The sequence below is a fragment of the Dictyobacter sp. Z7_2 genome (assembly GCF_057551105.1).
In genome coordinates this window covers 3,286,059-3,343,729 of sequence record NZ_BAAJPE010000001.1, presented here as the reverse complement: position 1 = coordinate 3,343,729, position 57,671 = coordinate 3,286,059, and the positions used below count along the sequence as shown (strand labels likewise).

The window sequence follows — 57,671 nt, the reverse complement described above, 5'->3', positions numbered from 1 at the left end:
AAAGATTCAGCACCTGGGTTTATCCGGTGCTGGGTCAAAAGATCTTGCCCGTGCATTAGCTTTGACTCCAATCACGGCGATCCAGAATCGCTTCAATCTGGTCGACCGAAGTGGTATCGAAGTACTTATCGACTGTGAGCGTCATGGCATCGCCTTTGTCCCGTACTGGCCCCTTGCCTCTGGAAAAGTTCTTGATCATCCAGCACTCACCGCTCCGGCTCGGAGGTTAGATGCCACTCCTGCACAAATCTCATTGGCCTGGTTACTGCGTCGCTCGCCTGTCATGATCCCTATTCCAGGGACTACATCCATAGAGCATCTTGAGGAGAATGTCGCATCCGCTCAACTCGCCAACCAACTCACCTCTGAAGAGGTCGCCACGCTCACAGAGCTGGTTTCCGAACGTGACGCACGTGTAGGAAATCCAGCACAGATCACACATGATATACTCAGTTCCATCATGAGAGAATGATAGAGCGCACGTGCAGCATAGATACATGAGAACCCAGGACAGAGGGGAAGGAATACCACTCCCCCTCTGTCCTGGGTTCTCACACGTAAAAGTCTAGCGGGATACGACAACACCCGGAACGCGTAAACGTACCACCAGCACAGGCGGAATCTCCTTATAGTGAACCCAACTCACCACCGCCCTGCCAACTTTTGAGCCATCATGAGGATAATTAAAGGCTGGCTCTTCCAATCCATCTAGCACCAGACCAGCACGAAAGCAAGCATTGAAGAGAACATGCAAGGGGCGATCGAAGTAATACTGAGAGGCCGGCTGACCGATCATACCAACGCCTTTGGCCGGACCACTATGAAGATAGGTCGTTGTTTTAATCGCATAGGTCGTGACAATGTCGCCGTTGACCGTTGCATCCTCAGCACTATGTATAGAACCTGTATTATTAAAGCAGGGATGACAGAGCGAGAAGACAAAGCAGCCGCCAGGTTTGACCACCTGACGAATCCCACGCATCAAAGGATCAATCTCAGCCATATCCATAATTGCCATGTTACAGACAGCAGCATCGAAGCGTTGCTCACCCAGAGCCACAATCTGCTCCTCACTTGTGGCATCCAATTGACGATATTCTATGCGCTTCCCATAAGTAGAAGAGCGAGCGCGAGCATGATCGAGCATTGATGCACTAAAATCAGTGGCGATGACATCGACGCCCAGGCCAGCCAGATGACGGGCAAAAACACCGTTGCCACACGCAATCTCCAGCACAGTTTCACCTGATTTCACATTGAGCAGGCGTTCGCTGGCAGGAGCCACAAGGAGGCGCTGGAAGTCATTGCCGTCGCCCATTCTCTCGTCCCAGAATGAGGCATTCCGATCCCAGATCTGACGCGTTTCTTCATTCAGATCAAATGGCTGAGATGTATTTTCAGCGGCCATTGTCTATATTTTCCTTTCCAAGTCGACGAACATGTTCAATAGAATGTAGACAAAGAAGAAGAGCAAAAACACTCAGAGAGAATGACATTGAGCTACTGACACTATCGTAGCATGGCACGCAAGCATCCACAGTAGTTGCAAATAAAAACCAGATTGCACTTTTCAGGCATTTCGTTGTATTCTATTTGGAGAAGAATCATTCATTATTTCTCATTGAGTAGCAATAGCAGCAAAGGATAAATAGATGGCAAACGCTCTATCCAGCTATACCGATGACCATACACTCAATCCCTTGGAGTGGCATCGCCGCTCATTGGCATGGTGCCGGGAAATGCGAGCCAATCAGCCAATCAGCTACAGCGAAGAATACGGCTGGCTCATCTTCCCCTATCAAGAAGCCGTACAGGTCTATTCAGATTACGCCAACTACTCATCTGAATACGCAAGATCGACCTCAGATGCGCAGGAAGAGGCCCGCAGTATCATCACGATGGACCCGCCGCGCCATCAGCACTTGCGCTCAATCCTGACGCAAGCCTTCTCAGCCCGCAAAATTGCGCAGATGGAGCCAAACATTCAGCGCATTGCAGATACGCTTCTGGATAAGATAGCGATGCAGGGGCAAGCCGATTTCATGGAGGAGCTGGCTTTTCCGTTGCCTGTGATTGTAATTGCTGAAATGTTAGGACTTCCGGCCGACGATTGGCTGCTCTTCAAGCGTTGGACCGACGCTCAGGTCAATGGAAATCATCAAAACGGTTCCGAGCAAGAACTTGCAGCATACTTCTTCCAATCGGTCGAGCAGAAGCGCCGCCAGCCTGATCAAAGCCTGCTCAGTCTCCTGCTTAGTGCGGAGGTCGATGGACAACATCTCACACCGGCAGAGATATTCAGCTTTTTCCTCACCTTGCTGGTAGCAGGAAACGTCACCACCACCAATCTGCTCGGCAACTCAATGATGACCTTCAGCCTTTTCCCGGCCCAACTCGATCAGTTGCGACAGAATCCGACCCAGATAACGAGTGCCATCGAAGAGTTACTACGCTACATGGGACCGGCCCGTGTCCTGCCGCACAGCCTGATCGGGAGCCGGATCGCACAAACTGACATCGATCTCGCTGGTCATCGCATCCACAAAGGAGACGTTGTGCGACCGATCGTGCTCTCCGCCAACTTTGATGAGCATCACTTCAGCGAGCCGGAAACATTCAAGATCGATCGCAGCCCCAACCGACATTTCTCCTTTGGGCACGGCATACACTTCTGCCTGGGAGCTCCACTGGCACGCTTAGAGGCACGCATCGTACTCACCGCCATGCTCAAACGCTTCTCAGACTGGGAGATCCAGCATCCCGACCAGCTCCAGCAGATCGACACAGATCTCATCTTTGGCGTCCAAAACTTACCCATGACCTTCACCACAAAGTAGCGTCATGCCCGAGGGCATGACGTCCCACTCGACGTACGATCAGGCAGGCCAGCGTGTCCGAGGGCGCAAGGCTTACGCTCCTGCCGCCTCGCGCACCCAGGCAAGTTTTTCTTCTAATGCAGCCTCGCTCATGTCAGCGTTATTTGCGCCAGCCTCTCCCATTCTCGGAATAATGCTGACAATGTCAGCCACACGCCCTGCCAACGAGAGGAGACGTTCTCCGCCACTACCTATCAAAATGGGAGGATGAGGCTGTTGAGCCGGACGAGGAGGAGTGCATGCAGACAGGGCTAAATTCAATCTAATTCCAATCTTTCTTTGTTACAATGAAGTCTGAGAACACGTTTACACAAAACATTTATCTTATTCGATTCTATCTTGTAAGGAGATACCTTTATGAAAAGACGTTCACTCTGGACAATCATCATTGCCGCCGTTGTCGTCGTTCTGATTGTGGCTATTGGCGGTTTTATCTATACACAACGCTTCGCCAACAGCGAAACCACGTCGCAACAGCACAAAGCCACAGGAGCCATTCAAGTCACGCCTACCCCAACGCTCGCCGTCACACCTGGTGCCACCAGCGCCGCCAGCAGCTTGCAGAGCTACAATATAGTCCCGGCAAAAACGACCGCTTCATACAGCGTCTTCGAAGATCTCATTTTCCAGAACAAACCGAATAATGATGCGATTGGGACCACTCAATCGGTCGCAGGCAACTTCCAGATCAGTACAGGCAAAGCGCCAGTAGTCCAGGGCATGACGCTCAAAATCGACCTGCGCACATTGCAATCCGACTCACCGCAGCGTGACGGACACGTGCAGAGCGCCCTCGATACGACCGACTATCCCTACGCGACGTTCGTTTCGGTGAGTACGCAAGGCTTACCCGCCAACTACACCGACGGACAAACCGTCAAATTTTCGCTCCTTGGCAATTTGACGCTGCATGGCAAAACCAATGGAGAAACATTCGCCGTCCAGGGAAAAGTAGTGGGAAACACCATCACAGGCACCGCCTCGACGACGATCTTCATGACAGACTTTGGTATCCAACCACCTACCTTAGCAAATATCGTTATTGTCCAGAATAAGACCGTTATCTCGCTCGATTTTACAGCGCAATCATAAGCACCTGAATACGCGAACGCACACGATCTTACGCCAGCACAGCGTTTGACAAAGCTGAGCAAAGTATGTTATTGTTTTATGAGCGATAACTACTTTTGCTCATCTTTCATTCAAGTAGGACTTGAATTGCTTGGTGCCGTTCTATCGCGCTTTTTCACCTCGACCCACCCTGAAAGCCACCTCCGGCACATAAGCATGCAGATCTTTGGAGGAACGCTACGATGCAAGGACGCTTCTTACGGCTTGCTGCCGTCATCTCCGCCGCATGTCTGGTCATTTTGCTCTTACCCATCGGACAAGTACATGCCGCCTCGGGTCCAGCCACCGATTATAACGCCAACGACGAACAGGCCGCTGCTGCCCTACAGAACTGGTATACCATCGACACTGGCAACTGGAATCCCATGGCGCGTTGGCAATGGTCCAACGCAGTTGACGCCCTGGAAAATACCTATACGCGTACCAATGGCATGGAATACGGCTATGCCATAACCGATACGTACGATCAGAACGTGAGTGGCAATTTCATCAATGATGCTGGCTACGACGATGAGGGATGGTGGGCACTCGCCTGGATTCGTGCCTATGATCTAACTGGAAACAGCCGTTATCTCACGATGGCGAAAACGATTTTCAGCGATATGTCGACCAACGGCTGGGATACTGCTACCTGTGGTGGTGGTATGTGGTGGAATAAGGCCAAAACGTACAAGAACGCTATCACCAACGAGCTGTTTCTTACCATCGCCGCCCGCCTGCATCAGCGCACGGCGGGAGACACGGGAACCGGCAGCTATCTGGACTGGGCCACGAAAGAGTGGAACTGGTTCAGTGCCAGTGGCATGATCAACTCCTCGAATCTTATTAACGATGGTCTCACCAATTGCGCTAATAATGGAGAAACGACCTGGACCTACAACCAGGGCATCATTCTGGGTGGACTCACCGATCTTTACAGCATTACCAACAACAGTAGTTATCTCAGCAAAGCGGAAACGATCGCGAACGCCACGCTCTCCAACCTGATTGATTCGGCAGGGAGGCTGCGTGAAACCTGCGAACCCAGCAGTTGTAATGGGGATCAGGAGCAGTTCAAAGGTCTCTTCATGCGCAATCTTGCCTATCTCTACAACGAAGACCACCGGGCGAGCTATTATCAATTTCTGGCCGCCAACGCAAACTCGATCTGGACCAACGACGAGAACAGCAGTAGCCAGCTTGGACTACTCTGGAGCGGACCCTTCGACTCAGCAACTCCTGGGAAACAAAGCTCTGCCATGATCCCAATGAGTGCGCTGGCCGAGCCATCGACGCAAGGAGCAGCCTTCGTCCGTGGTGCGCAAGATCCATCCTTCAACCACAATCTTGGAACTGCGGCAGGTACTCAGGGATGGGCATGCAGTGCCAGCACCTGCACCACCGCCAATCATATGGTCTATGGACCCTACATCTCCTCATTGCCACTGGGCACGCACACCATCCATTTCCATCTCAGTGTCAACGCCACCAGTACATCGACCGCCAGCCTGGTCACCCTGGATGTGCGCGAATCGGCCAATGGCAGCACTCTGGCGAGCAGTGCCGTTCCCTGGAACTCCTTCACAGCCGCCAACACCGCTCAGAATATCGCCCTGACCTATACCAACACCACTGCCGGTGATCCAGTTGAATTCCGCGTCTACTGGAACAACGTCTCTGGCGCACCGACCCTGACCGTCTCAGACATCGTCGTCGACGGAGGAACCTCCAACTGGGATGCCAGTAACCTCAATCACAGCATCGGACGCCTCGATGGACTCAACTCCTGGGAAGCCGATCCTACACGCGACACCGCCTCCAACTTTCTCACCTGGGGTCCCTATACCAACGTACTGAGCACCGGCAACTATACCGCATCCTTTGAGCTCAAAGTCGACAATTTCAACCTCGACGCAGCAGCCGTGGCCACTATCGACGTACGAGATAACGATACAGGCCAGTCGATCGCCTCGCAAACGATCACCCGCAACAACTTCTCGAACACGCTCTACAAACTCTTCCCGCTTAACTTTAGTGCCGTCAGCGGTCATCATTACGAGTTCCGCGTCTACTGGGACTATAGTGCCAGCGCACCGCGCCTCACTGAAAGGGGAGTCTACATCCAACCGGTCATCCACGACACGCCAGTCACGCTCCCCTACAACCTGCGCGGAATTGGGACCTCGGCCGGCGATGCCAATATTGACAGCGAAGGAGATGCCCTCAAATCTACCATTGGGAACTCAGTTGTTGCCAACTATCACAGCTACCAGCTCGGATCAACCCAGCCTGGTGCCAACAATGTCTTACAAGGAGGCTCTAATATCAGCGTCCCCCTTCCCAACAACGCCTATCAGCAACTCCACATCCTGGCGACAGCAGTCAACGGAAACCAGCTCAGCCAACCATTTACCGTAACCTACACCAACAACACCACAGTCACACAAAACATCTCCCTTTCAGACTGGTATGCCGCAGCTCCGCAGTCGTATGAACAATTCGCCGTACCGCAAGACACCCGTTGGGGAACCTCAGCAACGCAATACGGCAACATACACTTGTTTGACTACACCATTCCGCTAAACAGCGGTCAAGCTGTCAAAAGCCTGACCTTACCCAACAATGCAAATATCATCATCATGGCTGTTACCCTGACCACAAACGGCTAACGCCACAGTACTAACCAGCATTGCTATAGAGATCATATATATTATTTTCTATAGCAATGCATTTCAAGGTAATGTATGCTATGGAGGGAAGTTATTATACGAGATTGACTACCCTTCACAAGCGATAAAGGAGAATTCCCTATGTCAAACTGGTTTGCAGGCAAAGTAGCACTGATTACTGGGGCTGGCTCGGGCATTGGAAGAGCATCGGCTCAAAAATTCGCTCAAGAGGGAGCACAGGTTGTTGTCTCCGACATTAACACCGAAGGTGGACAGGAAACGGTGCGCTTGATTCAAGCAGCCGATGGACAGGCTACATTTATCAAGGCCGATATTTCCCAGGCAGAGCAAGTCGAAGCACTGGTGCGGGCCACGGTCGATACCTATGGACACCTCGACTACGCGCACAACAATGCAGGCATCGCAGGAGACACCACTGCCATCGCCGACTATAGTGAAGAGATCTTTGACCGTGTTCTCGCCATCAACCTCAAGGGCGTCTGGCTCTGTATGAAATACGAAATCCAGCAAATACTCAAACAAGGAGGAAAAGGAGCGATCGTCAATACTTCTTCAGCAGCCGGACTGATTGCTTTACCCGGCCTGACGGCCTACGTAGCCAGCAAACATGGAGTTGTTGGATTAACCAAAGCAGTTGCCCTTGAGTACGCCAAAGTGGGCATTCGCATCAATGCAGTCTGTCCCGGCCTGATTGATACGCCTATCCTGGGACCTGCCCCCGATCCCGATATGATTACTCTCCTGCTCCAGGCACAACCAATCGGCCGCATTGGGACGGCTCAAGAGATAGCTAACGCGGCTGCCTGGCTCTGCTCTGATGAAGCATCCCTGGTCACAGGTATTGCCATGCCCGTTGATGGTGGAGGAGTCGCCCAATAATTCGTCACCACGCAACCTGACCGACTCCATTGACCAATTGACTTGATCGCATGATCAAAGAGTCGGTCCTTACCTCACCCCAAAAGACTTCTTCATACATGTATTCAAAACGGATATGTGATAGAAACGACCGCAAATCGACTACAAACGACATTACAAATAATCCTCCACTACTTTATAATACTTCTACAGTTATTTTATTTGAAGCAGGAGAACTCACATGAGCAAATGGCAACATACCAGAGGACTACACAAACTAGGCAATTCCAGCTATGCCTACTTACAGCCTGACGGATCATGGGGCTGGAGCAACGCGGGGCTGATCGCCGATGGGGAAGCCTCACTTCTCGTCGATACTCTCTACGACCTGAAATTGACTCAAGATATGTTGGAGACGATGCGCCACTCAGTCAATGCCGCATCGCACATCGACATGGTTGTCAATACGCATGCCAATGGTGATCACTGCTATGGCAACCAACTGGTTGGAGACGCACAGATCATTGCCTCGCAGAAGACCGCCGACGAGATGGTCGAAGGCATCCAGGCAGAGCAAATGGCGATGTTGATCAAGCAGGCGCCCCATCTCGGTCAGATCGGAGAGTTCATCCTCCACGCCTTCGGAGCGTTTAACTTCGACAATATTACGCTCACGCCCCCCAACAAGACGTTCGAAGGCGAGACCACAGTCCAGGTTGGAGACAAACAAATCCAGCTTCTTGAAGTCGGCCCGGCACACACACGCGGAGACACAATCGTCTATCTGCCAGACGAACGTGTCGTCTTCACCGGGGATATCCTCTTCGTCGGCTCTCAGCCTATCATGTGGGCTGGCCCCACCAGCAACTGGCTACGTGCCTGCGATCGCATCCTGGCCCTGGATGTTGAAACTATTGTCCCGGGTCACGGCCCGATCACTGACAAACAAGGAGTCGCCGACGTCAAAAATTACCTTCAATACATCTTCGACGAGGCAAGCACACGTTACGCCGCCGGGATGTCCGCCCTGGATGCAGCCAGAGATATCCCCATGGATCGCTATGCAACATGGTCAGATGGAGAGCGCATCGTTGTCAACGTCGCCACAATCTATCGCGAGCTCAGCAACGATCAGACCCCACCTGACATGATCAGCCTATTTGCTCAAATGGCACCACTTGCCAAAATGTAGGCCTTCATAAGCACCATATGAGATAGTTTTATAGGGTGGATATTTTATCCAGCAATCTTGATATCGTCGAGGTAGCCACGATAACCACCAGTATGGGAAGGCTGATCATAGCCAACATCCAGACGCTGAATCGTCTTCCCATTAACATAAGCTCCAAGATTTACCGTTACCACATTCCAGCTATCCAAAGTCAGATGAGTACACTGACCAACAGGATGAATGGAATTGCCATGCTGATCCAGTGCCCCCGAGTCGCGCAAATTGGAACCATCGCGAAAGATCAGATCGACGCTCACGCACGTACTATTGCTGCCAGTGGAATAGGCGGTCTGAGGATAGATCCAGTAGGAGAGCGTCGTCGACGTACCAACCACCAGGTTCAAGCCACTCAGATCGAAACCAACCAGATAAGCAAAATCGGTTCCGTTGTTATTTGTCGCACTCCCTGAATAGAGCAGAGCGGTCGTCCCGCCATGAGCGGTCTCATTACGTGTTCCCAACTCCGGGCCGGTCAAGCTACAGCAGACGCCAGTCACATTCGCCACGCTACCAGCAGGATAGACTCCCGTATCTGACAGATTAGTGGAAGTCGGCTGAGGAGAGCCATTCTCAAAATTCGTCGAGAAGGCACTGCTCTGGCCACTCAGCGACAGGAATGGAAGAAGTGCGGTATGCCAGACATTCGCCATCAGCCCATAGCCAGCGTCATTGGGATGAATATTATCTGGCAGCAGGCTGGGAGAGACCGCATCATACATATCCACAAGATGCACATGCGAGCCCGCCGCTTGTACGATACCCGGAATAGTCGAGTTATAGCTCTGTACCGCCGAGTTTGAGCTTGAATTGATCGGAATGATCTGCGCCACAAACAGAGTTGCAGAGGGTAAGGTCGCCGTAATCTGATTGACGAGTTGGCTCAAACGCGTTGGTGCATTGGACACATCATAATTTTGCAAGATATCATTCGTGCCAATATGCAACAAAATAATCTGTGGCTGATAGGTCGTCAGCCAACCAACAATATTCGTGGAAAGTTGATCAATCCTCCATCCGGGATGCCCTTCATTATCCAGATCAGAATTCGCCGGACCAGCCTGCTGCGAACCCACAAAATCCACAGCAGCGCCCTGCGAAACCAGATCGTTCCAGAGAGGGGTGCGATAGCCGCCCCCATTAGAGGAGTTCGTCCCATACGTGATTGAATCGCCCAGAGGCATAATCTTGACCGGGGTAGAAGCAGCATGGGCTGAGGAAGGCGCAGGGATGCAGTAGAGGAAAACCAGACAGAAAGCCAGACAAAGTACTCCTGCCACGCGCAAAATCGATTGGTTAACTGCTTGCATGACAAAAAAATCCTTTCATATGCCATTACAGTATTCCGCTCTAGAGCCGTCAAAAGATCTTGACGAGCAACGGCCATTTTGCCACACATGGAAGTAGAGACCGATCGAACCCGACGAAGAGCGTTGGTAGCAAGTAGCACCGCACGTGTTGGGGAGCGTGAGACACGAAGAACTCCTCTTCTACCTCGAAGAGCCAAAAAAGCGATTGAGATACGAAAAAACCTCATGTAAAGTCTACTCTCAAACGTCTCATACATCCATGTATACACATACAATATACACTATAGCTGAGTTGAGAACAACTCGTACTTATCCCTTTTTGCACCTTCCATTACCGGATACGAGACATATCGCGCCGAAGGAATAACAGGACAACGACAACAAGACTCTCAGCCAGTGTCGCGCCTCCCCCCCAGACATCGATAGACAGAGGAAGAAACGCAAATCCAACCACAACTCCAATAGTATGGGTAAAAATGTAGAGTACGACGAAGAGTGCATTCATCCATAGACCAAAATATATAAGGCGACGACGAGGCTCAAACAGGAGATTGCCTCCAATAATGCCCTCAACCATGGCAATGCATAAAAAGATGAGGCCATAGATAAAAAAGGCTTCGTACTGCTGAGGTAAGAGACAGAGATGAATTACCTCTGAAATAAAGCACAAACCTGCTCCCACATAGCTTATTATTTTCTTTTGCCCTGCAAGATGATTATGCTTGCCTGTACGTACAGCATGTAAGGAACTTGATGAATACGTGGTGTTTTGTGGCCATGATGTCTGATTATCGCTCATTATATTACCTCGAATTGACTCATCATACGCATATCTTCGTGCTCAGCATTGTGACAGTGGAACATATAGAGTCCTCGCGAGCCCTCAAATCGTGTAATCACACGCACCAACTCTTTGGATTTTAGAAATACAGTATCCTTGTAGCCTGCATCTTCTGGATCAGGAGCTCGTCCATCGCGACTCAGCACCTGAAAATTGACCAGATGCATATGGACAGGGTGAATATTATCGCTCACGAATTCCCAGATCTCGGTTGCGCCAAGGCGAGGAGTCGCGTCAACCCGATTTGGATCAAAGGGCTTCCCATTGATCAACCACATTCCCAGCCCTTGCGTAAATTTAAAGGTGCGCGTGATTGAAGCATTGCTAGCATCAAGCCGCTCAAAAGACGCTAAGGTCGTTGGAATTGAGCTCTCATCTTTGGCCTGGCGAACGACATCAAAGCGCATGATATCCCCCGTACCTCCCGTACCCAACGAGTTTTTAAGGGTGATCTTTGAACCAACAGGATACTGAGCAAAATCAATCACAATATCAAAGCGCTCGGCAGGAGCAATGCGCAGCGTCTGAAGCGCAGCTGGAGCAGGAAGTAGTCCTCCATCGCTACCAATTTGTGTAATAGGCTGTTGAGAACTAAGTTCTAATTGATAAACGCGAGCATTCGAGGCATTGAGCAAGCGAAAACGATATTTCGTATTCGACACTTCCAGAAACGGCTGGACTGCTCCGTTCACCAGGATAGTGTCGCCTAACATGCCGCTGCTGTATTTGCCTACCACGCCGGGAGTTGTCGTCAATGTAGCATCAAGCGAGGGATAAAAAAACGAGCCATCAGCGTTAAAGGTATGATCAGTAATCATAAGAGGGATATCATGGTCGCCTTTAGGCAAAGGGAGAGCATCCTCCACCGTATCTCGGATCAGGTAAAAGCCAGCCAATCCTCGGTAGATCTGCGGTCCGGTAAAATCCATGCGATGATCGTGATACCAATGGATGCTTGCACGCTGGACATTGGGATATACATAATCCTTCGTCTGCTTCATGTGCATATGGAGCGAGCTACCTGTGCCGGATGATGACATAAATTGGCGCATCTCGTCGTTGGTGAGGCTCGCCTGAAAAGGTGAAGCATCTTTGGGTAAAATGAAATCCATCGCATGCCCATCGCTATCTGGTGCCGTAATGCCTCCATGGAGGTGCGTCGAGACCGGAACTGGCAATTCGTTGATCTGGTGTACGATAGCCTTGCGCCCACTTCTTGCCTCAATTGTTGGTCCAGGGAAGATGCCGTTATATCCCCAAATGGGAGTGGAAAGGCCAGGAAGAATATGAGCAATTCCTGGCTTCTGCGTGATCTCATAGTAATCAGCTTCTGCATCGCTGCGCACAGGTTTCAGTACCGGAGGAATAGGCAGCGGAACTTGAAAGGATTTCACTGCTGGACTCGTCGTCGCTTCGATTGTTTTCACCTTAGTGAGAGAACACTGTACAACACTAAGAGGGAGGATCAGACCAGCTGTGCCAATTACTCCCCCTTTGAGAACCTGTCGTCGTGTAATTTTTCTCATCATTCTCTATCTTTCTCTGAAAGCGCTGGCGCTCTCATTTTTACTACTCGTGAGTGAATAAGTCCCCCTGTAGCGCTCTCATGGAGACGTTTTTACTGCTCAGCTAGAAGTATAGAAAGCAAACGGGTGATAAGACATCCTCCACCTGGGTAGTTGTATGAGGTGGTTTTGGGGGTAGCGCTTGAAGAGGGCTTCCTATCTCTGAGAGTTCTGCCTGACGAATCAAGGCAGAACTCTCAGAGAACGTTTGATTGGGAGAAGCACGAAAGGGTTTTTCAGCAGAGATTCAGGCGACGAGCCGTCTCGCTCGCCTCCAAACGATTGCTCACGTGAAGCTTGCGATAAAGGTTCTTGACATGATCTTTGATCGTATTCACCGACACAACCAGTTCACGCGCCATCTGAGGATTAGTCTGCCCCGCAATCAGGAGCCGCAATACCCGCCGCTCCTGAGCTGAGAGCGGCTCAACAGGCAGAGCCGTGGGTAATATCGGGGGGCTGTCCTCCGCTGCCATCTCGTGAAAAGCCTGTATTATATACTGCCCATAGGTACGCAATACCTTTTCCTGCAACGTGGGAAGCAGCGAACGAAGTAAAACAACCAACGGCTTACCCTCATCGAGGAAGAGGCGCCGATAGTTCTCACCCTGTGTTTGCGCCAGCACCTGCCGAAGCATCTGCCGGGCCTCCTGCCCTTGTTTGCAACCAGCATAGGCCAGCGCCATCTGCACTTGAATCTCCAGTGCCTCACGAGTACGTTGCTTGGCACGTACGATAGGCAGCAATGCCTCAAGTTGCAAGAGGGCGGTCTGAGGTTCTCCCTGCGCCAGCAAGAGACGTGCCTGTAATAGCTGCCATCGCTCCTGATAGAGTCCGGAAAAGTACTGCTTGTGGCGACTCAAAGCTAGCAGGCTACGCTGTGCCGCTGCGACATCGCCCGCGGCAATTTGCAATCGGATCTGCCATCTCTGTACCTCAAAAAGCAGCGGCCAAACAGTCGGCGACTGGATTACCTCCATACGTGCCAGTACTGCCGTCAATTGCTGTTGAGCTTCTTTCGGCTCGCCTCGTAGAAGATGCAACAAGGCATGATAAAAATAGTTCATTTCGCGCTGCTCTCCTTTAGGAGACGGCGTATCCATCTCATCTAATTCCCTGGCCCGCTGCTCCATTGTTGTCAGGTCATTCCATTCATACGCAATGTCCATCAATCTATGCAATGCAGAAGTCATATCACCCCAATCCTGCTCTGCTCTAGCCTCAGAGAGTACCTGTAGGATGTATTCAGACGAATGAGAGAGTTCGCCCTGCATCTGGAGAATCGAGGCAAACAGTAAAGTCTCTACACGTGTAATGGCGGGAAAATTGCTACACGCACGAGCCTCATGAAGCACCTGACGAGCCTCATCCAGGCTACCTTCCCCTATAATATCCGCACCAACGATGGCCAGACAGACACTACGCCACTCAAGCTTCTCCAATCGCTCTTGTCTCCAGCTACTCTCCCCTCGCTGTGTGGGCAGCATATCAAGCGCCTGACGCGCATATTCCCCGGCCTTCCGAATTTCTCCCCGCGACCAGACACTCATCGCATGAGAAGCAAAGACCTCGCCAAGCCTGGCACGATTTCCTTTAGCTCGCCACGCCTCCTCGGCCAGTTGAAGTCGCTCGTTTATACGCCCCAATTTAGGCGGAATGGCTTCATTCTCAGCTGCGGTAGAGAGAAGCGCTCTGGCCTCGTGAAAATACAGCTCAGGATGCTGGGTCAGAACCGCTTCTGGAATCTTGCCCATCCAATGCAAGAGAGTATGCATCTCATAAAAACTCGCTGTTTCATAGATGTATTCAATCAGGAAGGCCGCCCGTTCAAACGCCTGGGCACTCAAGGCAGCATCGACCGCCTCTGTCAACATATCATGCTGCTCATACCAGTGGCTCGCCGACAACGCTAACGTACGCAACCGCTCTTCTCCCAAACGTACCAGAGCCTCTCTACGCACCGCTTCTGCAAAAAGAGTATGATAGCGATACCACGGCCCCATCTGTTCTGCTCCTTCCAACGCTTCGAGAAAGAGCCCGGCTCGCTCCACCATACCAAGCATCCTGGCACTATCCTGTTGCCCTGTCACGGTATCGCAAAGCGAACCGGTGAGGCGACCAAGGATACAGGTTTGGAGTAGGAAATGTTGTAATGGCTGCGGTTGAGCATTCAAAACTTCTGTCACAAAATACTCAATCACGACGCGCGGAGGATACATTGCTGGATGACCATTGAGGCGCTCGGAGCTGTTCGTCCGGAGTATCATATGCCTCTCTAAATCGTCTCGTCCCGCCTGTCGGGGCAATGCAAGCAGAAGCAAGCGGAGTCCCGTAATCCAACCTTCCATACCTCTAGCTAATTGCCCAATCGCTTCATACGACAATTTCGCTGGCAGCCATGAAGATACTCCCTGTTGCAGAAAAGTAGCAGTTTCCTCAGGGGAAAAGCGCAAATCAAAGGTATGAATATCGTGCAGTTCACCGCTAGCCCTCCAACGAACCAGCGGCAGTGGCGGCTCGCTGCGTGTCAGAAGTATGACGCGTAGCGATGCAGGCAGATGATCAAGAAAAAAGATCAGCATATCATGGATGCGCGACTCGGTAATGACGTGATAATCATCGAGAATGAGCAATCCATGGCTGACATGCTCTGTGATGTCATTGAGCAGAAAAGTCAGCACCATTTCCTGCACATGTGGCTCAAAAGGTGACTGAGACGAGGAGCAGAGCAATGTCAGGGAATTGTGCCCAAGATCGGCTTGAAAGCACTGGCAGGCCGCAATAATATAGCGCCAGAAACGCACAGGATCGTTATCTCCTTCATCCAGTGTCACCCAGGCACTATGACGAGTTGCTAGAGAAGGAGCTCCAGCAGGCATTTGCGACACAGTCGAGCTATGATATATCTGGCGCTCGGTCAACCAGTGAGTAACCGCAGTCGTTTTGCCAAAGCCTGCCGGAGTTGAGAGCAGGGTAAGTTTGTGAGTCATCCCTGCATCGAGTTGGGCCAGCACATTTGGACGTACCACCAGCGCCGCGGGAAGATGTGGCGGATGCAGCTTCGATATCAGGAGCGGCATCAGATCCATTATCCCATCATTCTGCTGCTCCTCCAGCCGTCTCAATCTATACGTTGTGCGCTTAGGCATGGGCCTCCTCAACCTGATAAATACTTTTATATCGCCTACATCTCTGCATCTTGTATTATATACACATGCATGCATATAGGGTAACGAAAACATGACTTTTAGAGCTTCTTCAGTGCCAAAAGAAGAGATGGCCACCATCCTCATGAGCCCGTGCTACCTGGTCTCCCCCAACCCGCCAAGCGTCTCTTTCTGGGCATTAGCTTATCAAGCAATAGATGACTGACTCGTAAATATTTCCCTGTTTCTCCCAAAAGCCAGCCACAAAAAGAAAAGCGCAGCAGAGTTCTCTAATAAAGGAGATAATCATTATTAGAATGTATCACCAGCAAACCATCCATCAAATATGCAGTACGCCTCATCTGCTTATATCGATTTATTGCTCTTCAGGAGAAAAAAAATGCAACAGGCTGATCCCTATGATGCTATCGTAATTGGTGCACGCTGTGCCGGTTCGCCGACTGCTATGCTGTTGGCACGTCAGGGCTATCGTGTTTTATTGCTGGAGAAAGCCACATTTCCCAGTGAAGTTCCCAAAGGCCATGTTATTCAGACCGCAGGCATCCATCTGCTCAAACAATGGAATCTGCTAGAGCGTGTGATCGCTTCGAACAGCCCTCCCATCTACGACATACTCTTCGATCTCGGTGCACTCAGCCTGCATGGGCAATTTGAAAGCGTTGCCCTCATCGCACCTCGACGTGGCATCCTGGACAAGATTCTCGCCGACGCTGCCGTAGAGTCTGGAGCAGAACTGCGAGAGGGTTTCCTCGTTCAGGAAATTCTTATGGAAGGTGACCAGGTAACAGGCATCCGTGGCCGTAGCTCAGATGGCAGAGAAGTCATAGAACACGCCAAAATCGTCATTGGAGCTGATGGACTCTATTCAATTCTGGCACAAGCGGTTCAGGCGCCCAAATATCAGATCAAGTCGCCGCTCACCTGTGCCTATATTACCTACTTTAGCGATCTCACCGTTGAAAATATCACCATCTACATACGCGGCCCTCGTTTGATTGTCGTCTTCCCAACCAATAATCATCAGACCGCGATTGGATTTCAATTCCCTAAAGAGGAGTTATCAGAATTTCGGACCGATATCGCCCGCAACTTCATGAAAACACTTGATCTGGTACCTGAATTGGCCGCGCGTGTACGCAACGCAACGCGCACAGAACGTTTTCAAGGAATGACAGATATCCCAAACTTCTTTCGCAAGCCTTACGGCCCTGGTTGGGCATTGGTAGGCGATGCCGGTTACCATAAAGATCCCTATCTGGCACAGGGAATTTCGGACGCCTTCTCCAGCGCGCAACTGGTTGCTGAAGCCATTGATGCTGGCTTCAGCGGACGCCAACCTTTAGAGGAGGCATTGGCTGGCTACGAACAAAAACGCAATCAGAACGACATCCCCCGCTACGAACTTAACTGGCAACTAGCAACATTTGAGGCACCAGCGCCGGAAATACAGCAGTTGTTTGCAGCACTCAGCACGAATCAGGCAGAAACAAATCGCTTCTTCGGTGCCCTTGCTGGCACGATTCCCATCCCAGAATTTCTCGCACCAGATAACGTAGGACGTATCATAGCCCAGAGCCATTAAAAAGGCACAGTTAACACCTCAATTTTTTCTGACGCAAGAGGATCAGGAAGCAATGCTGGCTCGTGTCCCCGAGCATTTGCTTCCTGAGGGAAGCTTTCTCTAAGAACCTCTGGCCGCCGCTTCTCCTGCAATGATCTATGTCTGCCAATGACGTACCTGGCTCACCTTCATGCACACTTATCTCGCTAATTATCCAGGTATTTTAAGTACATAACGGCCAAACGCGTGAGGCACTTCACTGATATAATAGAGAGAAAAACGCCAGATTTTTTCTCAAAAGAAAGAGCCACTATGAGTAAACACGCTGTACTAAAGGGACATAAAGATTTTATAGGAGGGAAGAGATGACAGACAATCAGCTATCCTTAAAGGACGTTGCACATTATCCGCGTCCCGGTATGGATGCACCAAACGGTATCGCATTCTCTCCCAACAGCCAGCAGGTCACATATTTGCTGAGTGCAGCGGGCTCGCTTGCTCAGGAATTATGGGCCTATGATGTAAGCAGTGGAGAGCGCCACCAGATAACGAAGCTAGCGAGTGGCACCACAAGTTCTTCCAGCCCGCGCTCTCTTGACGAGGAACTGCGGCGTGAGCGCAGTCGACAACGTGCGCTGGGTGTTACCAGCTACCAATTCGTTCAGGGAACCGAAGACGCGCCACGTATCCTGCTTATCCCCTTTGATGGACGACTTTATATTGCGCGAGGCGAGGAAAACCTGACGCCCCTTCCAAACAGTGAGGGAGCCATCGACGCACGACTCAGCTCGGATGGCTCACATGTAGCTTTTGTGCGCTCTGATGAGCTTTATAGTCTCAAGACCGATGGCACCGGGCAACCGCGAGCACTCACCAGCGGCGCGGAGGATGGTATCACTAACGGCCTGGCGGAATACATCGCCCAGGAGGAGATGGAACGTCTGGAAGGCTATTGGTGGCATCCCGACGGTACACACGTAGCCTTTGTACGCGCAGACAGTCGTCATATTCCCCGCTATCCTATCGTGCACCAGGGAACAGAGCACGTCACGGTAGAAGAGCATCGCTATCCCTTTACAGGCATGCGCAATGTCACGGTACAACTGGGCGTTGTGGCAGTGGACGGACGTCCAGAGGATGTTACCTGGATGGATCTGGGCGCAAACGACGATATCTATCTGGCACGTGTGGCCTGGCGACCCGATGGCAAGTTGGTGGCGCTCATCCAGGAGCGTGATCAGTGCAGTCAGAGGTTAGTCACCTTTGATTCTCTGACCGGCGCTGCCACGACACTCATCCAGGAGCAGGGGCAGCCCTGGCTTAACCTGCACGACGACCTCCGTTTTCTGCGCTCAGGTGAATTTCTCTGGTCGAGTGAGCGTACTGGCTTCCGTCATCTTTCTCTTCACGATCGCGACGGACGCGAGATACGCACCCTGACCGAGGGAGCATGGATGGTAACCAGCCTGCTGGCCATCGACGAGGATCAACGCCTCATCTATTTCCAGAGCACTGGCGAGGGACCCCTGGAGCGGCATCTCTATGCCGCCTCGCTTGATGGTGGTCCACCGCGACGCCTGACACAGGAGTCAGGCTGGCATAACACCGTCATCTCGCCGGATCGACGCTTTTTCGTCGACACCTGGCAGAGTCCTGCCCAGCCGCCTCGCCTGACATTGCGCAGTCTGATTGATGGAAAGGAGCAAACCCTCCTATTCGAGAATGAAAGCATCACCCCTACGACACTTGGACTTGCGATACCTGAAATCACCAGCTTCCACACGAGCGATGGCACATTGCTCTACGCAGCGATCTATGCTTCAGAGCGCACACGATCTGAAGGTCAACCACGACCGCTGGTGGTATCCGTCTATGGAGGCCCGCACGCGCAGACAGTAACCAGCACCTGGTCTCTCACCGTAGATCTGCGAGCCCAATATCTGGCCCAACAGGGCTTTGTCGTACTAAAAGTCGACAACCGCGGCAGCGCAGATCGCGGTCTGGACTTCGAGGCAGCAGTCGCGCACTCCCTGGGAGGCATCGAAGTTGATGATCAGATAGAGGGAGTACGCTTCCTGGCCAAACGCCCTTACGTTGATCGCGAACGCGTAGGTATCTATGGTTGGAGCTACGGTGGATATATGGTCTGCAAGGCCCTCTTGCAAGCGCCAGAAGTATTCAAAGCTGGCATTGCAGGAGCTCCAGTCACTTTCTGGGAAGGATATGATACCCACTATACCGAGCACTACATGGGACAACTAAACACCAATGCCTCTGGCTATATGACCAGCTCAGTGCTTCCCTATGCCGAGAAGCTGGTAAGTAAATTAATGCTCATCCATGGCCTGGTAGACGAAAATGTGCATGCTCGCCATACTATACGGCTGGTCGACGCTCTGGCAGCGGCTGCACGTGACTATGAACTGATACTCTTCCCCGAAGCGCGTCATATGCCACGCAATCCCGCCCATCTTGAGTATCTGGAGCAGCGACTGATAGCGTTCCTGGAACGTCACCTGTAGAGAAACAAAGATCAAAGAGCATATTAGATACATCTGATATGCTCTATTCCCTCCTCACTACAAAAAAGCTCGCTAATAATGTAATATAAAGGCATAATGTTTATTCCACACCTTCGATGAAAGGGAGGTAAACACTACATGGCAGCAGTTACAGGTAACAGCGACCAGACCGTTTTGCGCTCCGAACGTATTGCAGGAGGCATCCTTCCCAAAGTGCTCAATTCATTTGACATGGTTGCCATTTTTGTCGCCATCGTCCTTTTTATCAGCAACGCGGCAGTCATGGCAGGTGGAGCAGGCCCAGCAGCGTATATTTATTGGGGCCTGGGATTTTTAACATTCCTCATTCCTGGTGCAATTGTCACCGGACAACTTGGTCTAATGTTTCCCGGCGAGGGCTCCATTTATATCTGGACAACGAAAGCGTTTGGAGCGTTTGTTGGTTTCTTCGCGGGTTTCTGTGCGTGGTGGCCCGGCATCCTGGTGATGATCGCCACCGGAGATGCCGTTGTTTCATTGCTTCAACAACTAAACGCCAGCTTCCTCACCGAGTCCTGGCAGCAAGGTCTGGTCATCATCCTGGTTATCGCCTTCTCGCTATTTCTCTCCATTCTGCGTTTCCGAGTCACGCAAAACTTTGTAAATATTATTTTCGTTGCCTATGGAGGTGCAATCGCCTTAATTGGTCTGGCTGGTTTACTTTCATTTCTTGGCGGTCACGCCGCACCTGTTGATTACTCTCCCCCACACTGGCTCCCCACAGGCGGCACGATTACTTTCTATGGAACGGTCATTCTGGCGCTGCTGGGTATCGAAGTACCACTCAACATGGGCGTCGAGATCAACGAAGTACGCTCCATTACGCGCTACCTCCTGTGGGGCTCGGTCGTCGTTATGGCTGCTTACCTCCTCGGGACATTCGGAGTTATGGTTGCGGTGCCATTAAAAGATCAAGGGAGCCCGGCCGCCATTGCTGAAGCAGTCACGCTCGGTTTCGGCCCGCTTGGTTCCATTCTTGGCATTCTTGTCAACATCATCTTTATTGGTTTCTTCCTCTTTAACACCGCTGTATACAACTACTCCTTTGGTCGCCTGCTCTTTGTGTCTGGTCTTGATCGCCGCCTCCCTGCATTTATCAGTAAGGTGAACGCGAATAAAGTCCCCTGGGTGGCTGTACTGGTGCAAAGCGTGATTGCTGCTGTCATCACATCCATCGCATTTATCATCGCCCCTCTGGTACTGAATACGGGATTAAAGGCGACCGAGCTGTCCACGGTTATCTATGATATCCTGCAAGCCTCAGTAACAGTCATCTGGTGTATCTCGATGGTGATTCTCTTTGTGGATGTCATTATCATCCGCTACAAATTCCATGAGGCCTTTACGCGTGCCCGACTGGCACCGGATTGGGTCTTCTACCTCTGTTCGGTACTCGGCCTGATCGCCAGCGCGTTTGGAGTCTATGTCATTTTCACTGGTCCCTGGACAACGCTCGTCTCCTATCAGCAGTGGCTCTGGTGGATTGGAGGCATCGGACTACTCTCGCTGGTCGCCGGGATCGGACTCTTCTTCATCGGCCAGGCTACAGGAAAGACAGATGCCAGCGACGACGAGATCATTGCAGAGGTAACCGGTTCTTAAAGAATCTCTGCTTTCCGTGTGCTTCGGGATTTGCTCTAGCGGCTAGAACAAATCCCGACATAGATTTCAGAAATTCCTTTCAGATCCATCGGAGGCCGTTGCCGCCTCAGAAGGCGAGGCCACGCGCTGATAACCCAGACGACCGCGTGTCACCACTATGAGCACCAGCGCGGCTACCCCGAGTCCAATCATCAAAGCCAGATTCTCATGCTGTTGCATCCATTGCTCTGGAAAGAGGTTCGTCGCAGCGGCCGTAGAGGTACAGGCATCAACGGTTGCATGGATCAGGATCGCTATTAGCAAACTTTCTCGCGTGTGATTGAATACCCAGCTTATCACGACAGCGATACTCACAGTTCCAAGGATGAACGCGCAGATGCCAAGCACATCCCCACTACTCCCCCAGGCAGTAAGGAACAAAGGTATATGCCAGCCTCCCCACAATAGGCCGAGAAGGACACTTCCCCACAAGGGACCAAGCTGCTTTTGCAGGCGAGGGAGTGCAAAGCCACGCCATCCTGGCTCCTCTGCCAGCCCGCTCGTGAGTATTTCCAGGATCAAGAGCACAGGAAAGTATAAAGCAAGTTGTGAAAAATCTGGATGAAATGTCGCCAGCGCTCCTGGCTGCACCAGGAATCCCAGTACAAGAATGACTGGAATACCCAGGAGTGCAAACAGGTACCACTGAAAACCTACACGCCACAGTACAAAGCGCCTTAACAGTCTACCTACGCCGGGCTTGCCTTCCGTGGCAGCCGTCATCAGAAAGCCTGACAGCAGTGGTCCCAGATACGCCCCGGGAAGAATGCCGAGTTGGGTAAGATGCACTGGCAACAAGCCCAGACCATCCAGCGAAAGTATATAGGGCACCCAGGCCAACCAACTAAAACCATACGCCATCAAAAAGTAGCAGATCAGGGGATGACGCTGCATAAATTGCCGTATCCCTCCTGACGAAGGTACAACCGTACGACTGGACGACGAGATGTTCATATAAAAGCTCCTTATATTTGAGAGGCTGGAGGGATGTTCACTCGAAAAAGAGCACATACGACCACAGCTTGTATCACTACGTAGACTATACGAAGAACAATGAGAAGACATATCAAACAGAAGGGATGAATATGCGGCAATTGGTAAGCCCGTTAAGGCTTACCATTGTCAGAAGTTGCTATCGTATCAGAGGGGGAGGAAACTCTCTGGTATCCCAGACGGCCGCGTGTTACGACAACCAGGAGCAACGCGACCACACCAAAGCCGACCAGCAGAGCCCGATCAGCATTTGCCAGCATCCATTGTGCTGAAGCGCTAGTCAACACGATAGTGGAACCGAAGGCATCAAGGGCTGCGTGCATCAGGATTGTTATCAGCAGACTTCCTCTCGCGTGATTAAAGACCCACGTGATGACAATTGTCAGCCCTATATTTGAAATGATCGCCAGAACGATCGCCACACCATCTGCTCCATTTCCCCAGCTCGTCAGGTATAGGGGCAGATGCCAGCATTGCCACAACACTCCAAGTATCACGCTTGCCAGCAAAGGACCATAGTTTTGCTGCAAGCGAGGCAACGCAAAACCTCTCCATCCGGGTTCCTCTGCCAGCCCGCTCGTGAGTATTTCTACGATTAAGAGCACGGGGTAGAATAAAACGAGCTGTGAAAAATTGATATGAAGCACTCCGCTCCCTCCGGGAAGCACAATCGATCCCAGTATGATAATAGCCGGAATGCCAAAGATGGCCATCAGATACCACTGAAAACCCACCCTCCACTGTATCATGCGCCGCCACAGGCGACGTACACCAGGTTTTCCTTCCGTAGCAGCTGTCATCAGAAAGCCTGACAGCAGTGGCCCCAGATATGCTCCGGGAAGCGTCCCCAGTTGAGTAAGATGCACTGGCAATAAACCCAGGCCATCTAGAGAAAGCACAAAGGGTATCCAGGCCAACCAGCTAAAACCATACGCCATCAAAAAGTAGCAGATCAGGGGATGACGCTGCATAAATTGCCGTATCCCTCCTGACGAAGGCATGACCGTATGACTGGACGATGAGACGTTCATAAGAAAACTCCTTATTCTTAGTGAGGCAGTGGTGATGACTTTCCTTTTCGGAGTACTCACCACAACCTTATATCTTTATGGACTTTACGACTAATAAGCTTTGTAACTAATAAGCCTTACGACGAAACACGACGAGAGCAATACACAGGGGTACCGCCGCCATCACGAGGCATATGATATATTCCTTCACTGGAAAACTGCCCGCCCGGTAGGCATCCAGATTGTTCCAGTAGTGCCCGAGACTCCAATTCAGACCATTGGGCAGCAATGGCGGTAACAGGATAAACGCCAGCGTTATCAGCAGTGAGAAAATCACCGGACGGAAGCTATCAGATGAGAACAGAGAGAACAAAAGTGCCAGTCCCAACGGGAACAACGAGGCAAGCCAGAGAAGACCCGTTGCCACAAGCAGATCCAGCAAAACTATTGGATATCCCAATATAATGCTCGCAATTGCAAGACCTACACTACCAAGGATACTGGCAGCCAGAAGTAACCCGGCACTCACCCCATACTTGGTCAGAAGAATATTTTCTCGACTAACTGGTTTACTAAGCAGAAAGAAGATGGTTCCTTTACTCACTTCATTAGCAATCAGCCCGCCTCCAAGAATGGCAGCGAAGAGCGCCAGGAGAAATGGTCCATTCGTTGCAAACCAGCTCTCCCAGACGAATAAGTTGAAGTTATTCTCAAGATGCGCTGGCGCCAGATTCTGGATTATGGAGGGAACTCCGCTATCCTCTGCCGACGCGCCTGGATTAAATGGATACAAAGCTGCATTCCCGGCAGACCCGAATAAAACTAGCAAGGCAAAGGTGATTATTTTCCAGCGTGCTTCCAACACCTCTTTCGTTTTCAAACTCCATCTCCTTTGATATACTCAAGTAGCAACTCATCAAGACGAACCACGTTTACCTCCAGATCGAGCAACGCATACGGATGTGACTGAATGGCTCCAGTAAGCGCATCGGCATCTCCTTCAATGCGCAGACGCACGGTACGTCCTTCCTGCTCAAGCTGATGCACGCCCGGAAGGTGTCTTAGAACCGTCATCTCCTCCTGCGGCGGCTGGTCCACGTATGTAAGACGCAACACTTTCTGAAGGGTACGTAAATGATCAAGCTCGTCACTGAGCACGATAGTGCCATGATGAAGAACTGCTACACGGTCCGCAATTGTCTCGATTTCTGAGAGAATGTGCGAAGAGAAAAAGACCGTCTTGCCCGCCGCTGCGACCTCCTGAATCAATACCGAAAGGAAAGTTTGACGCGCTACCGGATCTAGCCCCGTTGTTGGCTCGTCCAGAATTAGTAAATCGGGATCGTTACCCAACGCGAGACAGAGAGCTAATTGCGATTTCATCCCTTTGGAGAAGTGCTTGATACGCTTATTCAATGGCAATTCAAACATCTGAATATAGCGGTCGACGACGCCCTGATTCCAACGCTGGTGCATGTCACGAGAGAGACGGCATAATTGTGGGACATTTAAGAAGTCGTAAAGACTATTTGTCTCGCTGACATAGCCCACTTTCATATGCATCTCTTTCTGTTGGCTAACCACATCATAGCCCAGCACACTTGCCCTGCCACTATCAGGTGCCCGGAACCCAAGCAGGGTTTTGATCGTGGTTGTCTTGCCAGCCCCATTGGCTCCCAAAAAACCACAGATCGAGCCAGCAGGCACCTCCAGGTTCAGCGCGTCAAGAACCGGTTCTGCCCCGTAAGTGACGGTCAGATTCTCGACCTCAATGGCCATCTGACTGGAGGGTTGAGGTCGAGTCTTCTCACCCTGCGTCCCGGACGCATATTCGTTCATGTCTTATCTCCTGGCCGTGGCGATTCAGGAAAGAACTGCTTAACGGCATTTTCAAAATGGACCCTCAACATCTCCACACTCAGCTCTAATTTGCTAGCATCGTGTACTACCGCACGGAGACGCTCTATCAGTGTCTCTTGCTGTTGCGCCCGTAAAGTCTCCTGTACTTCGCCGAGTACCACAGTTCCTTTGCCCGCTCGACTCTCAATCAGGCCCATTCTCTGAAGTTCGTTGTAGGCCTTAACGATCGTATTAGGCGCAATTGACAACTCGCTGGCCAGTTCACGTACCGATGGTAATGAATCTCCCGGAGAGAGAGTACCCACGTCCAAAGCGTGCTGAATCTGTTCAATCAACTGTACATAGATTGGAACACCACTATGTATATTGACATGCAACCAGATCGCCATGTTATTGTCCTTATCTGTTAATGTATCATAACACTGACACATTCAGATAATACAATAAAAAGGTGAGGCTGTCAAGGGGAGAAACAAAGCAACAAATCATCTGGACAAAAACGTTCTGAATGTTGTATCACTATGATAGGATGCGCTTATTTGAACGTTTCAATCCCGAGCAGAAGATACTCAAAGTGAAGAGGTAGAGGGGATTAAAACTTTTCAACTCGCCATAAAAGGCCAGGAAATCGTCTTCTTTCTTTGTCAAGGGCACTCTAGCATATTAACATTTCCGAAAAGAAAAGCAAGAAAAAGAATTCCTTTAGCATGTGACATGTAGTTTCCGTGTTGTAACATACACTCTATACATTAAAGGATATGTATGAAACAGATTGAAATGGATAGACCGATAGTTGAAACGTCTACATATGCCAGACAACTGATTCCATGGATCATTTACCTGATCTTTTTTGCCATCCTCAACGAAACGGTTTTCAATGTAGCCACCCCCAAAATCGCCGCACAGTTCTCGCTGGGTTTGTCTGGTGTTAGCTGGGTCATGACGATTTTCATGATCTTCTTCGGTATCTTTTCGATTATTTATGGTAAGCTCTCTGATATCTACAGCCTGAAACGCTTAATTGTTATCGGCATTATCATCTATAACGTCGGCTCAATGATTGGTTTTATATTTCAATCATCATATCTTTTGATCATCGTAGCGCGAGCGGTACAAGGAATTGGTGCCTCGGCGATTCCAGCCTTGATCTTTGTCGTCGTTGCCCGCTACTTCCCGCCGACCGAACGCGGTAAGATCTTCGGCCTGATTACAGCCACTGTGTCCTTTGGTATCGGCCTTGGTCCAGTTATTGGTGGTTTCGTTTCAGGATCTCTTCATTGGTCGCTTCTCTTTGTGATTCCGCTCTTTACCCTGATTGCCATTCCGTTTCTCAGAAAAGGATTGCCCGAAGATGAGCCGGGAGAAGGAAGTGTGGACATTATCGGTGCGACGCTGATTGGGCTCACTATTGGTGTCCTTATGGTCTACCTCACATTCAGTGATTGGTACTACCTGGCCGCCTTTGTGCTCTTACTTGCCGGCTTTATCATCAGCATGCGCACAATCAAAAATCCATTCATTGAGTCCTCTCTGTTCAAAAACCGTTTGTTTCGCAATGGCGTGATTGTTGGCTTCACCCTGTTCTCTATCGTGATTGGCATCTTATTCGTGATTCCTCTGATGCTTCACGATATATATGGTCTGAATACCAGTGAAATCGGTCTGATTTTGTTTCCAGGAGCTATTAGTTCTGTTATATTTGGTCCCATCGGTGGCAGTCTGGCTGACCGCAGAGGAAATACATTTGTTGTGGTGATTGGGCTGAGCTTGCTTATCGCCAGTCTGATCCTGATCGCTCTCCTGATGACCATTTCTCCCTGGTTAATTTCAGCCTCTCTCCTCCTGTTATATGTGGGATTTTCCCTGTTTCAAACAGCTCTGGTCAACAGCATTTCTCAGACACTCCCAGTTCATAAAATTGGAGTGGGGATGGGCTTGTTTAATCTAATCAGCATCATTTCGGGGGCGATCGGCACAGCTCTGGTGGGTAAAGTTCTGGACGGCAAATGGTTAGCATTGAGAATTTTTTCTGTAAGCAGTAACCCGAAAGCATTCGCCTACTGTAATGTATTGATTATTTTTTCACTCATCGTAATTCTAGGTGGTTTGCTCTACCTGCGCAGCTATCGAAACCTACCGCAGAGTAGTGAGGTAGTTTAAGAAGAAGCAATCTAAGTTCATTTGTACCTATGCGGGAGAGCAGCTAATTACAGCTTCAAGCGGATACTAAATTGATCCATCATCTCCCGCATCCATGCGACCTGCTGTATCTGCTCATGTGTCAGCATGGTCGGTAAAGGCGGTCGCACATGCTCCTGTTGAGCATCCAGACGTGAGCAGGATTTGTGAAATATATCGCAGACAGCATAATAATTGCTGAAGCCAGGCATGATAATCGGAGAGGTCGCATCAGCAATTTGCTGACGCCCATCGGGAAAAGTGAGCACACGACGCGAGCCGTGCGCGGGATGAGGACAATGCTGACACATGGTTGTCAGATGAAACGTATACCAGCCTGGCAAAAAACGCGACATGAGTAACAAATGATGCATATGGCTGAACATATCTGCCTTAAAATCGTAATCAATCCCATTAATGATCAGTGTGAAACCTGCCTGCTGAAGTTCCATTAGTCCTCGTACCGCTTCGAGCGGTGTCTGATTCGTGCAGAGCTGTATCTCATCGATGCAAATAACGTCCGTCGTCGCAGGCGTAATCTGATGCTGTGCCAGCTGACGACAGATCTGGTGAAGGCTATTTGAACGTACAATCAGAGCAGCTGTTTTGCGTTCAGTAAACGCCCGACTCACAATATAGCCCCACTCTGCATCTGTTCCCCGTAAGGCTTCATCCTCAATCCCGTTTTGCGGAATCAAAAAAAGGACTCGTTGTCCCTGCTGTTGCAGATGCCAGGCAAACAATTGCATATTCTTGGTTTTCTCTGTCTGCATACTTTCGGCATGCAGTAGAAACACGGGAGCAACACCCGGCGCCTTATTTTCCTGGTACGCTTGGATCATAGCCTTCTGTACCTCATGTGTGGGGGGAGTTACCAGAAGATCAAGGGCACTGCGTTGTTCATGCATCAGATACACAGGATGTTTGGGAATAGTCAGACTGTAGGGATCATGCTGTTCCCAGGGGTGCGTACTCAAGAGATCAGGCACAGTATATGAGGCATCCTTTCCAAAAAAAAATACAGCATCAACATGCATCCATCACGAATACAATTCATTACGACGGAGGCGTACTATAAATTGTACGTACAGTAGCGGGAAACGTCAAGCGCCCTCATAATTTGTGCCAAATTGTTGGTAATGATCGTGATTTTCCGGATTATAATAGAGCAAACAGAATAAGCTGAGAGTACTCTATTACATATAAACAGGGAGAAAAATGACAATAATGACAAATACGGAATCTCGCATTGCACAAATAAAGTTACAGGAGCTACACCAACAAAGGTCTCGTTTTTTTCAAACATATGAGGATTTAGTGCTGCAAGTAGAGCAGAGTCAGGGAAAGATGCAGCAATTACAGACACTCTTTACCGGCCTGCAAAAGGTCAAAATGCTCGAAATCGCCCTCCATCCTGACGTCGCAAACCTGGAACCGCTACTCAACGGTCCACGACTTTCGGACGAGACCATCTCTTTCTGGCACTCGCAACTGACACAGGAGCTGTCACAGGGCCGTTTACGTTCAGAACTGATCTATATTTTTGGAGCCTTGCAACAGGAATGGATTCAGGAGAAAAGCCAGCCGATAACTCCCGATCCTACCAGTATTGAAGCTTCCAAGCATTTCTTGGCGTTGGCCAGCCATCCTCCAGAGACCCGGCTTGACCATAACCTGCTGGATACACTCTTTGCCGATCGCAATTTTATGGGGAAAAATATTGCCACATGGTTCCAGCAGAAAGCAGGAGATATCTTAAGCCGCCGCATTAACAGCACAGAAGTAGATACGGCCCTTGCACATCTCCAGAACAGTCATGACAGCACCACCTCGATCCGTGGGCAGGCAAAGAGCCTGGCACAGGACAGCGTTTTATGCAAAGATATGGCTGATGCCCTCTCGATCCTCCTTACACATCTTGACGAGTGGGATTGGCCTGAAGATGGGGTCAGCGCTTTTCCACTCTGGTCAATGAGCAAATGGCGCTTATTTATCAGCTATGACCTCTTTACGGAGTGTTTCCTGGAGATACTGGGCGCACGACTCCAAACCGTCTTTCAAGAATTTTTAGAAGAGGAAGGTAAAGAAAGAATCCACCAACTGAACGAACTTCTCAAAGAACCTTCAGTAGACGATGAGAAGAGTCTCACAGACCAATGGCTTCACCTCTACCGCCTTGCCAATGGAGATATCTGGAAGAACCTGATAAGCTATGCAGACACATCACTGACAGCGGAGAAGTTGAAAACCCATCTTGAAAGTAGCTATTACTCCATCGTAACTTCACGGAAAAGGATGCGGACAGAACTACTAGAAAGTAGTACGACACTGAGTGGCTATGAACAGTCCTCACAGATAAACAGTATGGGATCAGCGCTGCAATTTATTAATGCCGAGATTGAGCTGATGCGTGCAGCCTTTCCCGATGCTCCGCTTTATGTACTCAAGCTCGACTTAAAAGATTTTTATCCCACCCTTCCTCACGAACTTGTGCTTGCCGTGCTTGAAAGATATGGCTTTTCGCAACGCCACCTGGCCTTCTTTCGTACATTTCTGGAAGTTCGCGTTCAGCAGAATGAAGAGCAAACTAGTTTTCGACGTGGCGTTCCGCTGAATCACAGCATTTCAAATGCACTAGGAGAAATGGTGCTTCATTTACTGGATCAGCATATACTGCGAAGTGCACAAGTGCAGATCATTCGTATGGTTGATGATATCTGCATCCTGACCTCCAATGAAGATGCAATTATGCAGGCATGGCAAGCAACGCAGGATTTTTGTCAGGAGATGGGGCTCACCATCAATCAGGAAAAATGTGGTGCAGTCTGTATCCAGGGAAAACTCCCTGACCAACTACCAACCGCCCTACCGGGCTGGCTCTTCATGAAATTAAACTCCAATGGAGCATGGCAGGTTGATATGCAGGCGTTTGCAGCCTATCATCAGCAAGCCAGAGAGCAGGTTTTACAAGCCCCATCGCTCCTCAGTCAGATTGAAATCTATAATCGACATGTAGAGCAACTGATTAGGGCAACTGCCATGGAAGTAGACCTGGGCGAGGAACATCGACGTAGCATTGGAGAGGTAGTCGCTCTGTTCCATCAGGATTTCTTTCAACCAGGATATGGTATGCTCGAGGCGCTCCGCACCGAGATACAGAAGCGTTTTTCTGAAAAGGATCACATTGTGACATTGCCCGAAGCCTGGTTTTACTGGCCGATTACAGCCGGTGGTTGTGGCTTAACGCAGGCAATGGTTCTGGCAGCGGGTTATGCTGAGACGCATAGTGCTGCAAAAAAAAGAGTTGTGCCAGAAAAGCGTACCATGACCTGGCAAAGCGACTCTAGCGACTGGATGCATCTCTATTCCTCGTTCATCTGGCATGTAGAGTTGAAAGAGCCAGAAGAAACCAAAAAGATGGAGATGCTGGTGAACGACTTTATCCAGCGCAGTAATGAGATGGGAAATAGCTGGCAGACCACGCTCGGACCATACTGGCGCTGGATCGTCTATCTCTACGGCCCGCAAATTCTCCAGCATCTGGGCTCATTTCGCTTCCTGATCACGGAACTGGTGCCGCTACAACTTATCTTACAGCACTATAAGCACGCAACAGTCTCGAATGAGGACACATCAGCCTCAATGGATATACCCTTCTAAATACACTCTCGAGAGTTAGGATACAACGGTGACACTCCGAGCGAGCCGTTCAAGTTTTCCGGCTGTCTCCTCGCCAGCCGGAAGATAGATCACCATTTTCAACCCGGGCGAGCCTTCGATCTGAAAGGTACTATGTTCAAAGGTGAGAGATCCTACACGTGGATGAATAAATCCCTTTTGTCTATCCTATCGTCCTTGCACCTCATGTTTCTCTATGCAAGCTGGAGCATGATAAATGAGATCACAACCTTAACATACAGCTTGTTTATATTCAGTTAAAGAAAATGGAGTATCCTTCTTCTTAGTTTCTCAGCAGAGAAAACTTACCCATGACATTTTAGTATGAGAAATGGAATGAAGCATGCCATGAGCACCATCTTGATCGTAGACGATGACCCTCACCTGCGAGAACTATCCAGCATCTTTTTGCGGCAAGAGGGTTTTGACATCGTAGAAGCTGGCGATGGGATAGCAGCACTCTCACGCTTTGAGCAATGCAAGATAGATCTCATCATCCTCGATATTATGATGCCGCGCATGGACGGATGGGAACTATGCCGCCAATTGCGAAGGGACTATGATGTCCCTATCCTTATGCTAACAGCCAGAGGAGAAACGAGCCAAAAACTCAAAGGCTTCCAGGTGGGAACCGACGATTATCTGGTCAAGCCCTTCGAACCACTTGAATTGGTGGCCAGAGTCAAAGCTTTACTGAAGCGCTACCGTATTGCCACCTCTCAGCGGGTTCAGGTAGGAGATTTGCTCATAGATCGCAAAACATTCGAAATTGTCGTTCAAGGACAGCGCCTGACCTTACCCTTGAAAGAATTTGAGTTGCTATTTCAACTAGCCAGCGCTCCTGGTAGGACATTCTCCCGCGATCAACTGATCGAAGATATCTGGGGTTATGATTTTAGTGGTAACGAGCGCACATTGGATGTGCATATTAATCGGCTACGCGAACGTTTTCCCGAAGATCGCCATACCTTCAGGATCAGGACTATTCGCGGATTGGGTTATCGTCTGGAGGTACATCGATGAAAAGATGGATGGCTCTACGCATTGCAGCCGTGATTACATCTGCGCTCTTGCTCTTGAGCGGCCTGTGGATTGGCTGCTTTTTTCTGACCGCATTATTGTATCAAACCATTGGCTATACACCACCTTTATTCCTGGCACAAATGATTAATTCACTCCTTGGTTTGTTTCTCTTTATCCTGTTAATCCTTGCTGGCCCCATCTGGATCAGTTCAAGAGTAGAGATAAGACAAAAACAAAGAGGCGTCTTTGACGCAATTATTGAGGCACTGGAACGCATCGCTCAGGGAGATTTTCAGGTTCAGCTCAATCCCACAGTTGAAGCGCACGCACTCACAGGCGAGTTAGCCCGGAGTGTCAATCAGATGGCGAAAGAACTCAATCAGATGGAGCATATGCGCCAGGAGTTCATCTCGAATGTCTCGCATGAAATCCAATCGCCGCTCACGTCCATCCTTGGCTTTGCCCGCGCACTGCATAATGAGCAGCAGAGTGCTGAGGAAAGGCATCATTATCTCAGTATCATAGAGATGGAAAGCATGCGACTCTCCAGGTTGACCGATAATATGCTCAGATTGGCTACGCTGGATGGAGAACATGTACAGATTAAGCCCAGATCCTATCATTTAGATAAGCAGATCAGAACATTGATCCTGACCTGTGAGCCACAATGGACCAGCAAAGCAATCGAGATGGATGCAGCTTTGAGCGAGATTGAGATTCTGGCGGATGAAGACTTGCTCAGTCAGGTGTGGAGCAACCTTTTGCATAATAGCATTAAATTTACTCCTGAAGGTGGAAAAGTATCTGTGCAGGCACGATATCAGGGCAAGCAGATCGAGTGCAGTGTCACAGATACAGGGAAAGGGATTCCTGAAGAAGAGCAGGCACGTGTCTTTGAACGCTTCTATAAAGTGGATCAGGCACGGGAACGGGCTCATGAAGGGAGCGGGCTAGGGCTCGCCATCGCCAAGAAAATTGTAGAGTTGCATCAAGGCAATATTCACATAGACAGCACGATAGGCAATGGAACAACTGTAATCGTCACGTTGCCTATCAGTTCTCCTATCTGCCATCCCTGAGTACTACAGAAAACTTCTCATCAATTTATATTGTGTTTACAGTGCCAATGTATTCTGAATGCAAATAATTATGAATAATCAGCGCATCCGCAACGCTTACCAACACAACAAGGAGGCTTTCATGTCTAACGAAAAAATAAAAACGCTGCGTGTACCTGGAGCAACTCTCTCCTATATTGTGAGTGGAGAAGGTCCTATCCTGCTTCTCATCCCTGGAGGCGGAAATGATACTCATGCCTTTGACGGGATCATTCCTTATCTCATCGATAAGTATACGGTCGTCACCTACAACCGCCGGGGTCTCTCACAAAGCGTCCTTGATGATCCTCAGGAAGAGCAACGCGTCGAGACCCACAGCGACGACGCTCATCGTTTGCTCACAGAACTGGGAAGCGAATATGAGCCTGCATTTGTTCTTGGCAGTAGTGGAGGGGCCATCGTTGGGCTCGACCTCGTCGCTCGTCATCCAGAACAAATATATACGCTCATCGCACATGAGCCACCAACGCACCTGTCACCCAAAGGCGATCCTATTCAAGAAATGCTTGCTGTTAGAGAAGTCTATTTTCGTGAGGGCATAGTCGCAGCAGGTCAGAAATTGATGGCACAGCCCGAACTGAGCACAGATGGTCATGAAACGAATCTTCAACGACCGGAATGGACTCTTAAAACGAGGGAGCAATCAATCAAAAATATCACGTTCCTTTTTGAGCACGAAGTCGCTATGTACGATCGTTATCAACTCGATTTTGCTGCACTCAAGCATGCCTCAACTCAGGCCAGAATTATGATTGCCACCGGAGACTACCACGAGGGCGCAGGATATTGGAGTGCCGTAACGGTTGCTGAAACACTTGGCACATCCATCATAGAATTTCCGGGTCGCCACGTTGGCTATGTGACCAATCCGCGAGCATTCTCTCAAAGATTGCATGAAGTGCTTGGCGCAACATCTCCTGTATAACGCTGTACAGAAAGCTTGCGCCTGCTGATCTGTCAGGAAGCCAGATCAGCAGGTCTTCTCTCCGGATAAAAACGTCATGGGACAGCGCTAATACACCTCGATCTCTGCAAACTGCATGCGGTAAGCGTTGGACTCATTCGTGATTGTGCTAAGCACTGTGCCCTTCACCATGACATAGCGGGCCATTTGCGTTGTAAAGGTAAATGGCTGTGCCGTTGCGGTAGTTGGAAGCGGATAACTTGTCCTGGTGACGACGTTCGTCCAGTTCACATTATCCATCGAGGTTTCGATCGTAAAGTCAATGGGAAAGCCGCGCCCAACATTTGTCGTATCGCCTCGGGGATAGAGATCGACTTCATTCAGCGGAATAGCACCTCCAAGGTCCAGCTCAACCCATTCGGTATGATTATTCGTCACATTATTGTTGCTGCTCCAACCCATAGACAAAGAGGTTGAGCCCTGTTGTCCATCATTAACGTGTGCCAGGCCCCAGCCACTTCCCTCAAAGGAACTACTCGCAGAAAGAGTCGCCCCTCCAGCATAATTAAGGGTTGTAAAGAACTTTAAAGCGCGATTACTCTCTGCCGTAAAACTGCTTCCGCTATTGGTACTGTAAAGTTCTTCACCTGCCGTATAGAGACCACTATCATTGTAGGCCATGCCATAGCACCCCTGTGTCGTCGCCGAATGCAGCAAGATACCATACTGCTGACCTGCGACGACAGCAATATTGGGATAAACAATGACATTGCGTGCAGACCAGCCAATATTACTGATTGGAACAATATTCGCGCTCAAGGTCCCCGTAGGTTGACCCTGAGCATTAACACGCACAAGATCAACATTGAGGGCTGCATTGGGCAAGTTATTCTGGAACGTCGTAATGGCGACACTCTTGAGCATTTTTGAACTGGACGGTGTAAACGTTTGCAGGCGCTCGGTCCCACCGGTGATATCGCAATAGGTACGGAAGTTGGCAACGCCATCAGATTGATCAAGCCCTGGGATTGGCTGTTGACTCCCAGTCTGACCGACACTCAAATGTAGCGGCACAGATGGGCTACATGTGAGTGCCTGAATACTTCCATCGCTATTAAAGCCGAGCGGTGCCCAGAAGTAATTTGCCAGCGCCTCATTATGCGCTCCATTCCACAAATCGCTCGCGTACAGATAGATGGTGCTCCCATCGGCCTGTGAAATAGGCGTCACAAACGAAGGTTGGCCCCCACAGGAGTTTGTATTCACAATGAACGACTTCGCTGGAGCAGATGGTGGAAGCCACTGCGAGAGGCTAGAAGTAGAAAATTTGTCTGTGAATAAGACCGTATTATCCGTCGCAGTAACTTTCACATTGTCAAAGATAGCAGACTCATCAGCACTATCATATTCGCGAAAACCGATGGTCCCATTGGTGTAGGTAGAGTCGGTAACGGTATCGACCAGCATATTATTCACGCTGATCGTGAAGGTACTACCATTCGCAGTAATCGCCACATGATACGTCTGCCCGGCGACAACGGCAAACGGAAGTGCGGCACTCGAAATGAGATTTCCATCTTTGAGGAACGCTACATAGCCTCCAGCATTCGCAGAAGTGTAGGGATAATTCGATAACAAGAAGGCATAGCCATTGAAGCCATTACTGTTACGGAAAAGCATACCTGCCTGCGCATACATGGCAGTCCCTTCTTTGCCAGTTTCTTGTGGGACCGCATCGACAGAGTACGTATAGTTAGTCCATGACGAGCCGACATTCGCAATCCCGGTTCCTCCACCAGTCACATCCAGGGCACCATTTTGCACCTGCCAGGAGGGGGAAGGTGTTGTACTTCCCGTCCAGGGTCCCAGGGGAGACGAGGCAGTCATATAGCCCGTTCCGGTGCCGGTACAGTACCCACACTCGGGATCAGACATCATAATGTAATAGATTCCATTACGCTCAAACATCGCCGGGGCCTCTATATCCGTTATAGGAACATCGACGAACTTTCCATTGGAGGTCAAATCATCTGCCGTCAATTGCTCCACAACAAGATTCTCGTAAGTTCCCTGGCAATTGCTCGTGTGGACGATATAGGCACTCCCTGTAATCGGATCTTGAAACAGAGTAAAATCCCAGCCACACGGCACCGCTAATGTGGGAGTACTCTGTTGTGTAAACAGACCTGTGGGAGTTGAACTGGTGTAGACACGAAAGTCCTCTGGAGCGCCCGCATCATTCGTCCAAAGAACATACTTTCCCGTAGAGGAATCGTAGAGCACATGGGGACGGAAACAATACGCGCACGTATAGGGAGTCACCACATATCCCTGGTCCGTCCAGTGGACAAGATCCGGCGACGAATAGACTTTGAAACCACAGAAGGTGCTGTTCGTCTGCCAGACATACCCACAATCATAGCTGGTTCCATAGAGATAATACGTTGAGCCAAACAGTGCAATCATTCCGTCGTGCGCATCGACAGCATTGCCCTGCGTGTCATAGCGTGTGACTTGATTTCCCGCCGCATCGAAATTGACAATGGTAGAGGTAACGCCAGCGGCATGTGCAGGAGTTGAGTATATCAAAGAAGCCGCCAGCGAGAGAGAGAAAAAGAGGAGCAGGAGCAGTACGATCCTCAACGTCATATCCAGGGCACTCATCGCCCGACAAAGAAAACGCTCATTCATCTTGTTCATTCCTCTTGCATCTTGCAAAAAATGACTACAGATTGTTTCCCTTACTTCTCATTAAAAGAAGCTGAAACATCTCAGCGTCGTAGTCATCTGGACGAAAACGTTCTGAATGTTGGATCACCGTGAAGATAGACCTCACTTATTTGAACCGTTCTCTTCCCACGCCGGAAACGCTCAAGGCGAAAAACAGGGAATTAAAACGTTTCAACTCATCCTAAGTATAGAGAGTAGCCTTTCTCTTTGTCAAGGGCGCAATATCTGTAAGGTTATTTGCTTGAAAATCTTCTTATGAGACGACCAAAGAACAAAAACACGCCCATAATCCCATGCGGCCCATACGGCTCATATGCCTGCATCCTCGTGATACGCCCGTCGGCCACATCGAAGATGAAGACCTGAGGAAAGTTTAGCTTCATCCCTCGTTTCACGACATGGTGTGTTGCCGTCTCGACTGCCGCACTCTGCCCGTTCTCGGACTCGAAATAGTGCACGATTGTATAGCCAAAAGCCTGCATCCCATTCATTGCCTCCCGAAAACCTGCTGTGATAGCTGCTTTACCTTGCAACTGCGCCATTGGAAAGTGGGGATCGATGACGACTGCATCGTCGGCAAAGAGACTCATCATCGCGTCCAGGTCCTTGGCCTCAACCGTGGCAAATGTGCGCGTAACAAGATCATGTAAAGATGTATCCATAAGAAATTACCTCTAATGAGCTACTAAATTCAAAGCCATTGCAGTCAGGAAGACTGCAAATGCGATAACGATCGCCCATACTCCAACTATATGAAAGCGCTCTGCATGGTTGACACGATCCTTCCAATCCTCAGGTGGTGCATTAAGTTGCCAGGCAACCGTATCGCTGTTGATAGGGACTGTGCCGACGATCCTGATCAAGATCCAGATGAGTATGGCGAGCACGCCCACGCAGCGAAACCACAAGCCGGGGGCAGCACCCTCAAGAACTGTTACAGCAATCGCAGTCAAGGCTGCCGGCACAAAAAAAGCTGGTACCATCACACGCAGTCGCATTACCAATGCTTGACGCAGTTTGAGCTGCGATCGCTCATCCAGAACCTCTGTAGGCCCATGCAAACCATAGTGAATTACGAACTCAATACCAGCCAAGAGGCCAGTGAAGAACACATTAACAAAGCTTAAAACGATAGCAAGATCCATAACGCCTCCTCTAATTATTAGACAGGGTATATTTTCTCTATAATCTCAACAATATGTACGCAATCAGACACACAACCAAAGCAGCACGTGTGATGACAATCGGATAGATTATTGGCAGTGATAAAGAAAATCATTGCATCTTTCATACAGAAGATGCGTGGCATCCTTAGTAGCGAATAATCGAACGACTTCTGATGTGGAAAGTATAGCTGTCATCGGGCAAGTCTGTGATGCATCCAGAGGAGGGGAAAGGAGGGACTTAAGAAGGGTTTCAAGGAATTAAGGCGCTTTTCATTATAACGAAACTTCCTTCCATGGACGATATAAAGTAGAACCATAGTAACACATGCTTAGCCCCGATGTCCCCTGTCTAGATAAAATCCCGGCATTCAAGCATACAAACATTACTGAATGTATGTTATACTTAACCCCACAAATAACCTGTCTGTTTTGCTTTGATGCACAGAGTATGACATGATGATCATACCTGAAGATGGGTGTTTTCTAGTGAGAGGACTTCAACTATGGCAGTTTCCTCGGTAGAACACGACGCAGGACCCCAAAAGATGCTTCCTGTTCTTTTTGCAAGTACTGTTGGCACGTCAATTGAATGGTACGATTTCTTTTTATTTAACCTGCTCTCAGCATCGATCTTTGCTAAACTCTTCTTTCCCACTTTTAATCCTGTTGCGGGCACGATGCTTGCATTTACTACCAATTTCGTGGGATTTGCCGCTCGACCACTTGGAGGAGCTTTTTTTGGTTGGTTTGGCGACCGCGTTGGAAGAAAATCCACGCTCATAGCCACGCTCTTGTTAATGGGTATCGCCACCTTCCTGATGGGCTGCATTCCTGGGTACGCACAAATAGGTGTGGCGGCTCCGATATTGATCTCCCTACTACGCTTCCTACAGGGCGCCGGAGTGGGTGGAGAATGGGGTGGATCAGTGCTCCTCTCAATGGAATATGGAGATTCAAAACGACGTGGCTTCTGGTCCAGTTGGCCACAGACAGGAGTACCGGTAGGTCTGGCGTTAGCCTCAATTGCCATCATTATTTGTCAGGCTATTTTTCCTGGAGACTCCTTCCTGACAATTGGTTGGCGCATTCCTTTCTTTTTCAGCGCCATCCTCATCCTCATGGGCCTCTACATTCGCGTGCGCATCTTAGAGACCCCTCATTTTGCAAAAATCAAAGCGGAGAATCACATCTCGCGCTCGCCGTTGACCGAGGTATTCAAGTACCACTGGCGAGAAATTGTACTCGCCGCCCTGTTGAGATCTGGAGAGCAAGCCCCTTTCTATATCTTTTCATCTTACATCCTGACCTATGGGAAAGGATTAGGGATAGGAACATCTGTACTCTACACGGGTATTATTGCCGGTGCAGTTGTCGCCTTTATCGTGATACCAAGCTTCAGCTCCCTCTCCGACCGCATCGGACGGAAACGGCTGTTTATGGGCGGTGTCATCTTCATGGCAATATTTGTCGTGCCATATTTCCTTATGCTCAACACAAAAATACCACTCCTCGTGATTGTCAGCATTGCCATCTCAATAGGTATTGGTCATGCCTGGCTTTACGGGATAGAGGCTTCGTTGATCTCCGAACATTTTGGCACGAAACTGCGTTATACCGGTGCCTCACTCGGCTATCAACTCGCCTCTATTACCGCCGGTGGTCCCGCGCCAATCATCGCAGTAGCACTCTTTGCCACCTACAAATCATTTGTACCGATAGCGATCTACATGGTCGGGATGTGCATTATCTCACTATTAGCCCTACTGGGCCTGCGTGAATATTCAAATAAGGAAGCTGCCGCCGATGTCGATACACCAATAGCTATCCCTGTAGTCTCGGAAGCCTGAAAAAGAACATCATACAAACACAGGTAGCCGTATCATGCGCAGATAGTCTTTTATTGCCATCTGCGCATGATACGGCTAAAGAATCCCCATAGCATGCTACGCATATATTCTCCTGGCGCAAGAACCCTTTCAGATTTTTCCAATGGTATCAAAATTCGAGATACCTTCCCATTTATATTACCCAACAAATATGCATATGGTATACTACGCCATGGATAAAGATATCAGGTAATTAACCATGTATTTTCTCAAGCTAAGGGAGGCATATGCCCAAGCGCACGACCTATATGTTGAGATGGTCGCAGGAGCGGCAGAGCTATGAAATGATAGGGGGCATACCCGATGTCGAGATTCCGCAACCAACAAATCCTGCATGGTTAGACTGGCTAAATCATATCAACTCCTTCGCGTTTATCAGCCGCTCTGGAACACACTACACAGCCCGTCAGGAGAAACTACCACGGGGCGGGATCTACTGGTACAGCTACCGTTCACATCAAGGCAAGACGATCAAGCGCTATATTGGCAAGACCACAGAGCTCTCGATCGCCCGCCTGGAAGAAATCGCCACCCGCCTGACGAACGAGCATCTTTCCCCGCCTTCAGCGACAGAGCTTCACACGCAGATAATGGACAACACATCTGAGGTCAGACACTCGCCGCTGCTCCCAGCCTGGAAAAAAGAGCATACAAACAAGCCACCCATAATGCAGATAATGCCGCTCCTGGTTTCAAAATTGCATCCACCACATCTTCCAGCGACGCTGGTTGCACGTCCCAACGTCTCAGCCCAGCTTGATGCGGGCATACAGTACAAACTCACACTGCTATCAACGCCCGCAGGCTTTGGCAAAACGACGGCAGTCAGCCAGTGGTTAGCCGAGCGTACACCACATCCCTCTAAATCCATCCATCCCCCCACCACCTGGGTGGCACTGGATGAAGGGGATAACGATCCTACACGTTTCTGGCACTATATCATTGCAGCCTGCCAGAGCTTTTATGACAATCTTGGACGCAGCGCTCTGGAACTACTATTCTCCGCGCTTCAGCCACCTTTTGAGCTGCCATCGCAGGAAATGATACTGACCTTCTTGCTCAACGACATCACCCAGCATGTCAGCCATGGATTATTGATTCTCGACGACTATCATGTCATTACGGAGCCACGCATCCATGACATGCTGACCTTTTTTCTTGATCACCTGCCCGCATCGCTCCACGTTATTATGCTGACACGGAGCGAACCACCATTGCCGCTCCTACGTTGGCGAGCCAGAGGCGATTTATACGATATCCACACCGCTCATTTGCGTTTCTCGCCTGAGGAAACGGCCACCTTTCTGCACCAGACTATAGCGTCAGCATCGCCTGCAACACTCTCAAATGAAACGATCGAGCATGTCGCCAGAGGCATGGAGGGCTGGGCTGCCGGTCTCCGCTTGCTCTTGCTCACGTTACCGCGACAGATAGAACAAAGTCATCTGGAACAGCATCTAGCCCTGCTGATGCACAACTCAGGCAGCCTCAACGGGCATCCCACCTCTCATCCTCAACGCGTCATCGTTGAGTATTTTATTACAGAAGTGCTCAATGCCCAACCACAACCAATACAACACTTCCTGCTCCAAACCAGTATCCTCAGCCGCCTCACCGGCTCGCTCTGCGACATTGTGACAGGCCGCCAGGATTGTACTGAGCTCCTTGTCGTAGTAGAAAAAGCCGGGCTCTTTCTTGAAGCGTTGGAAGGAGCCGGACAGGCAAAGCAATGGTACCGCTATCACGCCCTTTTTGCCGAAGCGATGCACAGAGAAGCCCTGGTCCGCCTGGGAGAAGAGCAGTTACGTGCCCTGGCACAGTCGGCGAGCCACTGGTATGAGCAACATGGTATGTTCTCGGAAGCGGTCGAAGCGGCCCTGAGCGCCCACGATTTCGAACGAGCAGCCTTCCTGATTAAAAGCATCAGCGAGGCGACGAGCTTCTACGAGATGCATACGCTCCTGCATTGGTTAGGACAGATGCCAGAAACGGTGCTGACGCAACATCCCGAACTATCCTTTTACGAAGCCCAGGCGCTTCTCAGAACACTTGCAGAGAACGAGGTTATTCCTCCCCAAACGGGGCATATTTACGAGCGACTTCAGATGGCCGAAGATGGCTGGCAAGCCAGGGGAAATCGTGCCAGACTGGGAGAGGTCTTTGCTCTCCGTGCGATGATCTACTGGATACGAGGAGAGGTCAGGCAAGCCAGCACATATGCACATCAGGCGCTCGACGCGCTACCCATCGCAACCATAGATCTACCAGAGAACACTGGCAAGCAGAAGCGGGCAGAGATCATGAAATGGCACAGCATCTGTCTGGCCATCGTCGGCCTGGAAATCATCGATGAAGGAGATCTAGACGAGGCTCGCCAGATAATTCAAGCAGCACTGGGAAATCTTTCAGGCAAGAGTAACTTCACACGTGCTATGACCATGATGCTCGCCTCGATCCTCAAATCTCAGGGAGAACTTTCTCAAGCGACCGAATATATCCAACAGGTGCTCGCTGATGCCAGAGCAACACAAGATTGGGCCGATATTACCTATACATTACATGAATTGATGAGCATCGCGTATGAACGGAATGATCTGGCCACACTAGAGCAGCACGCGCGCGCGATAGAGGAGATAAACACGCGGCCGATGAGCATGGAGTGGCGCGAAATGGCCCAACTTTATCCTGCGCTGGCACATCATCTCCGAGGAGAAACGAAAAGGACCCAACAATTGTTGACCACTCTGCTAGCACACATGGAATTAATCCAATCACCTGGTATTTTACCATTCTTTTTCGAGGTGCAAAGCTGGCAAACGCGATTATACCTTATACATGGCGATCTGCCTGCGGCACAGCGCAGCCTGCTGGCACTGAGCCGCTACAAACAGGACTTCTCCACACGTTACCATGAGCGTTGGCAACTTTTGCAAGCCCGCCTTATGTTGGCACAGGGAGAAGCTCAGATTGCCCTCTCGCAGCTTGAATCATTGCGCATCAGCGTAAGCGCCAAGCAACGCGCACACGAGGTACTGGAAGTTCAGATGCAAATGGCGCTAGCCCACGCTGCATGTAAGCAAGGGGATGAAGCCAGACACCTGCTCCAGCAGATACTGGCACAGACGCAAAGCGAAAGCTATCTGCGCCTCTTCCTCGATGAGGGAGAGCCATTGGCCATGCTGCTCCGCTCGCTACTCCCAACACTCCCGGAAAAGGGACTTCGCACCTATGCGCAGCATATTTTACGTGCCTTTCATGTAGCTGGATCGACGATCGACACTCAAACCGCATCCAAAGTGCTGCTCATCGAGCCGCTCTCAAAGCAGGAGCAACGGGTATTACGACTCCTGATAGCGGGACAAACCAATCCGCAGATAGCCAGCGAGTTAGTTGTCTCAGTCAATACCATCAAAGACCACGTCAAAAACCTCTATCGTAAGCTGCAAGTAAATAATCGCCTGGAGGCGCGCGAAGCTGCCCGTCGTCTGAAGCTCTCCTGACTCTTCCTCCTCACCTCTCCGCACGTCTCCCCATCTTTAAGTGATGATGTGTTCTATCTGGAAAAGCTCTGTAGGTACGTTACAGACCTGATTTTAATCACCTAATCACCTCAAAAACCACCTGCGACAACTACCCGGGAGGAGGAGGTTTTGTCACCCACTCTCTCCCTATACTTATGCCAGATCAAGAAAAACAATAGAAATAAAAGAGAGAGGAAATTCTCATGACGACAACACACAAAATCCCTCGCATAGCTATTATTGGCGCTGGCCCTGGGGGACTGACACTCGCCCGCCTGCTTCAGACACACAATATTGCCACGACAGTCTTTGAACGGGAAAGCCATCCTGATGAAAGGCCACAGGGAGGAACATTGGACTTACATCAGGAGTCGGGGCTTCTGGCAGTACACCTGGCCGGGCTTGATAAACAATTTCAAGCCATTGCACGTTACGAAGACCAGGAGTCTCGCTTCTTAAGTAAAGATGGACAGGTAGTCTTTGAAAATAAACAGGATGAGGAACCTGGAGAACGTCCTGAAGTTGACCGTACAGCCTTGCGTGCCATGCTGCTGGACTCACTAGCACCCGGAGTAGTACGCTGGGGAAGTCCACTCCGCTCCATCCGCCAGACTGATGACGGTGCTTATGAGCTGATGTTTGAGCAAGGTCGGACCGAGACCTTTGATCTGGTAGTCGGCGCGGATGGAGCCTGGTCTCGTGTCCGTCCCCTACTGTCGAGTGCCACTCCTTTTTATACCGGAGTGACCTTCATTGAAGTTAAGCTGGATGATGTGGATCAGAAACATCCAGCACTGTCTCGACTGGTCGGACACGGAAGTATGTTTGCTCTGGCGGATAATAAGGGCTTGATAGCTCAGCGCAACGGAGGAGGTCATATTCGTGTTTATGCCGGCATGCGCGTCCCAGAAACATGGGTTAGCGACTCAGGCTTTGATGCCAGCCAGCCCGAAAGGGCACGCCGCTGGATTCTTGACCAGTTCCCTGGTTGGGACCAGAGCCTGCTTGCCTTGATCAAGGAATGCAATGACCATCTCGTGAGCAGACCGTTATATATGCTTCCCATTGGACATAAATGGGATTTTCGGGCTGGTGTCACGCTGATCGGTGATGCGGCTCATCTCATGTCGCCCTTCTCCGGCGAGGGAGTAAATCTGGCCATGCTCGATGCCGTAGATCTGGCGAACGCAATCAGTGAATGCAGCACGTTTGAGGAGGCTCAACGCCGCTACGAAAACATCATGTTCCCACGTGCACTCACTGCCAATGAAGGTGCGAACCATGGCCTGTCAATGGCCTTCTCGTCTGACTCCGCCATCCGTGTCCCCGCATTCTTTCGCAATATGCAGACATTCTCTTCTTTTCCTGCTACAACCCGAGAAGAGTCCTTCGCCAGCGGCCTGACACTACGTGTCGACGAGCAAGGCAGTGGTCGCCCCATACTTGTCCTGCATGGCGCTGGCGGCCCACAAAGCGTCGCTAGCCTGACAGCGGCGCTCGCAGCACATGCACACGTGTTCACACCGACCCATCCTGGATTCGCGGGCGAGCCACGTCCTGAATGGTTTAACAACGTCAACGATCTTGCACTCGCCTACGCCGACCTCCTCGAACGACTCGACTTACACGATGTCATTGTGATTGGACACTCATTTGGCGGCTGGATCGCGGCCGAGTTGGCAGTACAACAGACATCACGTCAGAGCGGCCTGATTCTTGTGAACGCCGGTGGCATCCAGGTTGATGGACATAACATCACCACACCTCCAGCAGGCGCTAACCGGCCAGTAGCTTCTGGCGCCCAGACTCCTGAGCAGAATTCAGCGAGAGCAGTGAATTTCCAGGCTCTCGCAGTATATACTCAGAAGCAGGGCATGCACGATCCGGAGTTGCGTCGTCGGCTAGCTCACGTGAACATTCCGGCACTCGTCATTTGGGGCGAGAACGATCCCATCTTAGACATTGACTATGGACGTGTCTACGCTCAGGCATTACCCAACGCTCGCTTCACGGTCATCCCAGAGGCTGGCCACTTCCCTCAGGCCGAGCAACCTGAGCGCCTACTCGGCAGCATACAGGAATTCATAGATACCATTCCCATCGCTTAACTGGCACTGGCTCATTTAAGGATCAGACTATACTCCTTAGCATGTGATTGACTTTTATTCAATCACATGCTAACATCTTAATATTGAATAAAAGTCAATCACTCAATGAGAAGACTGTTCTGCCTGGATACGGCTATGCTCAACCCAGGCCCAGGATGTTTTCAATGTTTAGAAGGAATGGTATATATGTCTGAAGCAATCGCAATCACGCATGTCAAAGTGTTTGACGGCACAGCCTTGACCGATGAACGCACGGTAGTTATTGATAATGGGATCATCTCTGCTGCCACGACAGCAGCTAAAACTATTGACGGTCAGCACGGAACCCTTCTGCCTGGTTTCATCGATTCTCATGTTCATCTTATAAGCATCGCTGACCTGGAGCAAGGGACAAAATGGGGCTGTACAACTATGCTTGATATGGGCACACCCGTGATGGCATTGACCGACGCGCTTCGTCGTCACAAAGGTTTAGCCGATATCCGAGGCTCAGGAAATCCGGCCAGTGCTCCAGGAGGCATACAGACAACCAGAATGGGTTTTCCTCCTACCAGTGCTGTGACAGGCCCCACGGATGCGGATCGCTTTGTTGCCGATCGCGTTTCGGAAGGTGCCGATTATATAAAAGTAATCGTTGAAGATCCTCGCGCTATGGGTCCTGCTGCGCTCGACGTCCCAACCATCGCCGCACTTGTAGAGGCCGCCCATAGGGTTCATTTGAAAGTTATCGCTCACATATCTACCTTAACCGCACTCATAAACGCCGCAGCCGCAGGAGTAGATATCATTACGCATGCGCCTCTGGACGCTGACGCTGATGTGAATCTATCAGAATCACTCGCGACGCAAGGCATCGTATCAGTGCCGACATTAACTATGATGCATGCAGTGGCCAGTATAGCTGGCCGCCAGCCAACACATGGAGCTGCCAGAGAATATGTACATGCTCAAGCCACCGTATCAGCACTTCACCGCGCTGGAGTCACAATCCTGGCCGGTACTGACGCGAATATGGCACCAGGCTCACCTGCGCAGATTCCACACGGGACATCACTCCATGATGAACTACGTTTACTTGTAGAGGCTGGACTGACGCCCGTTGAAGCTCTACGCTCTGCAACGGTTGTACCGGCTAACTTCTTCGGCTTCACAGACCGAGGTGTCATTGAGACTGGTCGTCGAGCCGACCTTCTTCTCATAGAAGGTGATCCAACGCAGGATATTACTACCACACGAGCAATTCGTGGTGTTTGGGCTGGTGGCGTGAAAGTCCAATGAGATTTATTCAAACTGCTTTTTAGCTTCTTGCTCACAAATTGCTGTCTCTAAGATTGATATATATTGTTGGAGTTCTTTTCAAAAAGACCACAGTATGTCCACTTATAATGTCCTCCGGTCGCCAGAACGGCACTGTCAAAGGTTAGCTGAATACCGTGCCAGATGGTGTCCAGAGAGTTATAGACGATCTTTGCATCAAGTGCTTCATAGCGAGCCGTACCTTTTTTGTAGAGATCAACTCTGGCTAATGCATTCTTGTCACGCGCAGGCGTATAGCTCGACACGCCTGCTGCCATAAAGTGTGCGAATGCATCCATAGAGTCAAAAATGTGCGAACCTAACTCGCTCGAGTTTGTAGCAGGCTGGACTTCGGCAGAGAACAAACGCAGGTGATCTACATGATCGATATTAATATGTCTAACAACGCCTTTTTGAGTAAGAGAAGAATAAATCCTGGGAAGAGCGTCTGATAAAACCCATGGTCCCAGATAAGAGATCAGAGCAAGATCAGTATACCTACCAGGAATATACACAGATGGAACAGGTTCTACGCCAGAAGTATCTATCACCCCACAGCGATAAGCACAAGAGACGGTTTTAAAGTTGAGCAAGGTAGGTAGCGATGAAAGCATGACATGATCCATCTTTAAAAGACAAAATGACACCACACTCCAGCCCGAAAAGACCTGCGAACGTAGGTAAGAAACGGGCAATATAGATGCAAGATCCCCAGGTCTCAACCGGAAGTTAAAAATGAAGCGCTCGCAAACATGAGCATGGACTGACCGAGGTATGACCATAAAATGAATCCTCCCACAAAACTGCATAGTTCTGCTATTCAAGTTTTTCAAAGCACTTTTGCTGCCAGCATCTCCAGTCAACCATTACGAGGTGATTTAAGTAGCAAGTCTTACAATATGCTTCTAAGCAACTCAAATCCAACGTATGATACTATTCTAGCGTCCAATGCGGCATGAAAAGCGGTACAACCTACGATCCAGGGGAGTGATAAGAGACGGTATACTCATAAAAATGAACATGTTCATTTTTATGAGTATACCGCACAGAAAACTCTCTGTCAAGGGAAGTAAACGCGTTCATTTTTATGGGCTCGACTAAATCCTGGATTATTCACCGCCATCGACCATTAAAGTTGCAAGGTAGTAGATGATCATCACTTCATAGACATCATCATTATTATCCAGAGGAGGATTGGAGGAAAACAATCATGAAGAAAAAGCATCTCTACATCGATCGAGGAGGACATCTAAGCTTTTGTCTCCTGACTCACGTGCATTTCTGCCCTGCTTTTCTACGGCCATAATCGCTTCCTCATTCGACATCCCTCGATAACTTACGAGCCAGGCCGCGAGCACATGACCGGTGCGACCAATCCCACTAGCACAGTGAACAACTATTTTCTTCTGGTGCCGTTCTGCCTCAGCTAAAAATGGCAATATCTGATCAATGAGTTGGACCTCTTCTGCCAGATGGAAATCATCAATGGGAGCCCAAAGCACATTGTGTAGACCAAACATCTGGCGATAGGCTCCAAGTAAATCGTCATAGGAAGACAATTGACGGGGAGGTAATAAACATAGCACGCGTGTGATGCCCTGTGCTTGCATAAAGGCAATCCAGCGCTGTACCAGTGTGGGGGGAACACGGGAGAAAGGAAAACCGGGACGACGCGCTCCAAAAACGTAACTCTCCAGTTCATAAGCGGCGGTGAAGCCACGCGCAGGATTACTCATCCACTCCACGATTTTCGTGAAGACCCTATTCATCTAAAAAGGCGCTCCTTTCTCTCAGCAAGTTAGCAAATTAGTTTGAATGCTTCTCTTATTGTGCCACGACTTCAAGCGGACTTATATCCATAACGTCGTGACACATCTCCATAACAACTGTCAGTTATTCGCCATGAGCTTCTTCGCTAAGATCTTTAAACTTATCCCACTCAGCCAGGCGCTTGCCATATTCAGCATGGATAGCATCATGAGCGCCCTTACCAAAGAACAAGCGTAGCGGAGGCTGCTCCATATCGACTAATTTCAACATAACCGGCCCGGTCGCCTCTGGATTGCCACGCACACTCAAGCCACGGCGAGCCCGATTAGCCTCACGTACATGCTCATACGCCGATAGTTCTTTGGCGAACTTTGCCGAAGGTCCAGCCCAGTCAGTAGTATAGCCGATCGGCTCGACGAGTGTCACTTTTATACCCAGCGGCTGTACTTCCTGGTTCAACGCTTGGCTGAAACCTTCAAGCCCCCATTTACTTGCATGATACATGCCAATGTTAGGAAAGGCATTGACCCCACCGATACTTGAGACCTGGATGATATGTCCGCTCTCTTGCGCACGTAGATATGGTAATGCGGCCTGCGTCACCCACAGCGCCCCCAACAAGTTCGTCTCCAATTGATCACGAGCCTCTTGCTCACTGATCTCTTCCATCGCGCCGAACTGCCCATATCCAGCATTATTTATCACCACATCGAGCCGACCAAAATGGTCATGAGCCTCTCTCACCGCTTTGGATACTGCGGCTTTATTAGTGACATCTAGAGCCAATGTCAATACATTGTCCCCATACTTTTTGTTGAGCTCTTCCAAACTGGCCAAATTACGCGCGGTCGCAGCCACCTTATCACCACGCTCCAGAGCGGCCTCGGCCCAGATGCGTCCAAATCCCTTCGACGTGCCAGTAATAAACCATATCTTCATAAAATACTCCTTATATCATAAATCATTTCAGATCTTTGGCGATCTCTTGATTCTCAGCAGCAATTTGTTCCGCCAATTTCACATCGCCATTCATACGCGCATCCCAGTACGCAACCTTGCCGCTCAGATATCGTTGCCGAATTTTGAGTCTACGGATTTCATTATCTACGCTCTCAGCTTGTGTCAGAAACAGTGCTTTCTGCTCAGCCGCCGCTTCATCCCCACGTTCGCGTAACCGTAGGTACAATCGCATTTCATCGAGGGAAAGGCCACTCGCACGCAGACACGAAAGAGTCTCCACCGTCTGTACAGTTTCGAGATCATAACGTCGATGGCCACTACTCTCATCGCGGGGGATCGACTTTATCAACCCAACCTTCTCATAATAGCGTAGCGTATACTCGCTCATGCCGCTCCGTGCAGCCATTTGCTTAATGGTCAGCGTCACTTTTAGGGTAGCAGTAATATCTTGTAGCATACTCCCAGTATAAACAACTTAGAGCGCTCTAAGTCAACCGTACATCTATCACAGATGAAACCATCTATAATACAATGTATAATAGCAGGGATAGAGGATGCTATCATCACGACCGGTTAAAATGATAATTGAAGAAAATTACGACCACTGCATAAGAGCCATATTTTTCGATATCAACGAGGAAATGGTATGACAGAGAGAAAAGGCTTGCTCCTGGTCACTATGGAGCCGCCAGCCGGGATTGAAGAAGAGTTTCAAGCCTGGTATGATACTGAGCATATTCCTCAACGTCTGACTATTCCAGGAATCGAGACAGCGCAAAGATTCGTCTGCCTTTCTGGATGGCCGCGTTACCTTGCTCTCTATGATCTTACGACAGTGGCAGTGGCTGAAAGCCCGACGTATCAAGCGATCTCGGGCACGCACTCGACCCCCTGGACGCAACGCATCCTTACGAAAGTGTTTGGCTACTATCGTTGCGTGGCGGAACAAGTCTATCCAGGCACCGCCTTACTGGGTCCGGAGCAACCAGCATTGCGACTTATTCTGGCACGCTTCAGGCTGTCAGCCAGCATACAGGACAACATCGTTGTAGAAAAACTACGTGACATCTTTGAAAAGCCTCCTGGCCTTATCCAGATACGCATCTTCAAAGCGACGCGTCCGCAGGGAGATGACATTCTCTGCCTGGCCGAGTTTCGTGAGATGGTCAGCGAATCCATGTTTGTAATGGGCTCAATTGATGAAGCTCATCTTAGCCTGACTCTGCTCAATATTTATACCGTTTATTGGACGCGTGGCGAAAAGATATAAGGAGTCTCTCAATGACCAGAATCACACTGCCCACCTTTTCTTCCTTGAATGAAAAACAGCGCCATGTTTACAACGATATCGCAAGCGGAACACGCAAGCATGTTTCTCCGCCACTGTTAACCTGGTTAGCCAGTCCAGAACTGGCCAGTCGAGCGCAGATTCTAGGAGAGTTTGTGCGCTATGAAACGTCATTGCCACCTCGACTTTCGGAACTGGCTATTCTTGTCCTTGCCCGCTGCTGGACTGCTCAATATGAGTGGTTTGTGCACAAAAAAGAGGCATTGAAGGTAGGAATCGACCCTATAATTATCCAGGATATTGCAGGCCGACGCCTTCCACATTTCACGTCTCCCGACGAGCAGATCATCTATGATTTTGTGCTGACGCTGCATCAGAACCACGCTATTCCTGATGAACTTTATCATAAAGCGACCGAAACGTTGGGCGAACAGGCCGTCGTTGAACTCGTTGGCTTGCTTGGATACTACACACTTATTTCTATGACCCTGAACGTCTTTGAAATCGACCTCCCTGCGGGAGAAGAGGCCGAACTTCTTCCATAGAGAACAGATTCTATAGTTCCCAATAGCGATCTGACTCATCTACATGAGATGAATCAGATCGCTATTATTCGATGAGTCCTTATAGAACTCAAACCACGTCTCTTTTATAGCTTTTCCAGTTCCGTTTTCCAGATTGAAGACTCGACTACTTCAGCCTGGCGAGGAAAGACTTTGGACAGCAAAACACGCTGCACTTCTTCATCTGCATCAACACAGCAATCGGCTAATACCGTCAGTTGATAATCCTTATCGGCAGCTTCCCGCAAGGTTGATAAGACCACGCCACTGGTTGAGATCCCACACAGCACCAGATGCGAGATACCTTGTGATCTCAGCACCACTTCTAAATCACTGCCGGTAAACGCACTGACACGGCGCTTCGTAACAACGACATCACTGGCTTGCGGAGCAATATCCGGATGAATCTCAGTTCCAGTCATCAGAGCTGATGACTGTGGGCCTTGCTGCTTATAGACCGAGAACGATTTATTCATCGGGCTTATCTCAGGAGAACCTGGACGAAAGGCCACATTCACATAAATCACCGGGATTGTTGCCGCCCGGGCCGCAGTGATAGCCGCCTTTATCGGCGTGAGAATGTCGCCCAGATGTGCAACACGTGAGACAATTCCCGCCTGAACATCCATCACTAAGAGAGCGGTTTTTGATTGTATATCAGACATTATAATTTTCCTTTTCTAAAACACCAACTACTCGATATTCCTGGCTGCCACCGACGCTACGAGGCTTTGCTCTGCCGACCTGCGCATAATCCAACCAACAACCGCAGCCACCAGACATGGGATACTCCCAATTAAGAACGCAACTTGTACACCGAAGAGAGATGTCACGCTACCCATGAGGAGATTCCCCAGCGGCATACCCCCTGCATACACCAGCAGATAGACACTGATCACCCTGCCACGCAGATGACCAGGGGTGACCATTTGAACAGTGGTATTAGCGGTAGCAGTCATCACGATCTGCGCGAATCCCACACCTGCGAGCAAAGGGAATGAGAGAATATAGAAACGAGAGAGCGCAAATGCGATCTCAAACATGCTGAATACGAACGCTGCGATCAAGAGGGTACGAATGCTTGGTTTGCGGTTCCCCCAGGCCACCCACAGCGCTGAAAACAGAGCCCCCAGTCCGTAAGCGGCTGAGATAAACCCATAACCCACCGGCCCCACATGAAAGACATCGGTAGCAAAGAGAGGGAGCGTTACATTGAAATTGACCCCGAACAACGCGATGACACCAATCACTATGATAACCAGAAGGACAGTTGGCATGTGCCAGACATAGAATAGCCCCTCGCGCAAACTCTGGAAGGTACTGATTTTGCGCTCATCGGCTGGTTTGCCGGGCAAAGCATGCAACGTATGTTGATCAATCATGACCAGACCAACGATAACCGCGATAAAACTGATGGTATTCAGCAAAAAAAGTGGCGCCACCCCAAGCCAGGCAATCAGCACACCACCAAGACCTGGCCCCAGTACACGAGCCAGATTGACAAGTGACGAGTTAAGCGCGATTGCATTCGGCAGATCTTCGCGTCCTACCATCTCATTCACAAATGCCTGCCGCGTAGGTGTATCCAGTGCCTGAGTTACACCCAACAGCGCAGCCAGGAGCATGACATGCCAGATTTGTACTGTTCCTGTCACTACCAGAATCCACATGATGGCCGCCTGAGCCAGTGCCACAGACTGTGTCACCAGCAGCAGAGTGCGTTTAGGCATCCGATCAGCCAGTACGCCACCAAAGAGCGAAAACAGCATCACAGGCAAGAATTGCAGTACACCTACCAGCCCAAGCAGCAATGCGCTGTGAGTCAGTTCCAGGACCAGCCATGCCTGAGCAGTTGTCTGCATCCACGTCCCGATCTGAGACACCATCTGACCCAAAAAGAACAACCGATAATTACGGTGCTTTAAAGCACTAAACGTGCGGAGCAAGCTCCTGCCTTGCGTATTGCCTACTTCCTGCTTCGGCACAAGGGCAACGTCAGATGTCACTTGTTCCTGACTACTTGCATCAATTGGTTCCATGAGAATCCACTCCAAAGGCTATCATAGCGACTAGTTTGGGACTATTAATCAAGCTCGTTCCCGCAAGGCCTTGCGTTCAAGTCTATCTTCTTCTCTATGAGAATATTCCAAAATACATATATTGTCAACATGTTGATAATAATATCAACATGTTGTATGATATTGAAAACAATATATATACAAAAGGGGATTAGCACATGAGTAGTGGACGCTATATGAGTGCACACGATGCAGCAGCCGAATTGAATATTAGCCTGACAACCTTGTATGCGTACGTCAGCCGAGGAACGATCCGTTCGGAGGCGGTCAGCGGTTCGCGGCGCGTGCGAGCCTATCTGACAGAAGATATCCAACGCTTGAAAGAGCGCAAAGAGATACGTCAGCATCCCGAAAAAGTAGTTGGCAACGCGATCGCCTGGAGTGATACTATCCTCGACTCCGAATTGACTCTGATAAGAGATGATCATGTCTATTATCGCGGACAGGAAGCTGTAAAGTTAGCCACATCCTGGCAGGCCGAACAAGTTGCGGCATTACTTTGGGGCATTGCAGAGAGCGAGCACGCCAGCCAGATTGAACATTTTTTTACAGCGGAAAAGCCTCAGCCAGCGTTACTCAAAAAACTGGCGACGTTCCGCGAAAAGCCGCGCCTCACCAACTTGTCACTCAGTGAGCAGTTCCAGGCTATTCTACCGCTGCTGGCCGGCGAGGATCTACGTGCCTATCAGTCGAGTCAGGAGGCTGCACTCGCGACAGGTGCCCGTCTGCTCTGGCTTTTTACCTGTTTCCTGACCGGTGTTGAGGCTCCTCACGCCAGCCTATCTGAGACACTTCAGCAGGCATGGGTCCCACATGATCCGCAGGCGGTAAAGATCTTTAACGCGGCCCTGATTCTCAATGCCGATAACGAATTAAGCATCGCAGCTTTTACTGCTCGCTGTATTGCATCGACAGGCGCCACCATGTACAGTATCATCCAGGGAGCACTCGCCGCATTTCTCGGCCGACGAAGCATGGAAAGATTAGGAGAGGTACTCAGTTTTGTACATAGTATCGATCAGCCTCAACAAGTCAAGCCGCTATTCATCGAACGCCTGAAGCAAGGGAAAGAGATTCCCGGCTTCGGACCCAGCCAACTTTTCCCTGATGGAGACTCACGACCTGTTATGCTCCTAAAACTCTTAAAAGAACATTACCCTGCAGCTCCCAGCATCAGACTGATCGAGGCAATGGTTGTTGAGGCTGAGCAGTTGCAAGGTACTCATCCAAGCATCAATCTAGCCTACGTGGCACTGGCACTGGTCTTAAATCTCACCGATGAACAGACGCTGGCCCTCTTCGCACTGGCCCGCTGCATAGGATGGATCGGACATGCTCTAGAACAAGCCCAGAGTCAGCAAAAGATTCGGCCACGCGCTCGTTATACGGGGATACAACCATAAAGCACTCACGGAGTAGTTTTTCCCTTCCTTCCTTCATTTGATAATTGGTGTCATGGTCAAGTATAATCTCCTTAGAATATTTTAAGATGATCATTGTCACGGCGGAAGGACTCTTTTTATGGCTGAACAGATACATAATAATAATTCATCCACACTGTCCGTTCACCCTGGTGAGCTGATCGGGCAGGTAGCGCTCGTGACCGGTGGCGGGCGTGGCATCGGGAGAGCTACAGCTCTGTCCTTAGCAGCCGCAGGTGCTCAAGTTGTCATTACTTCCCGCTCAAAAACAGAACTCCATCAGACACTGGCACTGATTGAACAAGCAGGCGGCCATGGCCTGGCCATTGTTGCTGACATCACTGATCCAAGCGCGGTTGAGCAGATCGTACAGCAAGCTGAAGCGCAATGTGGGTCCATCGATCTCTTAATCAATAATGCAGGATCAACGGTTGGCCTGGGCAAAGTTGCCGATGTTGATCCCAAGCAGTGGTGGATCGATATAGAAACCAGTGTCCATGGATCAATGCTTACATCGCATGCCGTCTTACCAGGCATGCAGATGCGCCAGCGTGGACGCATCATCAACGTTGCCAGCCGGATAGGTATTGTTCCATTCCCTTTCACATCATCCTATTCGGTAGCCAAGACAGCCCTGATTCGCTTCTCGGAAGTACTCGCACTCGAAGTCCGCAACCAGGGAATTAGTGTCTTTGCTATCCATCCGGGAGAAGTCCATACACAGATTACCCCGCACAAAGGTCCAGGCAGTACCCTGCCAGACGATTTTGTTGATGAGTATGTCAAACAGCTCCATGACACGCCAGAGCTAGGTGCAACCTTAATCACATTTTTAGCCACTGGCAAAGCTGATGCTCTCTCCGGATGCTTTATCAATGCTCATGATGATCTGCTCGCCATGATAGAACGTGCTGACATCATTCAGCGCAACAACCTCCAGCGACTCCGACTGTCGGTATAACCAATATCACACGTACTTTTTTCCTTAATCAGCTTGCCAGAGCTTTCTCATCTCTTCATTGGTAGCCAACAACTCGTCCAGAGTCCCTTCTGCGTCGATCATACCGTCTTTAAGCACAATGATGTGATCAGCACGTTGCAAGGCAGAACGTCGGTGTGTGACAACCAGACAAGTCACATCTTCACGCTCAAAGATGCGCTCCCAGAGAGCCTGTTCGGTCTCGACATCCAGAGCACTGGACAGATCATCAATCACAAGCAACTCAGCATCCCGTACCAACATCCGAGCCGCTGCCGTGCGCTGCACCTGACCACCTGAAAGCTTCACGCCTCGGGTTCCTACAGGCGTCTCTATCCCTGTTTCCAGAGCCTGAACATCGTGCTCCAGAACAGCTCCCCTCATCGCGGCAGCCAGGACTGCAGGGTCGTCAGGGAGTCCCAAAAGGATATTCTGCTTGAGCGTCTCGCTAAACAGGCGTGGAACCTGTGCCGTATATGCGGCGCGGGGTGGCACAAAGAATGATGCGGCGTTGTCTACGCTGTGACCATTCCACATAATCGTGCCTGCATCCTGTGGCAGCAAGCCCAGGAGAGTCTGCAAGAGTGTCGTCTTGCCCGCGCCGACGCGTCCGGTCACCACAGTCATGCTACCACGCGGCAGACGCAGGTCCACCGCAGTGATACCATGTCCCGACTGCGAATGGCGATACGTCAGTCCCTGAGCTTCCACAAGAATTAACCGATCATTCACGTTACGTTTTGGAGCAGGTACTGCGGGCAGCGATCCTCGTAAATGCAGAGGAGTATGTTCCACCAATACATCTAATGGTGCATCACCCAACAAGACCCCCATACGTGCAAAAGCAACACCGGTCTGCCCGTAGTGGGCCAGAAACTGACCAAGTCCGGAGATAAAATCAGCGATAAAACCTACATACGAGACGAATAGTGCAAAATCGCCAACAGTCATACTCCCACCACGCAGGTTGTTAGCTGCCAATAACATAATTAAGCCAGTGCCCACACTCACTGTGTTAGCCGTAAGAGCATCCAGAGCCTGGGTCGCCAGACGATCGGCCAGCACAGCAGTCCGACGTTGTTCATTCAGCCGTCGAAAGCGCTCCATAATGCGCTCTTCGGCACCAGTAGCCTGTACTGTCTGCACTGCCGCCAGGATATCGCCAATGGCTCCAGTAACCTGACTGCTAGCCTGACTACTAGCTGCACGATAGCGACCCAATGTTGTGCTTGCCCATCGCGCAATGATCGCCACAACGACCACAGGCAGGATAGTGATCAACGTCATACGAACATCTATATGCAGGAGCACCAAAAATGCTCCTAAAGCAAACAGCCCCTGCCCCGCAATCTCATCGGTCCAATCCAGACTATCCTCAGCCTGATAGGCATCGTCACGAAAGCGGCTAATGGTCTCGCCGATTGAGTAGGGTAAAGCATACGCTCCCGGCCGATTCAGGATATGTCGCAACAGGTTGCGGCGCAACAACCCGCTCATGGTAAACCTTAAGATAATTTCGACAAAGCCAGCTGTAAGCCACAATGCCACACGACTCACCGCAAGTACCACCAGCAGCAGCACCAATCCAGTTGTCCCCCCGGGTACATAGGTCTGTCCAACAAGAGTATCGAAGAAGGCGCGGACGATCAATCCCGTCAGCAGAGATAACATATTAAACGTGCCCCACAACACCGCATGAAGCAGGTAGAGCCAGAGCTTATAACGAGCCATTT

45 protein-coding genes (2 of these 45 cut by a window edge) are annotated in these 57,671 nt (G+C 50.1%); 22 read left to right on the top strand and 23 right to left on the bottom strand.

What is annotated here, in order from left to right:
• On the top strand, positions 1-472 hold the 3' portion of the coding sequence (locus AC27N8_RS13225) for an aldo/keto reductase (protein ID WP_487067724.1). The gene continues 464 nt to the left of window position 1, outside the view; 472 of the gene's 936 nt are visible here — the last part of the coding sequence; its start codon lies off the left edge, out of view; it ends in the stop codon at positions 470-472.
• Positions 473-565: 93 nt separating this feature from the next.
• On the opposite strand, the gene AC27N8_RS13220 is transcribed toward AC27N8_RS13225, so the two are convergent.
• Complete coding sequence (locus tag AC27N8_RS13220; RefSeq protein WP_487067722.1) at positions 566-1,408, bottom strand: class I SAM-dependent methyltransferase; 843 nt, start codon at positions 1,406-1,408, stop codon at positions 566-568.
• A 244-nt stretch (positions 1,409-1,652) separates the two neighbouring features.
• Between AC27N8_RS13220 and AC27N8_RS13215 the strand changes: the two genes are divergently transcribed.
• Positions 1,653-2,837, top strand: a complete 1,185-nt coding sequence (locus tag AC27N8_RS13215) for a cytochrome P450 (protein ID WP_487067720.1) — start codon at positions 1,653-1,655, stop codon at positions 2,835-2,837.
• Positions 2,838-2,909: 72 nt separating this feature from the next.
• Here the strand turns inward: AC27N8_RS13215 and AC27N8_RS13210 are convergent, their stop codons facing one another.
• Positions 2,910-3,137 (bottom strand): hypothetical protein, encoded by a 228-nt coding sequence (locus AC27N8_RS13210; RefSeq protein WP_487067718.1) that lies wholly within the window; start codon positions 3,135-3,137, stop codon positions 2,910-2,912.
• A 96-nt stretch (positions 3,138-3,233) separates the two neighbouring features.
• Here AC27N8_RS13210 and AC27N8_RS13205 point away from each other — a divergent pair, with 96 nt between their 5' ends.
• From AC27N8_RS13205 to AC27N8_RS13190, 4 genes are all read left to right on the top strand, one after another.
• Positions 3,234-3,968 (top strand): YceI family protein, encoded by a 735-nt coding sequence (locus AC27N8_RS13205; protein ID WP_487067716.1) that lies wholly within the window; start codon positions 3,234-3,236, stop codon positions 3,966-3,968.
• 221 nt (positions 3,969-4,189) lie between these two features.
• Complete coding sequence (locus AC27N8_RS13200; RefSeq protein WP_487067714.1) at positions 4,190-6,655, top strand: glycoside hydrolase family 76 protein; 2,466 nt, start codon at positions 4,190-4,192, stop codon at positions 6,653-6,655.
• Between the two features lie 141 nt (positions 6,656-6,796).
• Complete coding sequence (locus AC27N8_RS13195) at positions 6,797-7,555, top strand: SDR family oxidoreductase (protein ID WP_487067712.1); 759 nt, start codon at positions 6,797-6,799, stop codon at positions 7,553-7,555.
• Between the two features lie 220 nt (positions 7,556-7,775).
• Positions 7,776-8,726, top strand: coding sequence for an MBL fold metallo-hydrolase (locus tag AC27N8_RS13190; protein ID WP_487067710.1), 951 nt, complete (start codon positions 7,776-7,778; stop codon positions 8,724-8,726).
• A 44-nt stretch (positions 8,727-8,770) separates the two neighbouring features.
• On the opposite strand, the gene AC27N8_RS13185 is transcribed toward AC27N8_RS13190, so the two are convergent.
• From AC27N8_RS13185 to AC27N8_RS13170, 4 genes are all read right to left on the bottom strand, one after another.
• The gene (locus AC27N8_RS13185; RefSeq protein ID WP_487067708.1) at positions 8,771-10,072 is read right to left on the bottom strand and encodes an SGNH/GDSL hydrolase family protein; all 1,302 of its coding nucleotides are present in this window, start codon (positions 10,070-10,072) and stop codon (positions 8,771-8,773) included.
• A gap of 331 nt (positions 10,073-10,403) precedes the next feature.
• On the bottom strand, positions 10,404-10,871 hold the full coding sequence (locus tag AC27N8_RS13180; RefSeq protein WP_487067706.1) for a hypothetical protein: 468 nt from the start codon (positions 10,869-10,871) through the stop codon (positions 10,404-10,406).
• Positions 10,871-12,442, bottom strand: coding sequence for a multicopper oxidase family protein (locus AC27N8_RS13175; protein ID WP_487067703.1), 1,572 nt, complete (start codon positions 12,440-12,442; stop codon positions 10,871-10,873). Before AC27N8_RS13175 ends, AC27N8_RS13180 begins: the two co-directional genes overlap by 1 nt.
• Before the next feature lie 272 nt (positions 12,443-12,714).
• Positions 12,715-15,627: a winged helix-turn-helix domain-containing protein gene (locus AC27N8_RS13170; RefSeq protein WP_487067701.1), complete on the bottom strand. Its 2,913-nt coding sequence runs from the start codon at positions 15,625-15,627 to the stop codon at positions 12,715-12,717.
• Between the two features lie 397 nt (positions 15,628-16,024).
• Here AC27N8_RS13170 and AC27N8_RS13165 point away from each other — a divergent pair, with 397 nt between their 5' ends.
• The 3 genes from AC27N8_RS13165 to AC27N8_RS13155 all read left to right on the top strand — a co-directional run bounded on the left by AC27N8_RS13165 (position 16,025) and on the right by AC27N8_RS13155 (position 21,369).
• Positions 16,025-17,227, top strand: coding sequence for an NAD(P)/FAD-dependent oxidoreductase (locus AC27N8_RS13165; RefSeq protein ID WP_487067699.1), 1,203 nt, complete (start codon positions 16,025-16,027; stop codon positions 17,225-17,227).
• Positions 17,228-17,571: 344 nt separating this feature from the next.
• The gene (locus tag AC27N8_RS13160; RefSeq protein ID WP_487067697.1) at positions 17,572-19,728 is read left to right on the top strand and encodes a S9 family peptidase; all 2,157 of its coding nucleotides are present in this window, start codon (positions 17,572-17,574) and stop codon (positions 19,726-19,728) included.
• A 138-nt stretch (positions 19,729-19,866) separates the two neighbouring features.
• Positions 19,867-21,369 (top strand): APC family permease, encoded by a 1,503-nt coding sequence (locus tag AC27N8_RS13155; RefSeq protein ID WP_487067695.1) that lies wholly within the window; start codon positions 19,867-19,869, stop codon positions 21,367-21,369.
• 66 nt (positions 21,370-21,435) lie between these two features.
• On the opposite strand, the gene AC27N8_RS13150 is transcribed toward AC27N8_RS13155, so the two are convergent.
• The 5 genes from AC27N8_RS13150 to AC27N8_RS13130 form a co-directional block, all read right to left on the bottom strand.
• A complete protein-coding gene (locus AC27N8_RS13150; protein ID WP_487067693.1) occupies positions 21,436-22,362 on the bottom strand; it encodes a CPBP family intramembrane glutamic endopeptidase in 927 nt (308 codons plus the stop codon).
• 152 nt (positions 22,363-22,514) lie between these two features.
• Positions 22,515-23,432 carry a CPBP family intramembrane glutamic endopeptidase gene (locus AC27N8_RS13145; RefSeq protein WP_487067691.1) on the bottom strand — a complete coding sequence of 306 codons (918 nt, stop codon included), beginning with the start codon at positions 23,430-23,432 and terminating at the stop codon, positions 22,515-22,517.
• 106 nt (positions 23,433-23,538) lie between these two features.
• The gene (locus AC27N8_RS13140; protein ID WP_487067689.1) at positions 23,539-24,291 is read right to left on the bottom strand and encodes an ABC transporter permease; all 753 of its coding nucleotides are present in this window, start codon (positions 24,289-24,291) and stop codon (positions 23,539-23,541) included.
• Positions 24,288-25,250, bottom strand: a complete 963-nt coding sequence (locus AC27N8_RS13135; protein WP_487067687.1) for an ABC transporter ATP-binding protein — start codon at positions 25,248-25,250, stop codon at positions 24,288-24,290. The genes AC27N8_RS13140 and AC27N8_RS13135 overlap by 4 nt, the downstream gene beginning before the upstream one ends.
• Positions 25,247-25,660 (bottom strand): GntR family transcriptional regulator, encoded by a 414-nt coding sequence (locus tag AC27N8_RS13130; protein WP_487067685.1) that lies wholly within the window; start codon positions 25,658-25,660, stop codon positions 25,247-25,249. Before AC27N8_RS13130 ends, AC27N8_RS13135 begins: the two co-directional genes overlap by 4 nt.
• A gap of 373 nt (positions 25,661-26,033) precedes the next feature.
• On the opposite strand from AC27N8_RS13130, the gene AC27N8_RS13125 reads away from it, so the two are divergent.
• The gene (locus AC27N8_RS13125) at positions 26,034-27,431 is read left to right on the top strand and encodes an MFS transporter (RefSeq protein WP_487067683.1); all 1,398 of its coding nucleotides are present in this window, start codon (positions 26,034-26,036) and stop codon (positions 27,429-27,431) included.
• Between the two features lie 47 nt (positions 27,432-27,478).
• Here AC27N8_RS13125 and AC27N8_RS13120 read toward each other — a convergent pair whose 3' ends face one another.
• The gene (locus AC27N8_RS13120; protein ID WP_487067681.1) at positions 27,479-28,438 is read right to left on the bottom strand and encodes a hypothetical protein; all 960 of its coding nucleotides are present in this window, start codon (positions 28,436-28,438) and stop codon (positions 27,479-27,481) included.
• 238 nt (positions 28,439-28,676) lie between these two features.
• On the opposite strand from AC27N8_RS13120, the gene AC27N8_RS13115 reads away from it, so the two are divergent.
• Positions 28,677-31,109 (top strand): reverse transcriptase domain-containing protein, encoded by a 2,433-nt coding sequence (locus AC27N8_RS13115; protein ID WP_487067679.1) that lies wholly within the window; start codon positions 28,677-28,679, stop codon positions 31,107-31,109.
• Between the two features lie 15 nt (positions 31,110-31,124).
• On the opposite strand, the gene AC27N8_RS13110 is transcribed toward AC27N8_RS13115, so the two are convergent.
• Positions 31,125-31,277, bottom strand: coding sequence for a hypothetical protein (locus tag AC27N8_RS13110; protein WP_487067927.1), 153 nt, complete (start codon positions 31,275-31,277; stop codon positions 31,125-31,127).
• 198 nt (positions 31,278-31,475) lie between these two features.
• Here AC27N8_RS13110 and AC27N8_RS13105 point away from each other — a divergent pair, with 198 nt between their 5' ends.
• The 3 genes from AC27N8_RS13105 (at position 31,476) to AC27N8_RS13095 (ending at position 34,193) form a co-directional block, all read left to right on the top strand.
• Positions 31,476-32,150 carry a response regulator transcription factor gene (locus AC27N8_RS13105; RefSeq protein ID WP_487067677.1) on the top strand — a complete coding sequence of 225 codons (675 nt, stop codon included), beginning with the start codon at positions 31,476-31,478 and terminating at the stop codon, positions 32,148-32,150.
• Positions 32,147-33,229 (top strand): sensor histidine kinase, encoded by a 1,083-nt coding sequence (locus tag AC27N8_RS13100; protein WP_487067675.1) that lies wholly within the window; start codon positions 32,147-32,149, stop codon positions 33,227-33,229. Before AC27N8_RS13105 ends, AC27N8_RS13100 begins: the two co-directional genes overlap by 4 nt.
• Positions 33,230-33,350: 121 nt before the next feature.
• A complete protein-coding gene (locus AC27N8_RS13095) occupies positions 33,351-34,193 on the top strand; it encodes an alpha/beta fold hydrolase (protein ID WP_487067674.1) in 843 nt (280 codons plus the stop codon).
• Between the two features lie 87 nt (positions 34,194-34,280).
• Here the strand turns inward: AC27N8_RS13095 and AC27N8_RS13090 are convergent, their stop codons facing one another.
• From AC27N8_RS13090 to AC27N8_RS13080, 3 genes are all read right to left on the bottom strand, one after another.
• Entirely contained in the window at positions 34,281-36,863 is a 2,583-nt protein-coding gene (locus tag AC27N8_RS13090) for a family 43 glycosylhydrolase (protein ID WP_487067673.1), read from the bottom strand.
• 272 nt (positions 36,864-37,135) lie between these two features.
• Entirely contained in the window at positions 37,136-37,564 is a 429-nt protein-coding gene (locus tag AC27N8_RS13085; protein ID WP_487067671.1) for a nuclear transport factor 2 family protein, read from the bottom strand.
• Positions 37,565-37,576: 12 nt separating this feature from the next.
• Complete coding sequence (locus AC27N8_RS13080) at positions 37,577-38,047, bottom strand: DUF1772 domain-containing protein (protein ID WP_487067669.1); 471 nt, start codon at positions 38,045-38,047, stop codon at positions 37,577-37,579.
• Positions 38,048-38,571: 524 nt separating this feature from the next.
• On the opposite strand from AC27N8_RS13080, the gene AC27N8_RS13075 reads away from it, so the two are divergent.
• From AC27N8_RS13075 to AC27N8_RS13060, 4 genes are all read left to right on the top strand, one after another.
• Positions 38,572-39,915 (top strand): MFS transporter, encoded by a 1,344-nt coding sequence (locus AC27N8_RS13075; RefSeq protein ID WP_487067667.1) that lies wholly within the window; start codon positions 38,572-38,574, stop codon positions 39,913-39,915.
• 266 nt (positions 39,916-40,181) lie between these two features.
• The gene (locus AC27N8_RS13070; RefSeq protein WP_487067665.1) at positions 40,182-43,454 is read left to right on the top strand and encodes a winged helix-turn-helix domain-containing protein; all 3,273 of its coding nucleotides are present in this window, start codon (positions 40,182-40,184) and stop codon (positions 43,452-43,454) included.
• Positions 43,455-43,678: 224 nt separating this feature from the next.
• Entirely contained in the window at positions 43,679-45,583 is a 1,905-nt protein-coding gene (locus AC27N8_RS13065; protein ID WP_487067663.1) for an alpha/beta fold hydrolase, read from the top strand.
• Positions 45,584-45,769: 186 nt separating this feature from the next.
• Positions 45,770-46,861 carry an amidohydrolase family protein gene (locus tag AC27N8_RS13060; RefSeq protein ID WP_487067661.1) on the top strand — a complete coding sequence of 364 codons (1,092 nt, stop codon included), beginning with the start codon at positions 45,770-45,772 and terminating at the stop codon, positions 46,859-46,861.
• A 47-nt stretch (positions 46,862-46,908) separates the two neighbouring features.
• Here AC27N8_RS13060 and AC27N8_RS13055 read toward each other — a convergent pair whose 3' ends face one another.
• From AC27N8_RS13055 to AC27N8_RS13040, 4 genes are all read right to left on the bottom strand, one after another.
• Entirely contained in the window at positions 46,909-47,493 is a 585-nt protein-coding gene (locus AC27N8_RS13055) for a hypothetical protein (RefSeq protein ID WP_487067659.1), read from the bottom strand.
• Positions 47,494-48,087: 594 nt separating this feature from the next.
• A complete protein-coding gene (locus AC27N8_RS13050; RefSeq protein ID WP_487067657.1) occupies positions 48,088-48,648 on the bottom strand; it encodes a protein-tyrosine phosphatase family protein in 561 nt (186 codons plus the stop codon).
• Positions 48,649-48,772: 124 nt separating this feature from the next.
• On the bottom strand, positions 48,773-49,588 hold the full coding sequence (locus AC27N8_RS13045) for an SDR family oxidoreductase (RefSeq protein ID WP_487067655.1): 816 nt from the start codon (positions 49,586-49,588) through the stop codon (positions 48,773-48,775).
• 22 nt (positions 49,589-49,610) lie between these two features.
• Positions 49,611-50,066 (bottom strand): MerR family transcriptional regulator, encoded by a 456-nt coding sequence (locus AC27N8_RS13040; RefSeq protein ID WP_487067652.1) that lies wholly within the window; start codon positions 50,064-50,066, stop codon positions 49,611-49,613.
• 189 nt (positions 50,067-50,255) lie between these two features.
• Between AC27N8_RS13040 and AC27N8_RS13035 the strand changes: the two genes are divergently transcribed.
• Positions 50,256-50,879: a hypothetical protein gene (locus AC27N8_RS13035; protein ID WP_487067650.1), complete on the top strand. Its 624-nt coding sequence runs from the start codon at positions 50,256-50,258 to the stop codon at positions 50,877-50,879.
• A gap of 11 nt (positions 50,880-50,890) precedes the next feature.
• A complete protein-coding gene (locus AC27N8_RS13030) occupies positions 50,891-51,442 on the top strand; it encodes a carboxymuconolactone decarboxylase family protein (RefSeq protein WP_487067648.1) in 552 nt (183 codons plus the stop codon).
• 104 nt (positions 51,443-51,546) lie between these two features.
• On the opposite strand, the gene AC27N8_RS13025 is transcribed toward AC27N8_RS13030, so the two are convergent.
• Together AC27N8_RS13025 and AC27N8_RS13020 are read right to left on the bottom strand one after the other, a co-directional pair.
• Entirely contained in the window at positions 51,547-52,125 is a 579-nt protein-coding gene (locus AC27N8_RS13025; RefSeq protein ID WP_487067646.1) for a cysteine hydrolase family protein, read from the bottom strand.
• A 27-nt stretch (positions 52,126-52,152) separates the two neighbouring features.
• On the bottom strand, positions 52,153-53,499 hold the full coding sequence (locus tag AC27N8_RS13020; RefSeq protein ID WP_487067644.1) for an MFS transporter: 1,347 nt from the start codon (positions 53,497-53,499) through the stop codon (positions 52,153-52,155).
• A gap of 197 nt (positions 53,500-53,696) precedes the next feature.
• Between AC27N8_RS13020 and AC27N8_RS13015 the strand changes: the two genes are divergently transcribed.
• Together AC27N8_RS13015 and AC27N8_RS13010 are read left to right on the top strand one after the other, a co-directional pair.
• Entirely contained in the window at positions 53,697-54,941 is a 1,245-nt protein-coding gene (locus AC27N8_RS13015; RefSeq protein WP_487067642.1) for a citrate synthase, read from the top strand.
• A 118-nt stretch (positions 54,942-55,059) separates the two neighbouring features.
• Positions 55,060-55,920, top strand: a complete 861-nt coding sequence (locus AC27N8_RS13010) for an SDR family NAD(P)-dependent oxidoreductase (RefSeq protein ID WP_487067640.1) — start codon at positions 55,060-55,062, stop codon at positions 55,918-55,920.
• 24 nt (positions 55,921-55,944) lie between these two features.
• Here the strand turns inward: AC27N8_RS13010 and AC27N8_RS13005 are convergent, their stop codons facing one another.
• Positions 55,945-57,671: the 3' portion of an ABC transporter ATP-binding protein gene (locus AC27N8_RS13005; RefSeq protein ID WP_487067638.1), read on the bottom strand. It continues 37 nt past the right edge of the window; only the last 1,727 of its 1,764 coding nucleotides appear in the window; the start codon falls outside the window, past its right edge — the gene reads right to left on this strand; the stop codon is at positions 55,945-55,947.

Bases quoted from the DNA above. Each gene is read 5' to 3' on its own strand.
- AC27N8_RS13130 (WP_487067685.1), bottom strand. From the start codon at position 25,660: ATGGCGATCTGGTTGCATGTCAATATACATAGTGGTGTTCCAATCTAT.
- AC27N8_RS13150 (WP_487067693.1), bottom strand. From the start codon at position 22,362: ATGAACATCTCGTCGTCCAGTCGTACGGTTGTACCTTCGTCAGGAGGG.
- AC27N8_RS13040 (WP_487067652.1), bottom strand. From the start codon at position 50,066: ATGCTACAAGATATTACTGCTACCCTAAAAGTGACGCTGACCATTAAG.
- AC27N8_RS13035 (WP_487067650.1), top strand. From the start codon at position 50,256: ATGACAGAGAGAAAAGGCTTGCTCCTGGTCACTATGGAGCCGCCAGCC.
- AC27N8_RS13080 (WP_487067669.1), bottom strand. From the start codon at position 38,047: ATGGATCTTGCTATCGTTTTAAGCTTTGTTAATGTGTTCTTCACTGGC.
- AC27N8_RS13100 (WP_487067675.1), top strand. From the start codon at position 32,147: ATGAAAAGATGGATGGCTCTACGCATTGCAGCCGTGATTACATCTGCG.
- AC27N8_RS13075 (WP_487067667.1), top strand. From the start codon at position 38,572: ATGGCAGTTTCCTCGGTAGAACACGACGCAGGACCCCAAAAGATGCTT.
- AC27N8_RS13220 (WP_487067722.1), bottom strand. From the start codon at position 1,408: ATGGCCGCTGAAAATACATCTCAGCCATTTGATCTGAATGAAGAAACG.
- AC27N8_RS13060 (WP_487067661.1), top strand. From the start codon at position 45,770: ATGTCTGAAGCAATCGCAATCACGCATGTCAAAGTGTTTGACGGCACA.
- AC27N8_RS13020 (WP_487067644.1), bottom strand. From the start codon at position 53,499: ATGGAACCAATTGATGCAAGTAGTCAGGAACAAGTGACATCTGACGTT.
- AC27N8_RS13090 (WP_487067673.1), bottom strand. From the start codon at position 36,863: ATGAATGAGCGTTTTCTTTGTCGGGCGATGAGTGCCCTGGATATGACG.
- AC27N8_RS13105 (WP_487067677.1), top strand. From the start codon at position 31,476: ATGAGCACCATCTTGATCGTAGACGATGACCCTCACCTGCGAGAACTA.
- AC27N8_RS13190 (WP_487067710.1), top strand. From the start codon at position 7,776: ATGAGCAAATGGCAACATACCAGAGGACTACACAAACTAGGCAATTCC.
- AC27N8_RS13180 (WP_487067706.1), bottom strand. From the start codon at position 10,871: ATGAGCGATAATCAGACATCATGGCCACAAAACACCACGTATTCATCA.
- AC27N8_RS13065 (WP_487067663.1), top strand. From the start codon at position 43,679: ATGACGACAACACACAAAATCCCTCGCATAGCTATTATTGGCGCTGGC.
- AC27N8_RS13155 (WP_487067695.1), top strand. From the start codon at position 19,867: ATGGCAGCAGTTACAGGTAACAGCGACCAGACCGTTTTGCGCTCCGAA.
- AC27N8_RS13175 (WP_487067703.1), bottom strand. From the start codon at position 12,442: ATGATGAGAAAAATTACACGACGACAGGTTCTCAAAGGGGGAGTAATT.
- AC27N8_RS13025 (WP_487067646.1), bottom strand. From the start codon at position 52,125: ATGTCTGATATACAATCAAAAACCGCTCTCTTAGTGATGGATGTTCAG.
- AC27N8_RS13205 (WP_487067716.1), top strand. From the start codon at position 3,234: ATGAAAAGACGTTCACTCTGGACAATCATCATTGCCGCCGTTGTCGTC.
- AC27N8_RS13170 (WP_487067701.1), bottom strand. From the start codon at position 15,627: ATGCCTAAGCGCACAACGTATAGATTGAGACGGCTGGAGGAGCAGCAG.
- AC27N8_RS13185 (WP_487067708.1), bottom strand. From the start codon at position 10,072: ATGCAAGCAGTTAACCAATCGATTTTGCGCGTGGCAGGAGTACTTTGT.
- AC27N8_RS13125 (WP_487067683.1), top strand. From the start codon at position 26,034: ATGAAACAGATTGAAATGGATAGACCGATAGTTGAAACGTCTACATAT.
- AC27N8_RS13030 (WP_487067648.1), top strand. From the start codon at position 50,891: ATGACCAGAATCACACTGCCCACCTTTTCTTCCTTGAATGAAAAACAG.
- AC27N8_RS13050 (WP_487067657.1), bottom strand. From the start codon at position 48,648: ATGAATAGGGTCTTCACGAAAATCGTGGAGTGGATGAGTAATCCTGCG.
- AC27N8_RS13165 (WP_487067699.1), top strand. From the start codon at position 16,025: ATGCAACAGGCTGATCCCTATGATGCTATCGTAATTGGTGCACGCTGT.
- AC27N8_RS13010 (WP_487067640.1), top strand. From the start codon at position 55,060: ATGGCTGAACAGATACATAATAATAATTCATCCACACTGTCCGTTCAC.
- AC27N8_RS13145 (WP_487067691.1), bottom strand. From the start codon at position 23,432: ATGAACGTCTCATCGTCCAGTCATACGGTCATGCCTTCGTCAGGAGGG.
- AC27N8_RS13195 (WP_487067712.1), top strand. From the start codon at position 6,797: ATGTCAAACTGGTTTGCAGGCAAAGTAGCACTGATTACTGGGGCTGGC.
- AC27N8_RS13200 (WP_487067714.1), top strand. From the start codon at position 4,190: ATGCAAGGACGCTTCTTACGGCTTGCTGCCGTCATCTCCGCCGCATGT.
- AC27N8_RS13215 (WP_487067720.1), top strand. From the start codon at position 1,653: ATGGCAAACGCTCTATCCAGCTATACCGATGACCATACACTCAATCCC.
- AC27N8_RS13135 (WP_487067687.1), bottom strand. From the start codon at position 25,250: ATGAACGAATATGCGTCCGGGACGCAGGGTGAGAAGACTCGACCTCAA.
- AC27N8_RS13095 (WP_487067674.1), top strand. From the start codon at position 33,351: ATGTCTAACGAAAAAATAAAAACGCTGCGTGTACCTGGAGCAACTCTC.
- AC27N8_RS13160 (WP_487067697.1), top strand. From the start codon at position 17,572: ATGACAGACAATCAGCTATCCTTAAAGGACGTTGCACATTATCCGCGT.
- AC27N8_RS13085 (WP_487067671.1), bottom strand. From the start codon at position 37,564: ATGGATACATCTTTACATGATCTTGTTACGCGCACATTTGCCACGGTT.
- AC27N8_RS13070 (WP_487067665.1), top strand. From the start codon at position 40,182: ATGCCCAAGCGCACGACCTATATGTTGAGATGGTCGCAGGAGCGGCAG.
- AC27N8_RS13115 (WP_487067679.1), top strand. From the start codon at position 28,677: ATGACAAATACGGAATCTCGCATTGCACAAATAAAGTTACAGGAGCTA.
- AC27N8_RS13045 (WP_487067655.1), bottom strand. From the start codon at position 49,588: ATGAAGATATGGTTTATTACTGGCACGTCGAAGGGATTTGGACGCATC.
- AC27N8_RS13015 (WP_487067642.1), top strand. From the start codon at position 53,697: ATGAGTAGTGGACGCTATATGAGTGCACACGATGCAGCAGCCGAATTG.
- AC27N8_RS13055 (WP_487067659.1), bottom strand. From the start codon at position 47,493: ATGCTTTCATCGCTACCTACCTTGCTCAACTTTAAAACCGTCTCTTGT.